At 34.3% G+C, this 57,671-nt stretch carries 45 protein-coding genes (1 of these 45 running past the window's edge); 27 read left to right on the top strand and 18 right to left on the bottom strand.

Annotated elements, in window-relative coordinates; genetic code table 11:
- The 13 genes from HPY79_02950 to HPY79_03010 all read left to right on the top strand — a co-directional run.
- On the top strand, nt 1-723 hold a 723-nt coding region (locus tag HPY79_02950; GenBank protein ID NSW44770.1), incomplete at its 5' end, for a hypothetical protein.
- A 5-nt stretch (nt 724-728) separates the two neighbouring features.
- Nucleotides 729-1,538, top strand: coding sequence for a hypothetical protein (locus tag HPY79_02955; GenBank protein ID NSW44771.1), 810 nt, complete (start codon nt 729-731; stop codon nt 1,536-1,538).
- Between the two features lie 87 nt (nt 1,539-1,625).
- Entirely contained in the window at nt 1,626-2,807 is a 1,182-nt protein-coding gene (locus tag HPY79_02960; GenBank protein NSW44772.1) for a hypothetical protein, read from the top strand.
- The gene (locus tag HPY79_02965; GenBank protein NSW44773.1) at nt 2,770-3,507 is read left to right on the top strand and encodes a hypothetical protein; all 738 of its coding nucleotides are present in this window, start codon (nt 2,770-2,772) and stop codon (nt 3,505-3,507) included. The genes HPY79_02960 and HPY79_02965 overlap by 38 nt, the downstream gene beginning before the upstream one ends.
- 339 nt (nt 3,508-3,846) lie before the next feature.
- Nucleotides 3,847-6,426: a hypothetical protein gene (locus HPY79_02970; protein ID NSW44774.1), complete on the top strand. Its 2,580-nt coding sequence runs from the start codon at nt 3,847-3,849 to the stop codon at nt 6,424-6,426.
- Nucleotides 6,427-6,428: 2 nt separating this feature from the next.
- Nucleotides 6,429-6,881, top strand: a complete 453-nt coding sequence (locus tag HPY79_02975) for a hypothetical protein (protein NSW44775.1) — start codon at nt 6,429-6,431, stop codon at nt 6,879-6,881.
- Nucleotides 6,878-7,435: a hypothetical protein gene (locus tag HPY79_02980; protein NSW44776.1), complete on the top strand. Its 558-nt coding sequence runs from the start codon at nt 6,878-6,880 to the stop codon at nt 7,433-7,435. Before HPY79_02975 ends, HPY79_02980 begins: the two co-directional genes overlap by 4 nt.
- Nucleotides 7,436-7,856: 421 nt before the next feature.
- The gene (locus HPY79_02985) at nt 7,857-8,843 is read left to right on the top strand and encodes a class I mannose-6-phosphate isomerase (protein NSW44777.1); all 987 of its coding nucleotides are present in this window, start codon (nt 7,857-7,859) and stop codon (nt 8,841-8,843) included.
- 10 nt (nt 8,844-8,853) lie between these two features.
- Nucleotides 8,854-9,444: a YihA family ribosome biogenesis GTP-binding protein gene (locus HPY79_02990; GenBank protein ID NSW44778.1), complete on the top strand. Its 591-nt coding sequence runs from the start codon at nt 8,854-8,856 to the stop codon at nt 9,442-9,444.
- 17 nt (nt 9,445-9,461) lie between these two features.
- Nucleotides 9,462-10,226 carry a hypothetical protein gene (locus tag HPY79_02995; protein NSW44779.1) on the top strand — a complete coding sequence of 255 codons (765 nt, stop codon included), beginning with the start codon at nt 9,462-9,464 and terminating at the stop codon, nt 10,224-10,226.
- A gap of 155 nt (nt 10,227-10,381) precedes the next feature.
- Nucleotides 10,382-11,299 (top strand): 3-phosphoglycerate dehydrogenase, encoded by a 918-nt coding sequence (locus HPY79_03000; GenBank protein NSW44780.1) that lies wholly within the window; start codon nt 10,382-10,384, stop codon nt 11,297-11,299.
- Nucleotides 11,300-11,311: 12 nt separating this feature from the next.
- Nucleotides 11,312-12,559: a DUF1015 domain-containing protein gene (locus HPY79_03005; GenBank protein NSW44781.1), complete on the top strand. Its 1,248-nt coding sequence runs from the start codon at nt 11,312-11,314 to the stop codon at nt 12,557-12,559.
- Nucleotides 12,560-12,622: 63 nt separating this feature from the next.
- Nucleotides 12,623-13,309, top strand: coding sequence for a YggS family pyridoxal phosphate-dependent enzyme (locus HPY79_03010; GenBank protein ID NSW44782.1), 687 nt, complete (start codon nt 12,623-12,625; stop codon nt 13,307-13,309).
- Here the strand turns inward: HPY79_03010 and HPY79_03015 are convergent.
- Nucleotides 13,296-13,808 (bottom strand): hypothetical protein, encoded by a 513-nt coding sequence (locus HPY79_03015; GenBank protein NSW44783.1) that lies wholly within the window; start codon nt 13,806-13,808, stop codon nt 13,296-13,298. The genes HPY79_03010 and HPY79_03015 overlap by 14 nt on opposite strands.
- Before the next feature lie 115 nt (nt 13,809-13,923).
- Between HPY79_03015 and HPY79_03020 the strand changes: the two genes are divergently transcribed.
- Both HPY79_03020 and HPY79_03025 read left to right on the top strand, forming a co-directional pair.
- Nucleotides 13,924-14,820 (top strand): hypothetical protein, encoded by an 897-nt coding sequence (locus HPY79_03020; protein ID NSW44784.1) that lies wholly within the window; start codon nt 13,924-13,926, stop codon nt 14,818-14,820.
- Between the two features lie 8 nt (nt 14,821-14,828).
- Nucleotides 14,829-15,293 (top strand): hypothetical protein, encoded by a 465-nt coding sequence (locus HPY79_03025; protein ID NSW44785.1) that lies wholly within the window; start codon nt 14,829-14,831, stop codon nt 15,291-15,293.
- A 49-nt stretch (nt 15,294-15,342) separates the two neighbouring features.
- On the opposite strand, the gene uvrA is transcribed toward HPY79_03025, so the two are convergent.
- Nucleotides 15,343-18,102 carry an excinuclease ABC subunit UvrA gene (uvrA, locus tag HPY79_03030; protein NSW44786.1) on the bottom strand — a complete coding sequence of 920 codons (2,760 nt, stop codon included), beginning with the start codon at nt 18,100-18,102 and terminating at the stop codon, nt 15,343-15,345.
- 132 nt (nt 18,103-18,234) lie between these two features.
- Here uvrA and HPY79_03035 point away from each other — a divergent pair, with 132 nt between their 5' ends.
- From HPY79_03035 to HPY79_03065, 7 genes are read left to right on the top strand one after another with little or no spacing between them, the layout of a single operon-like run.
- Nucleotides 18,235-18,828: an RNA polymerase sigma factor gene (locus HPY79_03035; GenBank protein NSW44787.1), complete on the top strand. Its 594-nt coding sequence runs from the start codon at nt 18,235-18,237 to the stop codon at nt 18,826-18,828.
- A 59-nt stretch (nt 18,829-18,887) separates the two neighbouring features.
- Entirely contained in the window at nt 18,888-19,043 is a 156-nt protein-coding gene (locus HPY79_03040) for a hypothetical protein (GenBank protein ID NSW44788.1), read from the top strand.
- A gap of 49 nt (nt 19,044-19,092) precedes the next feature.
- Complete coding sequence (locus HPY79_03045; GenBank protein NSW44789.1) at nt 19,093-19,245, top strand: rubredoxin; 153 nt, start codon at nt 19,093-19,095, stop codon at nt 19,243-19,245.
- 58 nt (nt 19,246-19,303) lie between these two features.
- Complete coding sequence (locus HPY79_03050; protein NSW44790.1) at nt 19,304-19,897, top strand: RNA polymerase sigma factor; 594 nt, start codon at nt 19,304-19,306, stop codon at nt 19,895-19,897.
- On the top strand, nt 19,884-21,077 hold the full coding sequence (locus HPY79_03055) for a gliding motility-associated C-terminal domain-containing protein (protein ID NSW44791.1): 1,194 nt from the start codon (nt 19,884-19,886) through the stop codon (nt 21,075-21,077). The genes HPY79_03050 and HPY79_03055 overlap by 14 nt, the downstream gene beginning before the upstream one ends.
- Before the next feature lie 35 nt (nt 21,078-21,112).
- Complete coding sequence (locus tag HPY79_03060) at nt 21,113-21,658, top strand: hypothetical protein (protein NSW44792.1); 546 nt, start codon at nt 21,113-21,115, stop codon at nt 21,656-21,658.
- A gap of 4 nt (nt 21,659-21,662) precedes the next feature.
- Nucleotides 21,663-29,819 (top strand): PKD domain-containing protein, encoded by an 8,157-nt coding sequence (locus tag HPY79_03065; protein NSW44793.1) that lies wholly within the window; start codon nt 21,663-21,665, stop codon nt 29,817-29,819.
- A gap of 56 nt (nt 29,820-29,875) precedes the next feature.
- On the opposite strand, the gene HPY79_03070 is transcribed toward HPY79_03065, so the two are convergent.
- The 10 genes from HPY79_03070 to HPY79_03115 form a co-directional block, all read right to left on the bottom strand.
- A complete protein-coding gene (locus HPY79_03070; protein NSW44794.1) occupies nt 29,876-30,877 on the bottom strand; it encodes a PorP/SprF family type IX secretion system membrane protein in 1,002 nt (333 codons plus the stop codon).
- Nucleotides 30,874-36,765, bottom strand: a complete 5,892-nt coding sequence (locus HPY79_03075) for a PKD domain-containing protein (protein NSW44795.1) — start codon at nt 36,763-36,765, stop codon at nt 30,874-30,876. Before HPY79_03075 ends, HPY79_03070 begins: the two co-directional genes overlap by 4 nt.
- Before the next feature lie 109 nt (nt 36,766-36,874).
- Nucleotides 36,875-38,113 (bottom strand): bifunctional 3,4-dihydroxy-2-butanone-4-phosphate synthase/GTP cyclohydrolase II, encoded by a 1,239-nt coding sequence (locus HPY79_03080; protein ID NSW44796.1) that lies wholly within the window; start codon nt 38,111-38,113, stop codon nt 36,875-36,877.
- Between the two features lie 59 nt (nt 38,114-38,172).
- Nucleotides 38,173-39,384, bottom strand: a complete 1,212-nt coding sequence (locus tag HPY79_03085; protein NSW44797.1) for a glycosyltransferase — start codon at nt 39,382-39,384, stop codon at nt 38,173-38,175.
- Complete coding sequence (locus tag HPY79_03090) at nt 39,381-40,799, bottom strand: YjgP/YjgQ family permease (GenBank protein NSW44798.1); 1,419 nt, start codon at nt 40,797-40,799, stop codon at nt 39,381-39,383. The genes HPY79_03085 and HPY79_03090 overlap by 4 nt, the downstream gene beginning before the upstream one ends.
- Before the next feature lie 124 nt (nt 40,800-40,923).
- Nucleotides 40,924-41,310, bottom strand: a complete 387-nt coding sequence (locus tag HPY79_03095; GenBank protein NSW44799.1) for an SRPBCC domain-containing protein — start codon at nt 41,308-41,310, stop codon at nt 40,924-40,926.
- 85 nt (nt 41,311-41,395) lie between these two features.
- Nucleotides 41,396-42,250 (bottom strand): hypothetical protein, encoded by an 855-nt coding sequence (locus tag HPY79_03100; GenBank protein ID NSW44800.1) that lies wholly within the window; start codon nt 42,248-42,250, stop codon nt 41,396-41,398.
- Nucleotides 42,251-42,355: 105 nt separating this feature from the next.
- Entirely contained in the window at nt 42,356-43,201 is an 846-nt protein-coding gene (locus HPY79_03105) for a glycerophosphodiester phosphodiesterase (GenBank protein NSW44801.1), read from the bottom strand.
- A complete protein-coding gene (locus HPY79_03110) occupies nt 43,201-45,030 on the bottom strand; it encodes an LTA synthase family protein (GenBank protein ID NSW44802.1) in 1,830 nt (609 codons plus the stop codon). The genes HPY79_03105 and HPY79_03110 overlap by 1 nt, the downstream gene beginning before the upstream one ends.
- A gap of 612 nt (nt 45,031-45,642) precedes the next feature.
- The gene (locus tag HPY79_03115; GenBank protein ID NSW44803.1) at nt 45,643-46,221 is read right to left on the bottom strand and encodes a phosphoribosylglycinamide formyltransferase; all 579 of its coding nucleotides are present in this window, start codon (nt 46,219-46,221) and stop codon (nt 45,643-45,645) included.
- 142 nt (nt 46,222-46,363) lie between these two features.
- On the opposite strand from HPY79_03115, the gene HPY79_03120 reads away from it, so the two are divergent.
- From HPY79_03120 to rnc, 3 genes are all read left to right on the top strand, one after another.
- Entirely contained in the window at nt 46,364-46,600 is a 237-nt protein-coding gene (locus tag HPY79_03120) for an acyl carrier protein (protein NSW44804.1), read from the top strand.
- A gap of 21 nt (nt 46,601-46,621) precedes the next feature.
- Nucleotides 46,622-47,875, top strand: a complete 1,254-nt coding sequence (fabF, locus tag HPY79_03125; GenBank protein ID NSW44805.1) for a beta-ketoacyl-ACP synthase II — start codon at nt 46,622-46,624, stop codon at nt 47,873-47,875.
- A gap of 69 nt (nt 47,876-47,944) precedes the next feature.
- The gene (gene rnc, locus HPY79_03130) at nt 47,945-48,586 is read left to right on the top strand and encodes a ribonuclease III (GenBank protein NSW44806.1); all 642 of its coding nucleotides are present in this window, start codon (nt 47,945-47,947) and stop codon (nt 48,584-48,586) included.
- Between the two features lie 22 nt (nt 48,587-48,608).
- Here the strand turns inward: rnc and priA are convergent, their stop codons facing one another.
- The 6 genes from priA to HPY79_03160 are packed head-to-tail and all read right to left on the bottom strand — an operon-like array spanning nt 48,609 to nt 55,992.
- Nucleotides 48,609-51,077: a primosomal protein N' gene (gene priA, locus HPY79_03135; protein NSW44807.1), complete on the bottom strand. Its 2,469-nt coding sequence runs from the start codon at nt 51,075-51,077 to the stop codon at nt 48,609-48,611.
- A gap of 23 nt (nt 51,078-51,100) precedes the next feature.
- Nucleotides 51,101-52,084 (bottom strand): 6-phosphofructokinase, encoded by a 984-nt coding sequence (gene pfkA / locus HPY79_03140; GenBank protein NSW44808.1) that lies wholly within the window; start codon nt 52,082-52,084, stop codon nt 51,101-51,103.
- A gap of 37 nt (nt 52,085-52,121) precedes the next feature.
- Nucleotides 52,122-52,982 carry a 4-hydroxy-3-methylbut-2-enyl diphosphate reductase gene (locus tag HPY79_03145; protein ID NSW44809.1) on the bottom strand — a complete coding sequence of 287 codons (861 nt, stop codon included), beginning with the start codon at nt 52,980-52,982 and terminating at the stop codon, nt 52,122-52,124.
- A complete protein-coding gene (locus HPY79_03150; protein ID NSW44810.1) occupies nt 52,972-53,676 on the bottom strand; it encodes a (d)CMP kinase in 705 nt (234 codons plus the stop codon). Before HPY79_03150 ends, HPY79_03145 begins: the two co-directional genes overlap by 11 nt.
- A gap of 9 nt (nt 53,677-53,685) precedes the next feature.
- Nucleotides 53,686-55,317 (bottom strand): NAD+ synthase, encoded by a 1,632-nt coding sequence (locus HPY79_03155; protein NSW44811.1) that lies wholly within the window; start codon nt 55,315-55,317, stop codon nt 53,686-53,688.
- Between the two features lie 3 nt (nt 55,318-55,320).
- On the bottom strand, nt 55,321-55,992 hold the full coding sequence (locus tag HPY79_03160; protein ID NSW44812.1) for a PorT family protein: 672 nt from the start codon (nt 55,990-55,992) through the stop codon (nt 55,321-55,323).
- 46 nt (nt 55,993-56,038) lie between these two features.
- Between HPY79_03160 and HPY79_03165 the strand changes: the two genes are divergently transcribed.
- Nucleotides 56,039-56,938, top strand: coding sequence for a substrate-binding domain-containing protein (locus tag HPY79_03165; GenBank protein ID NSW44813.1), 900 nt, complete (start codon nt 56,039-56,041; stop codon nt 56,936-56,938).
- Nucleotides 56,935-57,671 carry the 5' portion of a bifunctional diaminohydroxyphosphoribosylaminopyrimidine deaminase/5-amino-6-(5-phosphoribosylamino)uracil reductase RibD gene (gene ribD / locus HPY79_03170; GenBank protein NSW44814.1) on the top strand. Its footprint extends 328 nt past the window's final position, so only the first 737 of its 1,065 coding nucleotides appear in the window; it begins with the start codon at nt 56,935-56,937; the stop codon falls past the right edge of the window. Before HPY79_03165 ends, ribD begins: the two co-directional genes overlap by 4 nt.

Below are 57,671 nucleotides of genomic sequence, written 5' to 3' on the forward strand. Positions count from 1 at the left end.
ATTGTAGGTGGCGTTTCTGGTTTTGGTGGTGCAATGATTGCATCAGGGAGTTTTGTAATGGCAAATACATTAAGTATTGCTGTCGGTTCTTTTTCTTATTCGTCTGGCATGGCAGGTCTTTCAAGCAAGGCGATACAACCGAGTATAAGTTTAGGATTTGGTTCTTATAATTTTGAAACAGGGGATTTTCGTTCAATTTTTAAGTGGAAAAACTTAAATAAACAAGAAAAAATAGGATATTCTTTTGGTGCATTAGCTAATATTTCTGACATTTTAGCTGGTTTTAATCCAGCTACTTTCGATTATCGTGCTGAAAATGCTCCTGTTGGATGGGGAGACGATAGATCAAAAATTGATTGGGTTTCTCATGCTCAAATAAATGATCTTGCTAAAAATAAACCTGTAATTGATTGGTCTGGTCGGCTTCCTGTTGGTCAACAAAATTTAGCTAGGGGAACTCCTTTAGCCATAAAGGATATTCTTTTTCATAAAACCATAGAAATAAGTAGAGTAAATGCTAAAACACTTTACTGGTGGAAAGATATACTTGAAAAAACAAAATATAATGTTTTTTTTAACAATTGTGCTCAAGCAGCAGCAAGAGGTTTAACTATATCCGGTGTACCAGTATTAAAAATACATCCGTGGTTACTTTGGGGACAATTATATGCAAGATTAATTGGAATTAGACCAAGTTTGTATTCTTATTATATAATGTTCTAAAATGTATGTTAAAAATAGTTTATTTTTTATTATTTGTTCCTGTTATAAATATTGCACAGAATTTAAAAGATTCAGTTTTAGTTTATTACAAATTAGGTTCTATTCCAAAATTTGAAGTAATAACTAACAAAGATGGTAAGTACATTATTGAGTATTATTCTTATTTTAAAGGTTATTACTCAAAAAATAAAGAAATAGCAATAGATAGTTTGAAAGTGGTAAAAAAGAATAATTTCTACTATATAAACAAAAAAAAATATAAGCTATATTCAATTTGTGATAGTAATGTTACTAATTTACGTAATTCATATTCATACTATCAAATGCTATATTCTTTATACTCTGAATTTAATACAAAGTATAAAGAATGTAATTTTAAAGAAAAAATAAACAATTCTTTATCAAATTATGATTATTATAAAAAACTTTGCCCAGAAAATTATCTAAAATTTGAAGAAAATTTTAAAAAAAAACTAACATATTTAGCAGATTCTATATATGAAAACAAAAACAAAAGAATGAAATATTTTATGGAAAATATTGATTCATTAAATCTTAAAATTATAAACAGTTTTTTGACTGACATTGATAATTGTAAAATGGATTTTGAAATTCTTTTTTGTTTAATAAATTATAAAACCGAAATGTTTATAAAAGGGATTAGTAATTTGAGTGAAAAAGACTTTTATTCTTTAAAATATTTATTGTTTAATTTTAGCAAAAATGATAAAAAAGTAATAATAAAAAAAATAAAAGAAACAAATATAGAATCTGACAGAATAAAAGCTTTAATTAAAATTTTAAGGTACCCATAACCTTTGTATCAAAAGATAAAACAAAGTTAAAAAGTTATAGATGGATAATAAAAATTATTTTTTATCTTTACCCTCATAAAACCATCGATGCTACATCAGCCAAAAAATATTACTACTACTTACAACGAACTGGTAGTTTATTATTGCAATAGTACAACTGCATATCAGTTTTTACAGCATACAGCGATAAATTCGTCAAACACTAGTTTATACGACCCAGCCCTTGCCCGCATGCTCAGCCCCGATAACTACGTGCCCAACCCCCACAACCCACAAGCGTATAATCGATATAGCTATTGCCTCAATAATCCACTGATCTACACAGAACCGGACGGAGAATTTATACAATACATAATCGGAGCAGTAATTGGAGGATTTGGCGGTTATATGATGGCTGATAATTTGAGATACAAAGGTTGGGATAAATTTTGGTACACATTAGGTAGATCTGCAATTGGGGCTGCTACTGCAGGCATTGGTACTTCTGTTACAAGTTCTGCTGGTATTGTAGCTGGGGGAATTGCAGGGGGAGTTGTAAGCGGTGCAGGTTTTGGAACTATGGGTGGATATGCGGCAGGATTAAGAGGTCAAGATTTATTTAATGCTGGATTTACTGGGATGTTTAGAGGAGCTATTGCAGGAGGAATGGGAAGTATTGTTGGCGGTGCAATAGGTGGAGGTTGGGGTGCCATAGCAGGTGGTGCAACCTCAAATTTAACAGGTCTATTACTTGCAAATGATTTTTCTTTCCAAGATGTAAACTGGACTTCTGTTGGTATTAGCGGAGCAACATCTTTAGGTATTTACCATTTGTCATCATATGTAAATTGGAGAAGTGAGGTTAAGAATCAAAATTTCTATGGTAGAAGTATCAAGTATAATCAATATCTTAGAATGCAGGCATCATATACACGTGGTAAATTTTGGGGTTCTGAGAGAGCAGGGGGTGGTTTTTGGCTAACTAAAAATGGTATATCCAGACAAGGAGTTAGTTATGATCCTGAACATGGAAATGTAGTAAGGTTTGATTTTTCACAGAAACCAAGCGATGCATGGGCAACATTTCATCCACATCCATATAATGAAAATCAAGTTGTTGGTGACAATCTGTGGCATAGTAGTTATGATATTACAAATGTCGGAACTACGAATTTTTCATCGTTAATTATAAATAAATTAGGTGCAGAATTAGTTACACCTATTTCAACAAATCAAATTAATTTTTGGAACTATGGTAAACCGTATTATATTTATAATTACCCTTGGTAATAGTGCGTTCAATATGCGTATGCTCAAAGTAATAACATTACAAATTGAAATAATCTTAGCTTGTTCTACTGTTTATGCTCAAAATACAGAAAAGAGTATGAATAATATTATTGACACTTCTATGTTTTTTTACCCAAGCAAATATTTGTTAGATACAATAAATATGTTTGGACATAAAAAAGATAATGAATTTTATAAAATACGGGAAAAAGATGCAACTTTGAAAAATTCCTGGTATTCGGAACAACTAATAAAATTAAATGAGCCAAAACTATATAATGAATATTATTATGAAAGTTATAGGTTTACATGGTTTGGATATCTAAAAACTTCTCACAATCCAATTTCAATAAGAATAGAAAATCAGAATGGAAATATTTTTTTAATCACCAAATATATTTGCAGTAAAGGTTGTTCAAAGAATAAAGGGTTAATAGTAAATGATACGGTAAATATAGAAAAAAAAGAATGGGAAAATTTTAAGGCTAGAATTGATAGTATGAATTTTTGGAATATTCCACCAATAGAAAAAACAGAAATAGTAATTATGGATGGTTCTACATGGATATTTGAAGGGAAAAATGACAAATTATACAATATGGTTCATCGTAGTTGTGGGAAGAAAAAAGAAATCGGAGAGATATGTTTGTATCTTTTAAAATTGAGCAATTTAAAGATTAAAAATAAAGATATATATTAATATCCTCAGAACTTCACTTTCCCCTCCAACAAATCTTTCATGCGTTTTCCCGTGAGCATTAAAGAAATAATTAAAACAATTGTAATTTTTGAAAAAAAAAAATTTACCTTTACCCTCCCAAAACCATCTATGCTACATCAGCCAAGAAATATTACTATTACCTAAATCTGTATCGAACTTCAATAAATTATATTTCTTATAATTTTTGTAATCTCCTTACGTTTTTATAACTTGCAAGCTTTATGAAACCTCTGTGCATCAATATTCAAAAAATACAAAGAATATAGCTAAGCAGTAAGGTTTCGGCTTATCATAAAAAAGAAAAATGGCTGAAAAATAATGAAAGCGGGTAAAGTTATTAAGCGTTTTTTTCTTGTTTTGCTTCTGCTTATTCTTTTTGTAGTGGCAACAGGAGTCGTTTTAACTTTTATTTATAGCGACGAGATAAAACAATTTGCCATTAAGCAATTAAACTCATATCTCAATACCGAAGTGCAAGTCAAGGAAATCGATTTTTCAATCTTTAAAAAATTTCCAAACGCCACGATTATATTAAATGATGTTGTCGTAAAATCGAGCCAAACGTATAATACCAAAGATTTTAAATTAAATACCGACACCTTGCTCAAGGCTCAAACTATATTGTTACAATTCGATTTGTGGGATGCATTTCATAAAAAATACAATTTAAGGGCTATCCAACTCGAAAATGTAAGAGCTTTGCTCTGTTATGACAAAAAAGGTAAAAATAATTTTACCATTCTTAAAGAAACACCAGAAAGTTCGAGCGATAGTTTTGCACTACAACTCGAAAAATTGAAATTTATAGAAACCAACGTTCGCTTTCTCAATGCTTCCAACGATTTTGAACTGGAAGCCTATAGCAATGATTTAAAATTAAAAGGCGATTTTTACAAAGACGATTTTACCCTTAGTACCAGTGGAAAGATTGGTTTAAAAAAGCTTATGATTCAAAAAGTGAATTACTTAAAGGCAAACGAAGCCAATATCAGCGTCGATGTTAAAGTGCACAACAACCAATTTGCTATAAAGAGCGGTAGCATTGCTTTGGGCAAGATTAACTTATCGGTATCGGGCACATACGAAACCAACGACGAGGCTGATGCCATTGTTCTAAAAATTAGTGGAAAAAAACAATCGCTGGCCGATATTATTAAAAGTTTGCCCGATAAATATCAATCATATTTTGAAGGTACTCAAGCCGATGGATATGTCGATTTTAGTGCCGATATAACGGGTGGCATCAATTACAAAACCAGTCCACGCATTAAAGTAAATTTTAAACTCAACAATGGACAATTAACTAACAACGCCACTAATGTTAAATTGTCGAACCTTATTATAAACGGGAGTTTTGATAATGGATTAAAACAAAATTTAGAATCTACTTCGTTTACCATCGATACCTTCTATACCGTTATGAACGATAGCACTATACAAGGTAAATTTTCCATTTTTAATTTTTCTACCCCATTAGTAAAGCTTAAATTGCAAGGTAGCCTTAATTTGGCACAGTGGAAGTCTTTGTTCAATCTCGATACATTTCAGGTTTTGCAAGGCGCGGTTTCGTTTAATTTCGATTATTTAGGCAAGATTAAAAATCTATCGAACATTACAGCCTCCGATTACCGCAATGCCATGGTTAAAGGGTTTATGGACATTAAAGATGCGGCCGTGCAATTACAAAATAACCCTTATCTTGTTCAACATGTAAATGGTAAATTTTATTTTCACAACAACGATGTTCAAACCGATCATGCTTCGTTAGAGGTCAATGGCAGTCAAATTCTTTTAAAAGGATTTTTAAAAAATCTAATGGCATTTTTGATGCTCGATAACGAAAAACTCAATGCCACCGCTCAACTTAATATCGATAAACTCAATTTAAATAATTGGCAATCCGATGAAAAGAATACAAAGGGAGGCATTGCGCTGCCTTCCAATGTTTATTTAATGGGCGATTTGGCAATAAATGAACTTACTTACAACAAGCTGGTTGCTAAGCAAGTACGAGGATACATAGAACTCAATCCGTCGGGTTTATATTGCAGCAACTTACAATTCAATACACTCGAGGGCTCGTGTGTGTTAAGTGGTAGAATAAGTATGAATGCCTTGCACGAAATAACCTTACAATCAGAAGTGAAATTTAACAATATCAACATAAAGAAAATGTTCCAGGCTTTCGATAATTTTGGACAAACCTTCTTAACCGATAAGCATTTACAGGGAAAACTCAAAGCCGATGTGCCTTTTTTGCAAATGAAATGGGATAGCGCTATGAACGTTATCGATAAAGATATATTATTAGATGCCAACATCGAAATAAGCAATGGACAATTGATAGAATTTGAGCCTATTTACGATTTAGCCGATTATATTGAACTTTCAGAATTAAAGCAGATAAAATTTTCAACTATTAAGAACGATATTTCAATTAAAGATCGTAAAATTATTATACCCAATATGGAAGTCAAAACCAATGCGTTTAATATCGAAGTTAGCGGCGAACATACGTTTGATAATCAAATGGAATACAGACTTAAATTATTGCTTCGTGAGTGGCTTGCCAACAAAGCCAAGAAAAATAAACCCGAAAATCAAGAATTTGGTATCGAAGAAAACGATGGACTTGGCTCTACAGCCTTGTATTTAATCATAAAAGGAACAAGCGATAAATATAAAATTACCTACGACTCTAAGAAAATGAAAGAACAGGTTAAAGAAAGCCTGAAAAAAGAAAAACAAGAATTGAAAACCATTTTACACGAAGAGTTAGGATTTTTCAAAAAAGATTCAGCATTTATTAACCAGCAGAAAAAACAAGTTGAAGTTAAGAAAACAAAATTTAAAATATCGTGGGATGAAGATAATCCAGAAATAGATAAAAGTGAATAATTATGAACGAATTAGATAAAAATATTGTACATTTTATAAAGAAACATCATGTGTTCAACTTAGCGGTTTGCAACCATGAAAAAATATGGACAGCTTCGTGTTTTTATGCTTTTTGGAACGAAAAAAATGCCTTAGTCTTTTTATCGGACGATGAAACTCAACATGCTAAAATGATGATGCAAAACCCCGTTGTGGCAGGAACCATAGCCCTCGAAACGCGAATAATTGGCAAAATTCAGGGGTTGCAATTTACCGGCATGGTCGAAAAAGCCGAAAATGAATCGTTGGCTATGGCAAAGAAAATATATTACAAGCGTTTTCCGTATGCACTGGGAACACAATCTACCTTTTGGATTTTAACCTTGCACTATGCCAAACTAACCGACAATCGTTTGGGCTTTGGAAAAAAAATTATTTGGCAACTCAATAAAACCGAAAAACCAATATTAAAATGAGCTTCCGACAAATAGTATTCATCGTATTGGGACTTATAGCTACAAGGGCTATGGCTCAAGATTTTATTACCGATCCAAATGCAACTAAGGTGCCCGAAAAAAAAGGCTTTCAGTTCTCACGTATGTTCTTTGGCGGCGATTTAGGTTTTCAGTTTGGCGATTATACTATTATCGATGTATCGCCCTTGGTGGGTTATCGATTTACCGACCGTATATCGCTGGGGACGCAGATTAAATACAATTACATTCACGTTTCGTCGTACAATCTTTCAACATCTATTTATGGAGCCTCGGTTTTTTCTACTTACAATGTAACCAAAGCTATTTTTGCCCGTGTGGAGTACGAATGGCTGAGCCTCGAAACAAAATATTTCAACCCCGGTATTTATTCCAAGCAAGACCGCTTTTCGCTCAACAACGTTTTAGTAGGAGGAGGTTACCGTACACCCATAGGCGAGCGTAGTTACCTCAACCTTATGATACTATGGAACCTGAACGACAACCCCTTAAGCCCTTATCAAAACCCCATTATTCGTATGAATGTGGAGATATAATTGTACGCAAGGCTCCGAAACGAAAATAATGAATGGCTTTCCGCCCTTGTTGGTGTTTTCACACCTGTTGTCATCGTTTACTCCATTTCTCTCCAAACTCTCCAAGGTTTCTTATACACTTTCTATCGAAGACTTTGCAGAGTAAGCTTCACCCCCTGTCATATTTACGAGCGAACGAAGTGAGCTCCACAACAAGCTCACACGTGGGTGGGGTTTAACCCAGATTACGCATTAGAAATGCGTAAACGATAAAGTGTTTGTAATCAATTCCTAAATTGGAATTGAAACAATCACTAAATCGGGATTATCCCAAATAAATCAAGTAGTTCGGCTCATACTTCACCTCCTATTGATTAATTTGGGTTTAACATTTTTTTCTTTGGCTGTTAATAAATTATTCATTAGGTTTGCATAAAAAAATATGCTGTATCCGCTTACATTCAAACCCATAATTGTAGAACGAATATGGGGTGGAAAAAAGTTGCAAACACGCTTAAGCAAAGATATAGGTAGCCTCGAAAATGCTGGAGAATCGTGGGAAATCTCTGCAGTAGAAGGTGCAGAGTCGGTGGTTGAACATGGTATATTAGCTGGGAACAATTTAACCGAATTGACCGAGGTCTATATGTCCGATTTAGTTGGCGAAAAGGTTTACGAAAAATTTGGCGAAGAATTTCCGTTGCTCATTAAGTACATCGATGCGAATGATGTGCTATCTATACAGGTACACCCTAACGATGACTTGGCAAAAGAACGACATCACGCATACGGAAAAACCGAAATGTGGTATGTGATAGACGCAGAACCCGATGCTTATATCATCTCGGGCTTTAACCACGATGTTACCCATGAAGAATATTTGGCTCACCTCGAAGCAGGCAATGTAGATAAGCTAATGAATAAAGTTCCGGCTAAACCGGGTGATGTGTTCTTTATTCCTGCGGGTCGCGTACATGCTATTGGTAAGGGAGTTTTACTCGCCGAGATACAACAAACTTCCGACATTACCTATCGCATATTCGACTGGAACCGTGTCGATAAAAATGGCAACCCACGCCAACTTCACACCGAAGAAGCATTAGATGCCATCGATTTTAAGGCAACCCACGATATTAAAATTAGTTATCAAACTCGAATCAATCAATCTGTAACACTGGTGTCTTGCCCATATTTTGTAACTAATATTCTGCATTGCAATCAAACCATTCAAAAAGAATACATTTGGATCGATAGTTTTAAAATTTTAATGTGTGTTCAAGGAGAAGGAATAATACAATATAATGATAAACAGGTTCACTTTAATATAGGAAGCACCATTTTAATACCTGCAACCATCGAGGAAATAACCATAATACCCAAAACAGAAACAAAAATATTAGAAGTTTTTATTGACCATAAAAATAACTAACTTGATATATATGATAATACGTTCGGCAGAATATATCAAGAGTTGTACTTCGTACAAAAATAAACCAACGGGTAATAAGCCTGAATTTGCGTTTATTGGCAGGTCAAATGTTGGCAAATCTACTCTTATCAATATGTTGGTTAATCGCAAATCGTTGGCACGTACTTCTAATAAGCCAGGGAAAACGCAAACATTAAATTATTATTTAATAAACGAGCAATGGTACTTAGTCGATTTGCCCGGTTATGGTTTTGCTAAAGTATCTTACGAACAGCGACAGAAGTGGGATACCATGATAAAAGAATATATAGTAAAGAATCATTCGCTGTATGGTGTGTTTATGTTAGTCGATTCTCGTATCCCATTACAGCAGAGCGATATGGAATTTATGCTTTTTATGGGCGAGCAGCAGGTGCCCTTTGTTGTGGTTTCAACTAAGTGCGATAAAATAAGCCTTAAAGAAATTAGTAAGCATAATAAAGAATTAAATGTTTTTTTTGATACTTATTGGGAAGAGCACCCTATACATATACTATCAAGTTCTGAAGAAAAAAAAGGTAGAGAAGAAATTCTAAATATTATTGAAAACGCACTGGGATAACAATCAAAAGCTGAATAATGCTCGAAAGACTTTATCATATCGCCGATAAAATTGTGCAACGATATTTTTTACCTATAAGCATTACACTGCTTATTCACTTAATTTTTTTTGGTATTCTCATTGTTCTTGAAATGTCAAAACCCCAGGTGAACCAAAGTCCTGAAATTATTATTGAATTTCCAACTGATCAAAATGAGCTTTCAGAAATACTACAAAAACCGGCAGAAAAACAAGAAATGACCGATAATCAAAGCGAGGAAGTAAAAAATGTAGAAAAAAACTTGGGTGAATCGAATAAAAGTTTTCAGGATTATTATCGCGAAGCAAAAGATTTATTAGAAAATGGCAAACCCAAAGAAAACTTTAAAGCAAATGATTATAACGATCAGCGTTGGCTAATAAAAGATTATAGCAAAGAAACACCCGATATCGAAGATTGGAATAAGCCCAATACTCAAAAAAATGATAATAATTCACACAATTCAAATAGTACATATGCTGGTAATGCCATGGTTAGTTACGATGTTGGAGGTCGTAGAGCAGTCCGATTACCCATACCAGCATATAAATGTTTGGGTCACGGTAAAGTTACCATTGAGATAGGAGTTAATCAAAAAGGCTATGTTATTTCGGCACGTATTGTCGATGCCTCTTCTACACTTAGCGAAACATGTTTGCCCAATGCCGCACTCGACGCTGCTCGTAATAGCCGTTTTATGCCCGACGATAAAGCATCTTCTAATATAAAAGGGTACATATATTATACTTTTATTGCACAATAAAAATATGGCTTTACTAGCTTTTTCTCTTTATGTTTTAAAACATTCTAAAAAATAGAATATGAGTATGGTCAATTGAATTTTTATCTCTAATTTTGTCTAAACTAAAATCTATATTATTCTGTATTAGTACCATTGAAAATATAAATAAAACGCCTATGAAAGTATTAGTTGCCACCGAAAAACCTTTTGCAAAAATTGCCGTTGATGGCATTCGCAAAGTTGTTGAAGAAGCTGGTTACCAATTAGCTCTTCTTGAAAAATATACCGAAAAAAGTCAATTATTAGAAGCGGTAGCCGATGCCGACGCTTTAATCGTTCGTAGCGATAAGGCAACTGCAGAAGTTATCGAAGCAGGAAAAAAACTTAAAATTATTGTTCGTGCTGGTGCCGGTTATGATAACATTGATTTGCCAGCAGCTACATCCAAGGGCATTGTTGTAATGAATACCCCCGGACAAAACTCTAATGCTGTTGCTGAATTAGCTTTGGGCATGATGGTGTTTATGGCTCGTGGACAATTTAAAGGAATATCTGGAACCGAACTTAAAGATAAAAAATTAGGTATTCATGCATACGGTTATGTTGGTAAAGCTGTTGCTACTATCGCTAAAGGATTTGGTATGGAAATATACGCCTTCGATCCATTTATTAGCGACGATGTAATGATAAAAGATGGTATTAAACCCGTTCATTCAGCCGAAGAATTATATCAAACTTGCCATTATGTATCACTACATATTCCTGCAAACGAAAAAACAAAAAAATCGATCCATTACGAATTACTTAAACTAATGCCTAAAGGTGCTACATTAGTAAATACCGCTCGCAAGGAAGTTATTTGCGAAGATTCGTTAAAGAAAATTTTTGCAGAACGCGACGATTTTAAATATATCAGCGATATAGCACCCGATTGTCATCAAGATTTAGTTCAATATGAACCTCGTTATTATGCAACCCCCAAAAAACAAGGAGCTGAAACAGCCGAAGCCAATATTAACGCTGGTATAGCAGCTGCAAAACAAATTGTGGCTTTCTTTAAAAATGGAGATAAAACTTTTCAAGTTAACAAATAAAACGGAGAGATTATGGCTATATTGAAACCTTTTAAAGGACTGCGTCCACCTAAGACAATTGCAAAAGATTTAGCTGCACGTCCTTACGATGTATTAAATTCAAAAGAAGCTCGCATTGAAGCTCAAGGTAATCCTTACTCTTTGCTTCATATTACCAAACCCGAGATAGATTTGCCAGAAGATATAGATGAACACGACGAACGGGTTTATGCTAAAGCCAAAGAAAATTTTGAGCTTTTTAAACAAAAAGGATGGCTTGTTCAAGACGACGAAGAATATTTGTACATCTATGCCCAAACCATGAATGGCAGAACCCAATATGGTTTAGTAGGATGTGCTGGTGTTGACGATTATTTAAATGGGGTTATTAAAAAACACGAACTTACACGTAAAGACAAAGAAGAAGATCGCATGAAACATGTACGCATTACGGATGCAAACATGGAGCCCGTATTCTTCGCATATCGAGCAGTACCCGAAATAGATGCAATTGTCGAAAGTATAGTAAAAAATCAAGAACCAGAATACGATTTTACAGCCGATGACGGCTTTGGACATCATTTTTGGGTTATACGCGACCAAAATATTATTCAAAAAATAGTCGATTTATTTGCAAAAATACCATATACTTATGTCGCTGATGGACATCACCGTACTGCTGCAGCTGCATTAGTAGGAAAAGAAAAACGCGAAAAGCATCCAAATTATACAGGCAAAGAAGAATTTAATTATTTCTTAGCTGTACATTTCCCCGATAATCAACTCAATATCATTGATTATAATCGAGTTGTGAAAGATTTAAATGGACTCACACTAGCTCAGTTTATAGATAAAATAAAAGAAAAATTTGAAGTTGAAGAAAAAGGAACCGAAATATATCGCCCTGCCAAACTTCATAACTTTTCGATGTATCTCGAAGGGAAATGGTATTCGCTCAATGCTAAACCAGGCACCTACAACGATAACGACCCCATTGGAGTTCTCGATGTAACCGTACTTAGCAAATATGTTTTAGACGAAATTCTCGGTATTAAGGACCTAAGAACCGATAAACGTATCGATTTTGTGGGCGGTATAAGAGGATTAGGGGAATTAAAAAAACGTGTCGATTCTGGCGAAATGAAAGTAGCTTTTGCACTTTATCCGGTTACAATGAAGCAATTAATTGATATTGCCGATACAGGCAATATTATGCCACCTAAAACAACATGGTTCGAACCTAAGCTGCGAAGCGGTCTTGTTGTTCATGCATTAGAATAAAAAAGATTTATTTTTAATAAATATTGTAAATTTGTCCCCTGAAAATCAGGGGACAAATTTTTTATGAACACCATTCAACATAATATAGAGCAATTAATTAAAAATATTCCGACCAACGTTAAAATTATTGCAGTATCTAAAACTAAGCCCATCGAAGCTATCAATGAGGCAATAAAAGCAGGTCAATTCTATTTTGGTGAAAATAAAGTTCAGGAATTGGTTCAAAAAGCTCAAGCCATTATGCATGATAAAATTGAGTGGCATATGGTGGGGCATTTGCAAACGAATAAGGTTAAGCTTTTATTGCCACATGTAACCCTTATTCATTCCGTCGATTCGCTAAAATTAGCCAAAGAAATAAACAAAGAAGCACAAAAGTTAAACAAAATTATACCTTGCTTATTGCAAATATATATAGCCCAAGAGGATACCAAGTTTGGACTTTCAGAGTTAGAATTGTTTAATCTACTTCAATCGAACGAGTTTCAATCTTTTAAAAATATTCGTGTTTTAGGATTAATGGGTATAGCAAGTAATACCGATGATACAAAAATTATTGAAAATGAATTTAAATACTTACGAAAATTATTCGAAAAACTTAAACATCATAATAGCTTATTAAATTGCGATTTTAAAGAACTGTCTATGGGAATGTCGGGCGATTACAAAATAGCTATCGAGCAGGGTAGTACAATGGTAAGAATAGGATCGGCTATATTTGGTGAACGCCAATATGCTAATAAGAATTGATTCTATGTTCTAATAATAGCATAAGTTCTTTATAGAGCGATTGAAGCATGGGCGAAATATTATTTTCTGCATTTTGTAATACCTTAATACATGCTTCAACTTGTTGTTGATTGGCATTTTCGATATTCTCTTCAATAACTGTAAATGCCTCAAGAGCTATTTCATACGAAGATTGAGTGAATAATTCGGCAAAAAAATCTAAATACGAAGAGTAATTAAGCCCATTTTCCCAACAAACTCTTATTAATTCAGGGTGTTTATTTAACGAAGACAAAGTTTTAAGACTTTGAACTAAAATATCGACTCCGTTTTTTTGCTTCATATTTGTTAACAAAAAAATGATAATACGATTTATGTCATCATCATTTTGCTCATACAAATGCAGAAGCTCAGGAATAAGTTCCACAAAACGGTGTTGTTCAAATTCTTTTAATCCTTCAACTATTTGTTCTTTTACATTAGAATGTAAGAGTTTTTTTATACTTTCGGCTTTGGTCATAAAAAATATTTTTGCAAATCTCCGAAAAAAAATCAAAAAATATTTTTCTAATGAAAAAATTATTATTTTTGTGCAATGTAAATTAAAAGAAGAATATTTTAAAACTATGATTAATATGAAATTTAAAAACAAGATTTTTAGTGCTTTAGCTGTTTTAACGATAAGCACTATGATGATTTCATTTATTGGCTGTAGTGGCGATAAATCAAACGAAGAAGGTCAAACTGAAGATTCATTAAACACAGCTGATGAGTTTAATAAGGCAAAACAAGTAATTTACGGTATACCTTCGCCCATTGAAACAGCCATGTTAATGAAAAGAGCTGGTGCTAAATATAATCAAGACTTTTTAAATCCACTCTCTAACTTAGGAAACTATACTACTACCAAAAGTATGGCACTAAATTTAGGTGTTTATAGCGCCGATTTAAGTTTTGCCAGCATGTTCGATCAATCACAAGCAAGTATTAAATATTTGTCTGCTACCAAAAAATTAGCCGATGATTTAGGAATTCTTAATGCGATTGATAAATCTATTATTACTCGTATGGAAAATAATATAAACAATCGCGATAGCGTTATGGAAATTATCAGCGAAACATTTATGAACTCTAACTCATTTCTTAAAGAAAACGACCGTGGCGAAATTGCTGCTATAATTTTAACAGGTGGTTGGATGGAAGGTTTATATATTGGTACACAAATTGTAAAAAATACAGCATCGAATAAAGAACTTATGGAACGCATTGCCGACCAACGTTTATCATTAAATACGCTTATCAGCCTTTTAAATGAATATAAAAACGATGCTAATATTCAATCGATACTTCCAGATATGGAAAGATTGAAAAAAGTATTTGATAAAATACAAACTTCATCATCCAAAATGGAAGTTGTTGAAAAGGATGGAAAGAGCATTATTTCATCTACTTCAGAAGTAAAATTTACTCCTGAAATTTTCAATGAACTCGAAAAAACTATTTCAGAAATTAGGTCTAACATTATTAAATAAAGGGAGCTATGAAAAAGATTTTAGTATCAACTGCAATTATTTTAAGCCTAGTAGCTTTTACCAATGTAGCTTCAGCTCAATGTAAAAATTTTGCAAAGAAAATTTGTAAGCTCGAATTGCTCCCTTATGTACACGATGGTATATACAATGCTACCGTATTAAGCGAAGGCGAAACCGCAGAATTGTATAAAACATTCTATGCTGGACAAGAATACAGAGTTACCGTGTGTGGTGATGAAAATTTACCCCCAGTCCAATTCCAAGTTCTCGACGCAGAACGCAATGTTTTATACGATAATAAAAAACATAATTATGCCAAAAGTTGGGATTTTAAACTCCAATCGAGTAAACAACTTATAATTTCGATTCAGGTTCAAACATCGGATGAGTTAAACGATCAAATTCTTAGTGGCTGTGTTGCTGTACTTGTAGGTTTTATGAACGTTGAAAATTCATTCGATCAAAATAAGTAAATAATATCAAAGATATAAAAAAGGGCTGTCTCAAAAGAGCAGCCTTTTTTTATTCGTATAATTTTTCTTTTAAAAATTTACCTGTTAACGATTTCTCATTTTTACAAATATCTTCTGGGGTACCAGTGGCAACAATATAGCCTCCTTTATCACCGCCTTCAGGACCAAGATCAATAACCCAATCGGCCGATTTTATTACTTCTAAATGATGTTCTATTAGAATAATGCTGTGATGACGATTAAGAAGTTCATAAAAAGCTTTTAGTAAAAGTTGAATGTCGTGTATGTGAAGTCCTGTTGTAGGCTCATCAAAAATAAAAAGTGTGCTTGGGGCATTTTTCTGACTAATAAAACTTGCTAATTTAAGTCGTTGACTTTCGCCTCCGCTCAAAGTTGAGGTAGTTTGTCCTAGTTTTAAATAGCCTAAGCCAACCATTTGCAAAATTTTTAATTTACGAACAATTTCATTTTCTGTAGCAAGATTTACTTCGCTGAAAAATGTTATGGCTTCGTCAACGGTTAATTCAAGAATATCGTAAATGTTTTTTCCACGATATTCAACTTCAAGTATCTCTGGTTTAAAGCGTTTACCATTACAGCTTTCGCAAACCAATTTAACATCGGCCATAAACTGCATTTCAATATTGATATAACCATCACCGTTACATTCGTCGCATCGTCCACCTTCAACATTAAAAGAAAAATGACTGGGTTTAAAACGCATTTGTTTGGCTAATGGTTGATTACTAAAAAGCGAACGAATATCATCGTAAATTTTTAAATAAATAACAGCATTAGAACGTGTTGATTTGCCAATGGGGTTTTGGTCAACTAATACAACATCTTGAATAGCTTCGATATTGCCCGTTATATCGGTATAGCCTGTTGTTTTTATACTATTTCCAAGTTTTTTTTGTATGGCTGGATATAAAACTTCGTTGATAAGGGTCGATTTACCTGAACCACTTACACCTGTTATTACGGTTAAGACTTTAAGTGGTATTTCTACATCAATATGTTTTAAATTATGTAAGTGTGCATCTATTATTTTAATGTATAAGTTCGATTTTCTTCTTATACTGGGAACTGGAATTTTAAGTTTTTTACTAAGATATTGCGAAGTCAAACTTTCAGGAATAGCCTGCAGTAAGTTCGGAGTTCCATGATAAACAACTTTGCCACCCTGAAAACCTGCACCTGGTCCCATATCAATAATGTAATCGGCTTGACGTATTATTTCTTCGTCGTGTTCTACAACTAATACCGTATTACCCAAACTTTTAAGCGTTTTTAGAACATTTAGTAATCGTTGGGTGTCTGCTGGATGTAATCCTATACTTGGTTCATCGAGTATGTATAACGAACCAACAAGACTGCTTCCAAGCGATGTAGATAAATGTATACGTTGTGATTCGCCCCCTGATAAAGTAGCAGAGCTACGATTGAGCGACAAATAACCTAATCCGACTTCAATTAAATAATTTAAACGATTATTAATTTCAATAAGTAGCCGTTCTGCAATTTTGTATTCGTGTTTAGATAGTTTTAAATGATCAAAAAAAATTTTAACCTCTTTTATTGACATCATCAGTAAATCGCCTAAACTTTTATCGTTAATTTTTACATATTCGGTTTCGGGTTTTAAGCGTTTGCCTTTGCAGGTTGGGCATAGGGTTTTGCCTCTATAACGCGAGAGCATTACTCTATATTGAATTTTATAAAGATTTTCTTGTAAAAATTTAAAAAAATCGTTTATGCCAGGAAAGTAAGCTGTGCCTTCCCATAGCATTCGTTTCTCTTCTTCGGTTAACTTGAAATATGGTGTATGAACAGGAAAACCTATTTTATGAGCATTTTTAATCAATAAAATTTTCCACTCTTGCATGGTTTCGCCTCTCCAACAAGCAACAGCATCACTATAAATCGATAAATTTTTGTCGGGAATTACTAAGTCTTCATCAATACCAATGGTCTGACCAAAGCCTTCGCATGTGGGACAAGCGCCAGCAGGACTGTTAAAATTGAACATTTGAGGATGAGGCTCTTCAAAACTAAGTCCATCGGCTTCAAATTTATTAGAAAAAAAGGTTATCTGCCATTTGTCGTCTGATTTTATACCAATAACACATTCGCCTTTACCTTCGAAAAAAGAAGTTTCAATAGAGTCGGCTAACCGGTCATACATTTCTTTATTGTGGCAAGTTTCAAAGCGATCTACCACAATAAACATTGAACTGTTTGTACTTTTTATAGTATCTAATTTTATAAAATCATCGTGTATAAAAGCACGAATATAACCTTGTTGTATGAGTTGGTTTATATCTATATTTGATTGCTCATATCTAAATGCGATAAAGCCTAACTGATGGTTGGGTTGTTGACAAATAAAATCGAGCACATCTTTTACACTGTGTTTTTTTACTTCTTTGTGAGATATGGGTGAAATGGTTTTACCTATACGAGCAAAAAGTAATTTTAAATATTCGTGAATTTCTGTTGAGGTACCAACTGTAGAACGTGGATTGGAAGTGTTGTTTTTTTGTTCGATGGCAATGGCAGGTGGAATTCCACTTATAAAATCAACTTCGGGCTTTTGCATTCGGTTTAAAAATTGACGTGCATATGACGATAAACTTTCTACATAGCGACGTTGACCTTCGGCAAAAAGAGTATCAAAGGCTAACGACGATTTGCCACTGCCCGATAAGCCTGTAACTACAATTAGTTGATTTAATGGAATCGATAAACTAATGTTTTTTAGATTGTTGACACGTGCTCCTTGTATAATGATCGATTTATTCTCTTCGATATTTTGCATTTTCGGAATAATTTTTGCAAAGGTAATGATTGATTTTTGAAACTTTATTATTAACTTTGCGTATTAAAACTAAAAATTTGCTGCCTATCGAAAAATTTTACCACTAAACAAAAAAAAGTGGTTATGAAAATGAATCAATATTCCGATTATGAGCTTATTCAAGCTTATATATCGGGCAATGAGGCAGCTGTTGAAATGATCCTTAATCGATATAAGCGAAAAGTTTATACCTACATTTATTATAGAATTAGAAATAAAGAAATAGTTGCCGATTTGTTTCAGGATACTTTTATTAAAGTCTTTAAATCAATTAAAGAAAACAAATATGCCGAAGATGGTAAGTTTGGAGCTTGGCTAATGCGAATTGCACATAATCTGGTGATAGATTATATCCGAAAAGAAACTCGCCTTAAAACTGTCGCTGTTGATAGTTATGATTATGACATTTTAAATAATAAAAAAATTACCGAGGATTCTACCGAACATAATATTATTAAAAACGAAATAGGACACGATATAAAACACTTACTCGATTATTTGCCAGAAAATCAACGCGAAGTGATTATTATGCGTCATTTTTTAGGAATGAGTTTTAAAGAAATAGCCGAAGAAACCAATGTAAGCATTAATACTGCTCTTGGACGCATGCGTTATGCGCTTATTAATTTAAAACGCATCGTAGAAGAACATAATATAGTTTTAGAAGTAAAAGAATAATTTTTGGGGATAATAAAATAATAGGCGTTTTAAAGCGTTATATAAAATAAAAACTGCCTATGATTATTTCTACTATTATTTATTTTAATGATAATACTAGCGACGAAGAACCAGTTTTAATACCATTCAATGAAGATTTTAACTTCGAAAAATTTTATATAGACCCACCGATATCGTTGCTAGAATCAACTATACAAGCTATTAGAAACCTATAATTTGCTGTTATAGTAATTTTTTTTTATCTTTACACTTAAAAAAGAAAATATGTACAAGTGTAAAGTTTGTGGTTATGTTTACGACCCCAAGTTAGGCGACCCAAGCCAAAATATTCCAGAAAATACCGATTTTGACAAATTACCTTACGATTGGAAATGCCCTATTTGCGACGCTCCTACTGACGATTTTGAAAAAATATAGTAATTTTTTTTAATCATTGGCAACCCTACCATTTTTATTACGTCTTTAAATTAGATTCATGAAGGTTAACTGGCAAGATAACGATGCTGTGAGCAAGATTGTTGATGCATGTGTCAAGGGCGACCGCATGAGTCAAGAAATTTTATACAAATCGTTCTATGGCAAAATGGCAACCGTATGTATGCGTTATGCTAAAAACAAAGAAGAAGCCTATGATATTTTGCAAGAAGGATTTGTAAAAGTTTTTGAAAAATTGAAAAATTTCGAAAAAAAAGGTTCTTTAGAAGGTTGGATTAGAAGAATTATGGCGAATACTGCTATAGACCACATTCGCAAAAGGAAAGATTTTTATTTGTCATCTGACGATTCTTATGAATTGGATAGCATGGTAGATGATTCATCATTGGATATAGAATTAGAGCCGTTGGTTAACTTGAAGGTTGAAATTATTATATCGTTAATACAAAATCTTTCGCCTGCTTACCGAACGGTATTCAATATGTATGTATTAGAAAATATGACGCACAAAGAAATCGCCGACTATTTGAATATCAGTGAAGGTACTTCTAAATCGAATCTAGCCAAAGCCAAACAAAAATTGAAAGAAATGGTAGAAACTTATATAAAATTACACAAGCATGAAGCCTTTTAATGAACATTTACAGGAAAAACTCAATGCATATGAGTACCCATATCAAGAGGGCTCGTGGGAACTAGTTCAACGAAAGTTGAAAATACGAAAAATATGGAAATGGGGTAGAATTACTGTAGCTACAATTGCCGTTGTAGCTTCTTCAATCGTTATTTTTAATCAAATACAAAATCAAAAAGTAAATAATAGAGATCAGGTTTCAAAACAAAAAATTGAAAAAATAGATTCAAAAATATCACAAACTCCACAAATGTCGAATAAACAAAACGAAACATCATCTATTTATCATTCTGCTAAGGATATAATAAAAAACAATAATAAAACGATTGCAGTTGATAACTCAAATATTTCTACAAAAAACATCGATGTTAATAGTAATAACCATGAATCAATAAACAATAATGTAAACACCACCGTTACTTCTATAAATGTCAACTTTACTAAAAGCACGAGCCAAGGTTGTGTTCCCTTAGATGTTATATTTAATGCTAACGTAAATGCAAAAAATGTCGATTGTGTTTGGGATTTTGGCGATGGTAGCTATGCTTATGAATTTAACACTCACCATGAATATAAAAAAGGAGGAAAGTATAACGTAAGCCTTAAAGTAAAAACGAGCGATGGACAAATATTTACTTCAGAGCCACAAACCGTTCAGGTATGGTATGCACCTAAAGCTATTTTCGAATATTCAACTGAAGAAAATTGTATAAATTTAAAGAATCTTTCAAAACAATCGACATTTGTGAATTGGTACATCAACGATTCACTTGTAAGTGATGAGTCGACTCATTTTTGTTTTAATAAATCTGGCAAAGCTGTTATTTCGTTATTAGTCGAAAATAAAGAAGGATGTATCGATTCAATTAGCAAAACCATTGAACTTGTTTATAAAATGCCGGTAAAATTTGCCAACGCTTTTACTCCCGATGGTGATGGTGTCAATGATTTATTTGGGCCACAGGTCCTAGATGAATCATTCTATAGTTTTAAAATGTTTATCTATAATAAGTTAGGCAAATGTGTTTATGAAGCAAATGGAAATCATGTATATTGGGACGGAACCGATATGAATACAAAACAACTATGTATGCCGGATGATTATTTCTACAAGGTTTTAGTTGTTGATAAATTGGGTAATAAAAATGAATTTTCAGGTAAAATTCAATTGAAACGATAAATAAAAAATGTTAAATTTGCATAAAAATTTTTAAAATGAGAAAAGTACTTTTATGGATATCTGTTCTAATTGCGAGCAGTTTATTCGCTCAACAAGGTTTTGATTTGAAAAAATATGTTGCATTTAAGTTTTATACCAATGGTATTAACGATGAAAAAACGGCAGATTACGTTGCTCGAACTTTAGAAAAATCTCAGTTGTCAACCTTCTCTGCGTTTAATTATAAAGAAAATATCGGATATTCGATAGTGACTGATGCTTATTATGCTCATGAAATTGAAAAGTATATCAATAATATGATGAATGTACGTGTTGAAAGTTATGAAATTGTTGAACTAACAGAAGATCTATTTTTAGATATATATTTAATTAAAGGAAATGCTTTATCTAGTAAGTCAAAGCAACTACCGCCATTTATTTCTATGGGTCCATATACTCAGTTATCAAACGATTTATACGCATTAGCTAAGTCGATCTGGATAAAAAAGTATCCCGATGTTTACAATTCGTTTTTCCATTCTTCGCCACTAACCCCTGAACAAATAGAAGAACAAAATCGAAAGTTAAACCGAAAAAATTAAAGTCATGAAAAAATATTTATTACTACTTGTTATATTTACCATTTTTGGATTTATTGATGCATTTTCTCAATGCAGCAATTGCAATTCAAATTATCCTTCTGCTTTACAAACGATTACTCCAGGACAAACATTAACGGTTAGTTCTTGTGTATATGGTGGGGAATATTCTTATTATAGTGTAACATCGGGAGTTACATATACATGGCAAACCTGTGGTGATTCAGATTTTGATACACAGTTAACTTTATTTCAGGGTGGAACTTGCGGCAGTGGAACTGTATTAGCAAACAACGATGATGGGTGTGGAACTCAATCAACAATAACTTGGACTGCTACTTTTACTGGAACAGTAACTTTGTTATTGAGTCAATATAGTTGTGCTAATAACTCAACTTGTATGACACTTTCGTGGAGTGCAACGGGAGGAGGTAGTGGAGGAGGTGGTGGAGGAGCAGATTGTGCTCATGCCGACCCTTTTTGTACTGGTACTACCTATAATTTTCCAATGCAAACCAATAATGGAAGTGCAGAAACAGGACCACAATATGGTTGTTTATGTGCTACCCCAAACCCCGTTTGGTATTATTTAAGAATTTCTCAATCCGGACCCATTGGTATTACTATTTCAAGTACTTGTGGTGATATTGACTATGCTGCATGGGGACCATTTAGCTCTTTAACTTGTTCTCCAAGTGATTTAACAACTAACACTTCAGGTTGTGGAGGAAATTATTCAGCACCTAGTGGCAATATGGTTGATTGTGCTTATAGTGGTGCGGCAACAGAAGTTTTAGATATTTCTAATGCTTTGGTAGGTCAATATTATTTGCTTTGTATTACTAATTACGCAAACTGTGTTGGTAATTGTATTTTTTCTCAAACAAGTGGTACAGGAGCTACAGACTGTAGTATTGTAACTTGCGATATAACAAACTTAACGGCCACGCCTTCGGCTTGTAATTCGGCTACTAACACATATTCTGTTTCAGGTACTATTACATTTAATGGGCAACCTACCACGGGTACGCTTACTATTACTGATAATGCCGGACAAAGTCAAACGTTTAATGCACCTTTTACCAGTCCGATAAATTATACTATTTCAGGTATTACTGCCAATGGAGCGGCACATACAATTACAGCTCAATTTAGTAATGCACCTTCGTGTAATTTTACTGTAAATTATACAGCACCACCTGCATGTAATACATGTACTGCCAATGCTGGTCCAGATCAAACGGTATGTGGATTGTCAGCAACATTAGGTGCAACAGGTGGGGCGGGATATAGCGCTTATCAATGGTCAAATGTACCAGGGTTAACTTTCAGCAATATTGCTTCGCCAACATCAACGGTTACAGCATCATCACCAGGGACATATACTTTAACTTGGAATGTAACGACTACCGCTGGAGTTACTTGTTCCGACCAAGTAGCTATTACATTTGTGAATCCACAAGCAGGTTTTACATATAATGGCAATCAATGTGTTACAGGCAATAGTTATAATTTTACCAATACAGGTACTTCATCGGGAGCAACGTATTCATGGACTTTCCCTAGTGGAAGCCCTTCTACATCTACAGCTCAAAATCCAACGGGCATAACATGGAGTACACCAGGAACTTATACTGTAACCCAAACCGTTACTCAAGGTTCTTGTACCGCGACTTATTCTCAAATAATTACCGTTTATCCAAATCCTACTGCTAACATTACTCCTACTAATGTTACATGTTTTGGGGCTTGTAATGGGAGTGCTATAGCTTCGGGAAGTGGTGGAAGTGGATCATATTCTTACAGCTGGAATACCGGACCTACCTCGCAAACCATATCATCATTGTGTCCGGGGACTTATACCGTTACCGTTACCGATACATATGGTTGTAAAGGGACTGCTTCAGTAAATATAACTCAGCCTGCAGCACTCACATTAACGACTACACGAACAAATCCTACTTGTAATGGAACTTGTAATGGAACTGCAAATGTTTCGGTTACCGGTGGTATAGGACCATTTAGTTATTTGTGGAGTAATTCTGGAAACACAGCGTCTATAAATGGTTTATGTGCTGGAACTTATACCGTAACAGTTACTGACCAAGCTTCGCCAGGTTGTACTCAAACAGCTAACGTTGTTTTAACTGATCCACCTGCTATGGTTTTATCTACCTCAAAAGTGGATGCAACATGCGGAGCAAACAATGGTTCAGCTACTGTAACAATAACTTCAGGTGGAACGCCCAATTACAATTATGCTTGGTCAAACGGTTCAACAACGAATAATACAACAGCTACCTCTAATACTATTAATGGTTTAGGAGCAGGGGCGTATACTGTAACTGTAACGGATGCAAACGGTTGCAGCAAAACAACAATCGTTAATGTTGCTAGTTCGGGAGCACCAACTGCAACTATTACGGCAAGTACCAACCCTCTATGTAATGGACAATGTAATGGAACAGCTACCGTTTCATTAACAGTTACTACAACACCTCCATATAATTATTATTGGTCGAATGGTTCACAAACATTAGGAACAGCTTCGACTTCAAATAGTGTTAGTAATCTTTGTACAGGTTCAACTTCAGTAACGGTTACCGATAATTTAGGTTGTAGTGCAGTAACATCTGTAAATTTAACTGCTCCTTCAGCTCTTGCTCAAAGTACTACTTCAGTTAGCGCACATTGTGGACATAACGATGGAAGTGCTACTATTAATGTTTCTGGAGGAACGCCCGGATATACGTACCAATGGAATGCAGCTGCAGGTAGTCAAACTACTCAAACAGCAAATAATTTACTGCCTGGTAGTTATACTGTAACGGCTACCGATGTTAATGGTTGTACCATAGTAGGGAATGTTACTGTTGGTAATTTAGCAGGTGTGGTTGCTTCTATTGCTTCGCAAACCAATGTTAGTTGCAATGGAGGTAATAATGGTACGGCAACTGCAACGGGAACCGGTGGCAATTTACCCTACGGTTATTTGTGGCCTGCTTCTGCTGGAAATCAAACAACGGCAACTGCAACTAATCTTGCTGCTGGTAGTTATGTTGTTACTGTAACCGATGCCAATGGTTGTACCTCAACCTCAACCGTTACAATTACACAACCTTCTGCAGTTACAGCAATTGCTTCCGTTGTATCAAATGCATTGTGTAATGGATCGTGCAATGGATCGGCCAATGTTGTGGGAGGAGGTGGAACTTCGCCTTATACCTATTTATGGTCAAATACACAAACTTCTGCAACGGCAACCGGTTTATGTGCAGGAACCTATAATGTTACAGTACGCGATGCCAATAATTGTTCGGCTGTAACTTCTGTAAATATAACTCAACCTACAACGTTAACAGCAAGTGCTAGTTCGATTTCGGCTCATTGTAACCAAAACGATGGCTCTGCTTCAGCATCGGCAAGTGGAGGAACACCGCCATATAATTATAATTGGAATAGTGGTCAAACAGTACAAAATATTTCTGGAATAGTTACTGGTAGTTATACTGTAACTGTAACAGATGCTAATGGATGTACTGCAGTCGCTAATACGGTAGTAGGAAATATTCCGGGTGGCACTGCAACGATAGCTTCTTTAAACTACACTTCTTGTAGTGGTGTTTGTGACGGGTCGACTTCAGTGTCTATGTCGGGTGGTACATTGCCCTACAACTACTTGTGGTCAAATGGAGCAACTTCGTCCTCAATATCGGGTTTATGTGCTGCTATTTATACTGTTACTGTAACTGATGCAGCCGGTTGTACAGCTACAGCGACTGCCGATGTTAAATCACCAGATCCTTTAATTTTATCATTTAATGTGAATGATATCCTTTGTTTTGGTGCTTGTAATGGTAGCATAGATGTAACTCCAACAGGAGGAACTTTGCCTTATTCATATAATTGGAGTAATAGTGTTTTTGTGGCCAATAATGACAATTTATGTAGTGGCACTTACACTGTAACAGTAACTGACAGTCATGGTTGTTCTGCAACAGGATCAAGAACTATTAGTTCTATTCCTCCAATAACACTTTCGGCTGTTTCTACTGATGCTAATTGTAATCAATCCAATGGTGCTTTGGATTTAACTGTTACTAATGGAGCTTTCCCGTTTACGTTTAATTGGTCGAATGGTGGAACAACAGAAGATTTAACTAATATTCCTGCAGGTGTTTATAATGTAACGGTAACAGATGTTAAAGGTTGTACAGCAACGGGAAGTTTTACAGTTTCTAATATAAGCGGACCTCAAGCAAGTATATCGTCATTTACAAATATTACATGTAATGGTTTGTGCAATGGTGTTGCAACGGGTCAAGTTACTGGAGGAACACCTCCATTTATATATGCTTGGAGCAATGGTCAAACAAGTCAAACAGCAACAAGCTTATGTTCAGGATCATATACATTTAGCGTTACTGATGCTGCTGGATGTGTAAGTACAGCAAATGTTACTATTACTCAGCCAACACCTCTTCAAATAGTAAATATCTCTAGTACATCGCCAGCTTGTAATGGAGATTGTAACGGTACAGCAAGTGTTATTGTTTCGGGTGGAACAACGCCTTATACTTACCAGTGGACAGGTGGTTCTCCTTTTGGTGGCAATTCTCCGACTACTGCATCAACAGGAGGTATATGTAGTGGTATGTTAACCGTAACGATTACCGATGCGAATGGTTGTACCGTAACTGGAAGTACAGGTGTAGTTGAGCCAGCTATTTTGTCGTTAGTCCCTAACTCAACACCGGAATCTTGTTCGGGGGCACATGATGGAACTGCTTCTGTTGTCCCTGCTGGTGGTACAGTACCTTATACATATCAATGGTCGGCAAATACAGGTGGACAAACAACCTCTACTGCATTTAATTTAGCTTCGGGTAGTTATTCTTGTACAGTTACCGATGCACATGGCTGTACTGTTAGCATTCCTGTTAATGTTACTGGTCCCAATCCAATGGTATTTAATAATATTACTAGTACCGACATCCCTTGTTACCAAGCAAATAATGGAACCATTTCAGTTAATGTGGGTGGTGGTACTCCTCCTTATAGTTACCAATGGACAAATTCGATTGGAACTTATGCTTCTACCAATCAAAATATTGGTAATTTACCAGCTGAAACGTATTTTTTAACCGTTACTGATGCTAATGGATGTTACATTACTACTAATGTTGTGATAAATCAACCTCCAGCATTACAACTAAATTTAATTAAAACAGATGAAACATGTTATCAATTTTGCAACGGAACTATTCAAGCCAATGTATCGGGTGGACAAGTTCCATATAGTTATTTATGGTCAAATGGAGCGGTAACTTCATCATTAAATAATTTATGTCCGGGTAATTATGGTGTTACCGTTACCGATCATAATGGTTGCACTATTTCAGGAAATGTTACGGTTATCGGTCCGCCATTGTTGCAAATAGATGTAGTTAGTATAGTGCCAGCAACTTGTGGACAGTCCAATGGAGAGGCAACCATAAGTTTCCAAGGTGGGACAACGGGTTATAGCATACAATGGTCAACAGGAGGAAACTCAGTTCATGAAACGGGTATGCCAGCTGGAAATCACACGGTAACCCTAATTGACCAAAATGGGTGTACAGCAACACAACAAATTTCGATTCAAAATTTAACAGGACCTAGTATAACTTCGGTTGTTTCAAGTCCTGTTTCTTGTGCAGGTTTTGCCGATGGAGTAGCCATTGTTAGTTATACTCCATCAAATCCTCCTGCTCCACCATATATAACAACTTGGAACAATGGCATGAATGGTGATACTATTACAGGTTTAGCAGGTGGAACTTATTATGTTACTGTTCAGGATGCTAATGGTTGTATAACTGCTGGTAATGTTGTAGTGCAAGAACCCACGCAATTTGTTTCCGTAGTTAGTGGAACCACTCATAACCATTGTTATGGTGAATGTATTGGTACGGCTAGTATTTTAGCGGGTGGTGGTACTCCTCCTTATACTTATTCGTGGTTAGGTATTGGGCAGACGGGCTCAAGTGCAACTGGTTTATGTGCTGGAACTTATTCTGTTGTAGCTGTAGATGCGAGAGGGTGTACTTCAGTAAATACAGTTACTATAAATGAGCCTCCCGCTATTACAATTAATGGAACTACTACTGATGTTTTATGTAATGGTGGAAACAGTGGAATAGTATCCATCTCCGTAAGTGGTGGAACACCTGTATATCAATATGTATGGCAACCTCCTGCCTTTGGTACCACTTCGGTTATAGCAAATATGCCTGCCGGTACATACACGGTTGTAGTTACTGATAGTTGGAACTGTTCAAATACTGCTAGCTTTACCATTAATCAACCCGATCCCATCGTTGTTTATACATCGTCAACCCCAGCCCATTGTGGCGATAATAATGGAACTGCAACTATAGATTCTATTACAGGAGGAGTTCCCTCGTATACTTATTTATGGTCGCCAGGAAATATGACAACCAATCATGTAACCGATTTAGCTAGTGGAATTTATCAGTTGATAATAACTGATGCAAATGGCTGTACACAGGTAACTCCTGTTCCTGTTAGTGAAATATATCCACCAGAGCAAATAAGCTTTAGTAAAACAGATGCATTATGTTATGGCAGCTTTGATGGAACTGCTACAGCAACAGTTAATGGTGGATTAGCTCCATACTCATATCAGTGGAGTAATGGCCAAACAACTAACCAAGCAGTAAATTTAGGAGCAGGAACTTATAGTGTAACTGTTACCGATAATAATGGTTGCAGTATAGCAAACAGCGTTACCATAAATCAACCTAACCCAATTATTGTCTATGCCAATGGAAGTGATACAATATGTATGGGTAATTACAGTGTTAATATAACTGCAAATGCTTCAGGTGGAACTCCACCTTATACTTTCACATGGACAGGACCCGATTTAACCAACCCAAATTCTCAAGTTCAATTAGTCTCACCTGATTCTACTACCAATTATTTTGTAAATGTATATGATGCCAATGGTTGTGCTTCGTCTATACCTGGAAGTGTTACAGTATATGTTTATCCGCCTATTACAGCAACTATTTCTAACGATGTAGTTATTTGTTCGGGCGATATGTATCCTATTCAAGTAAATGCACAAGGCGGTAAACCTCCTTATACTTATATATGGAACATTGGAAATGGGAATCCAAATTTAGTAACTCCTAGTGATACAACTACTTATACAGTTGAGGTTCACGATGCTTGTGGTACTCCACCTGCCACTGCTTCAATGACAATTTTTGTACAAGAGCCTCCTCATATTATTCGTCATCCACGTTTCCAAAAAGGTTGTGTGCCTTTATTAGCTAATTTCGATTGTTTGGTTGATCCTGCTTCACAACCCGTTACTTACTCTTGGAATTTTGGTGATCCGTCTTCGGGCTTATTAAATACATCACAAGATAGTGTAACATCGCATCTGTACGGGATACAAGGGAATTATGATGTTACATTAGTGCTTACTTCTTCGTTTGGTTGTCAAACTACACAAATTTATAATAACTTAGTGCAGGTATTCCCTTATCCTCAGGTTGATTTTACTTATAGTCCAACAGAAAACATATCAGCTATTAATGGTGATGTTTGGTTTGCTGCTCAAACCGATGCTAGTAATCAACTTATATGGAATTTTGGAGATGGTAGTGTGGCTGCCGGACAAATGAATCCAATGCATACCTATACACAACCTGGTATATATGAAATTCTTCTGATTGCTCGAAATGGTGAGGGTTGTGCAGATACTGCTATCCATGCTTTAAAAGTAAACGAAGTATTTACTTTATGGGTACCTACTGCGTTTACACCCGGAAGTGGAAATGGTAACGCATATTTCTACCCTCGCGGTTTAGGAATTGATTCGAGCGATTATTATTTGGCTATTTTCGATCGTTGGGGACAAATGGTTTTTGAAACCCGAGTATTTCCACCAGCTACTAATTTAACACCAAGCGAGGTAATGTCTTTATCGGCTACGCAATTACAGTGGGAACCGGGCGGTTGGAATGGTGGTTACATGAATGATGTAAGCAAAATTGTTCCTGTTGGTACCTATACTTGGTATGTTAAAGTTAAAGAAAAAGATACAGGTTATATCCACGAAAAAACTGGTCCCGTAACAGTGATACGATAGAAATAAAGGCTACTCAAAAACGGGTAGCCTTTATGTTTTATATATAATTTATTTTTCTAAAACTTTGCACAAGGAATTATTTTTGAACGATGCTTTTTAGCTTTATGAGGATTGTAAAACTGATACGTTAAAGAAATTTCATTGCTTCCTCCCGTTTTATAAGTTAACCACGAAATAGTTGCATCGTAGCTATATGCAATGTCGAAGGTTTTAAAATGAATGCCAGCAAGAAAACATAGGGCATCGTTATTAGGATAACCAGCTTTATAATGTTTTAACATTGGAATACCTCTATAATAGATACCTGCAAAATAGTTGGGTGTTTTATAAATAGCACCTATATCCAATTGATCAAATTTTGCTTGGAATTTATACTGAAAAAGTCCTATAATTACTGGTTTATCAGTTTTTTTGCCAGAACCGCCATGTTCGAAAATATAAAATGTTTTAGCTGCATGAATAGAATATTTTATGGGTAATCGGCTCTCATAACCGAGATAAGATTGATTGGGTCTGTTTAGATGGTCAATGGTTATTCCAATAAAGTGATTGTTTGAGTATAATAATGTGCCCCATGATATATCTAAATACGATTGTCGTTCAGGTAAAATTGTTTGAATACTAGTGGATGCGCCTCTTAATAATTGGTCGCCAAAAATGAGCTTGTCGAATGTTAATGAACGATAACCATAAACTGCTTTTATTCCGGAGCTTATAGTCCAATAGCGGTCAAATTTATAATCATAAGCATAATCGATTCCAATAAATTTATTTCCAAAATTCATTGAACCTGCATTGTCTGAGGCTAAAATGATTCCAACGGCACTTCTGAAATCAAAAAAATACTGATCGTATGAGACTAAAAAACTGTTGTATGTTCCTGGAATGTTCCACCATTGGTTACGGTAAATCATAGAAAGTCGTGAATCGCTGTTTGCACCTGCAAAAGCTGGATTCAAATAGAGTGGGGCAGACTGGAATTGTGTAAAATGAATATCTTGAGCGATTAGACGCAGGGTGCTAAAAAAAATAAATCCATATGTAAAAAACTTTTTCATCGTATTAGCAATACATCTCCTTTCTTTTCTATTTTGCGTCCATCAATAAACCGAGCTTTGGCTTGATAAACATAAACATCTTGTTGACATAATTTCCCTTTGTAATAACCATCCCAACCAATTTTAATATCATTCGTTTCGAAAATTAATTCGCCCCAGCGGTTAAATATTTGCATATTGAATTCAGCAACTCCTTTTGATACAGGGAAGAATATATGGTTTGAATAATCTGTTTCGGAATAATAGCCTCCATTAGGACCGTTAGGATCGGGAGTAAAAGCATTTGGAAAAACGATGTCGCCACTAACAGATATGTTTTTATAGGCGGTATCGGTACATTGATACATATTAGTTGCTACTAACATAATGGTATAGCTGCCAAAATTATCATAATAATGCAAAGGATTGGGATTAGTAGATGAATTACCATCGCCAAAATCCCAAAAATAAGCTACTGCTCCATTACTGAGGTTGGTGCAAACAACCGGGTCGTTAGGGAGGTAATATATATCTTTGTTAGTAGTAAAGTTGGCAGTAGGATTTTCGAAGATATAAACAGGCAATGGATTTTGGTTGTTATCATTTATACAACCCATATTGGTTTCAACTTCCAGACTGACATAATACGTTCCGGGTGTAGTAAAAGTATGAGTCGGGTTTTGAACAGTGGATGTATTTCCATCTCCAAAATTCCATAACCATCTGTTAATATAATCATATGGAGTAGTTGAGCTGTCTGTGAAATTTATTGTAACGGGAACACATCCTTGAAATACATCCGAATAAAAATTAATCTGAGGTGGAGTTTTAAATAAAACAGTTATAGAATCAACAATATGAATATCACAACTATTGCTTACAGTAACATAATAGGTTGTGGGTTGACTGGGTACAATTATAAATGCTCCCGGACCTGGTCCTAAACCATTACTCCAAGCGTAATATAACGTGTCATAATGATTAGCAGAAGATGTTACATAAATTAGTGAACTATTCCCTGGACAGATAGGGCTATTTGCAAAAAGATGAACATTTTGAGGGTAAAACTCCTTTACAACTAAATTGCAAGTATCTGGAATTCCTTCGCAACCAAGACTATCGAAAGCAATAACGATATAAGAACTTGAATGCGGAGGTGAAACGGTTATGGTTTGGCCAAAAAGATTGTTATTCCAATAGTAAAAATAATTACCACTTCCGCCGATAGCTGAAGCGCTCAATGTAGCACTTTCACCCTGACAAATAATTAAAGTATCTGTTATCGTAGTGATTACTTGAGTTGGGTTTGAAAGACTGCATGAGTCAATCCATTGACAACCTAATGCATCTTCAACGCTTACGTAGTAAATTCCCTTAGTTAAATTGTTAGCAAAGAAGCTAGTTTGTGTAGGCATTGTGTTCCATGTATAATTATAAGGAGGTGTGCCTCCTGTTACTGTTACCCATGCATATCCATTGTTTCCATTATAACACGTTGGATTATTAGTACTTATAACTCCAGTCAAAGGTTGTGGCTGGGTAATGGTTCCGTTTAAAACAACTGAACAGGCATTTGCATCTGTAATCGTTACATTGTAGCTCCCTGCATAAACATTGGTAGCTGTTTGTGTGTTTTGCTGTGGAACTGTATTCCAAGAAAAGGAGTAAGGTGGCGTTCCGCCCTGAACAATTGCCGAAATTTCACCGGTAGAAGAACCATTACAATCTACATTTCTTATAACTTGAATATTCCCACTGAGAGGAGTAGGAGAATTTATTTGAATATTTTCAGATGCAACACATTGATTGGCATCAAAAACCGAAACAGTATAATTTCCTGAAGGAAGATTGCTAACAGTAGGTGTTGTTGCACCCGATGGAATCCATATATAAGTATAGGGTGTCGTTCCCCCGCTAGCTGTAACTGAAACAATACCATCTGTACTGTTGTTGCAATTTGTAGGACTAGAAGTGGCATTAATGGTGAGTGGCTCTATCGGACCACTAATATCAATACTAATAGTAGCACTACAGTTGTGACTATCAGAAATGGTACACGAATAAGTTCCCGGTGATAAATTTGAAATTGAAGGAGATGTTTGGTTGGTGTTCCAGTGATAAGTATAAGGAGGTGTGCCACCATTGGCACCAAGTAAAATCATACCATCATTAGCACCATAACAGTGAACATTTTCTTTTTGAAGGATGATAGGTATAATTGGTGTTGGCTGATTGACCTGGATGCTGCTAGAAATATTACAACCTAAACTATCAGTCACAGTAACATAATAAGTCGCAGCTAAAAGATTTGAGTAAGTTTGAGTATTTCCACCGCCCGGATTCCATAAATAAGAATAAGGAGGAACTCCTCCCGAGCAGAAAGCTATAACACTGGCATCGCTACTATGATAGCAATTAGCATCGTTCTTTGTTAAAAAAATGCTCATGGGAGTTGGCTGAGTAAGAATAATAGATAAACTTATTGCACATCCTTTTGAATCTGTAATATACACGGTATGAGTTCCTGAAGATAAATTATTGATTTGTGAAGAAGTATAGTTTGTTGGCGACCAAAGATAATTATAAGGTGGGGTGCCTCCATTTGTTTGAATGGAAATACTACCATCATTTCCGTTGTAACAACTTACGTTTTTAGCAGATAACACTTGAGCCTGTAAAATTTGTGGTTGGTTTATTTGCACGAAAGTTTGTTCGGTACAATTATTTGCATCGGTAACAGTAACATTGTATATTCCTGGGGTTAAATTGGTAATGGTTTGTAAAGTGTAGTTGCCTGGTTGCCAGAAGTATGTATAAGGAGGTGTTCCACCTTGAGCAAAAACATTTGCTTGTCCATTGGATGAGCCGTTACATGAAGCATCTGTTTTATTACTGGCTAACTGAATAGCTGAGGGTTGAGTAATCTCTGCTGTTTGTGTAGCAATGCATCCGTTAGCATCTATTACTGATATATTAAAAATTCCTGCAGATAGTCCAGTGGCAGTTGAAGATGAACCTCCATAAGGATACCAGCTATAGTTATAAGGGGGGGCTCCACCGCTTGCATTTACACTGATACTTCCATTGTTCCCTCCAAAGCAAGATACATTGGAAATGGAAGAAATGGTTATGGTGGGCGAACCTATATCATTGACTAAAACTGAAGCACTATTGCTACAATTCATAGCGTCCGTAACGGTTACGTTATAAACTCCTGAAGAGATATTATTAATGGTTGAATTTGTATAATTTCCCGGAAACCAGTTGTAAGTATAGGGAGGATTCCCTCCTGAAACAGTTGCTGAGGCAGATCCTGTTGAATTTCCACATAATGAAGCTACTGAAGATGTAGAAATATTAATGGCATCAGGTTCGCTCAGTGTTGCAAAGGATGTCGCTGTGCATCCATTATTGTCTGTAATAGTAATAGCATAATTACCGGCAGTAACATTACTTAATGAAGGAGAGTTAATGGATGGAATATTCCATGTATAAGTATATGGTGGTGTACCTCCGGAAACAACAGAATTAATGTTTCCGTTATTTCCGCCATTACATGAAATGTTTGTGTTAAATAATTGAACAGTTAATGGCAAAGATGGCTGAGTTATATTTACATTTTGCTGAATAATACAATTATTACCATCTGTTATAGAAACAAGATAATTTCCTGCTGCAAGATTGCTTCCAATACTTGTATTTCCTCCGTATGGTTGCCATGTATAGTTATATGGAGGAGTACCACCTAAAACAGAAATGCTAGCAGAACCATCATTGCCGCCATAGCAACTTACATTATGAGTCCAGTTGATACTAGAAGTTAATGGAGGAGGAGAGGTTAATTGAAAATTATAAACAAAAGCACATCCATTGGCATCATAAACAGTTACAGAATAATTTCCTGCTACAAGATTGTTTGCACTGGACTGGTTCCCTCCATATGGAGACCATACATAAATATATGGTGGAGTTCCTCCTTGGGCATTTACTATAGCAGAACCGTTTGTAGAACCATAGCATGTAGGATTTGAAGTTGTAACAGTTGCATTTAGCTGTGGTGGATCGGTTAATTGAATGGTTGTAGTTTTTATGCATCCTTTGTTATCTGTGATAGTTACAGTATAATAACCGGAATTGAGGTTTTGTATATTTGCTCCATTATAATTAGAGGGTTGCCAATTATACGTATAAGGTGGTGTACCACCAGTAACATTTAATTGTATAGAACCAGTATTTGACTGAGCACAAAGAGGATTTTGTGTTGAGGCTTGAATTGTTAAACTGTCTGGTTGATTTATGGTAATATTATTTGAAAATGTACAGCCTTTACTATCGGTAACGGTAAAACTAAAATTTCCAGGAGATAAATTAGAGACATTATTCCCAACGGCGCCATTTGACCATTGAACAAGATAACCTGGAGTTCCACCAACAATGTTGACAATTGCATTGCCATTATTCCCACCATAACAACTCGTTGGATTTGTAGTTGCAAATGCCTGTAATTGTGGTGGTTGTGCAATCGATGTTGATTGAACAAGGCTACAACCTATCCCATCGGTGATGGTTACAGTATAATTTCCGGCTGCTAACCCGGAGATATAATTTGACGTGTTTGAATTACTCCATAAATATGAATAAGGTGGGTTTCCTCCACTAATATTTACTTGTATGTTTCCATCGGCAGCTTGATAGCAACTAGCAGGTTGGTTAATAAATTGAACATTACCGGTAAATGGCAAAAAATTAATTCTGACTGTATCAGAAACGGCGGGACAAGAGCCATTTCCAGTAGAGGTTAATATCAAATTAACGTATCCATTATTGATTTCGCTTGCAGTAGGGAAATATACCGGATTTAATACCTGATTAGATGGCAGAAATATTCCATTTCCACCACTCCATATTCCACCCGCAGCGGATATAACAGTTCCATTTAATTGAACAGATGATGATGAAATACAAACATTTTGGTCGTTACCGGCATTAACCTGAATGGGGCTAGGATATGAGGAAACCGTAATGTTTGTTGAAACCGGAGGGCAGTTGCTTGCATCTTCTAAAATAACAGTATAGCTTCCTACTCCTACATTAATATTTTGAGTCATTTGACCGGTATTCCATGTATAACTATATGGTGGTGTTCCTCCAGACCCGATTGCTGTTAATGTTAAAGAATTAGTTCCAAAGCATAAAATGGCAGGATTAGGTTGAATTTGAACATTAAGGGTAGGATTAAATGTAATTCTTACAGTATCGCAAAATGGAATGGTAGAACAATTGCTTTCAATGATTCCACAAACTTGATAATCAACATACGGTGGATAATTGGTTGTTGCAATAACTTGTGAACTTTCGCATCCGGAAGGGCAAGATAAAAAATGATTATAAGCTCCAAAATTTCCAGGATAAATGGAATTAATGGTTATTGACGATGGGTTTAAACCTGTCGTTGATATGGTGCCAATGCAACCTTCATTTAATGTGATATTACCAGATACAGATGGTGCAGGAATGGAAGTAATACTATATTGGTTGGTGTTATTTCCAGGTTTGCAAAAAGTTAAAATATGGGGTCCGTAGCCATTAAGACAGATAGGTTGTCCAACAGCAACAGGTGGTCCGCAATTTATCTGATAAAACATAGAACCACCTGGAACAGCTCCGGAATAAATGTTAAATAAAATACCTTGGCTTTCTGGGTTTAGGTAAATGACAAATTCAACGCATACATCAGGATCTGATGAATTACAACAAAGACCTAAGCGTTGAATGGATGGACTAATCCAAGTTGTATCAGAATTAGTAGATAAATCAACTGTAAGAGAAGGAACAATGGGTGAACAATTTTGAGCATGAGCATTTAAAAAAAATAATAATCCCAATAATATCAGCAATCTACCTATCATTTTTTTTTCCAATTATACGATAATTTAAATTTTAAAGATACAACTAAACTTAAAAAAAGTATAAATAAACAATTTAATAATTAGTTTATCATTTCTGAGTATAATAATATTAGTCTTTTTTATGAATATCAAAAGAGGGCAGTTTGTGTCCCATTTTGTTTTTCTTGGTTGTAAGGTAGTTGATATTATATGGATTGGGTGGTATTACTAAGGGAACATTTTCAACTATTTCCAGTCCAAAACCTTCGAGTCCTGCTCTTTTTTTGGGATTATTAGTTATGAGTCGCATTTTGCGAATGCCTAAATCGCGGAGTATTTGAGCACCTACGCCATAGTCGCGTTCGTCGGGTTGAAATCCAAGGTGTACATTTGCTTCGACAGTATCGAGTCCTTGTTCTTGGAGTTTGTATGCTTCGATTTTATGGAATAACCCAATGCCTCTACCTTCTTGATTAAGGTAAATAATGGCTCCTTTTCCTTCTTTTTCAATCATACGCATAGCTTCGTGGAGTTGGGGTCCACAATCGCAGCGATAACTGCCAAAAATATCACCGGTTACGCATGATGAATGTACTCTTACTAACACAGGTTCGTTTTCGTTAAAAGTGCCTTTAACTAAGGCTACGTGTTCTAAACCATTCGATATTTGTAGATAAGGAATGAGTTCAAAGGTGCCATATTCGGTTGGTAGTTTAACTCGCTCACCTCTTTTGATAAGGCTATCGTGTTCTAAACGGTATTTAATAAGGTCGGCTATGGTGATTATTTTTATACCAAATTTTTTACTAATTTCCATGAGTTCTGGCACGCGTGCCATAGTACCATCTTCGCTCATAATTTCGATAAGTGCACCACCTTCTTTAAGTCCGGCGAGGCGAGTGAGGTCGATTGTGGCTTCGGTATGACCGGCGCGGCGAAGTACACCTTTGTCTTTGGCTTTTAGTGGGAAGATATGTCCGGGTCGAGCAAGGTCTTCTTTTTTTGTGTTTGGATCGACAAGGGCGTTAATGGTTTTTGCACGGTCTTCGGCAGAAATACCTGTTGTGCAGCCATTACCGATTAAGTCAACCGATATGGTGAATGCTGTCTCGTGTAAAGAAGTATTAGCAGAAACCATCATAGTAAGATCGAGTTCTTCGCAGCGTTTTTCGGTTAGAGCAACACAAAGCAGCCCTCTACCATATTTGGTCATGAAATTGACCATGGTAGGAGTAACTTTTTCGGCGGCAGCAATAAAATCGCCTTCGTTTTCGCGGTCTTCGTCGTCCACTACAATGATAAGCTTACCGTCGCGTAAATCCTGAAGGGCTTCTTCGATGGTATTGAATTTAAATTCTGATGGAACCATGATAAAATTATTTGTACAAAGGTAATAGAAGCTTTTGAATTATTTTTATGATATTTATCTTATAAAGTTATAGCTTTTTCTATGTATTGAATAGTATTGCGAATAATATGTTCAATATTATATTCTTGATGAATAAATTGTTGGGCAAAAATACCAATTTTGTCGAAAAAGTCTTTGTTTTCAATAAGTTTAATAATTTCGGCTTGAAAATTTTCGGCGGTATCGGCTATTAAAATATTTTTGTTATGTGTTGTATTTATTCCTTCGGTGCCAATAGATGTTGTGACAATGCTTTTTCCTAATGCCATGCCTTCGATAATTTTAATACGCATACCACTTCCAGAAAAAAGTGGCACAACCATAATGGCTCGTTCTTTCATAAAATTGTGTGAATTGTCAATTTCTCCGTAAAAAATAATGTTAGGATATTCTTGTAATTTGCGTATAAGCCAATAAGGGGCATTACGGCCAGCTATTTCAAATTGTAATGAAGGATATTGTTGATGAATATTATTCCAGATATGTCTTAAAAACCATAAGAGTCCTTCTTGATTGGGGAGCCAATCTAAGGCTCCAATAAAGAATAAGCTTGGATGATTGATGTTAAAACGATTGACTTGTATGTTGCTTAAGTCAATTCCAGCTTGTGATACGTGGTGTAGTTTTTTATATCCGAGTAATATAAATTGTTCTTCATCGCGTTTGGTGAGAGTTAGTAATAAGTCGACTTCATTGATGATTGATTTTTCGAGCTTATATATTCTATTTGATAAATTTTTTATGTAATTTTTTTTTAAAAGATTGGTTTCGTTTAAAGCAATACGTTGCCAAATTTCGCTTTCTATATTGTGTGCTCTAAAAACGTGAAATGTTTGTGCAATTTTTTTTATACATCGAATATATGGAAGTACAAATAACCCTTCGTAAAGAACAATATCGAATGTTTGTTGTTGAAATAATTCTTTTATTTTGTGTTCAAAAGCGGTTGACCGAAAACGCACTTGATGATAAGGTTTAGAAGAAAAAATAAAATTAAAAATTAAAGAAAAGGGTTTAATTGTAGTATCAACATCTATAGGAATGATATTTAAATTTGGGTGTATAGATGTTGGTATTTGATTATGTGGAATGTAATGTTTAGGCGTATTCATGCATAGTAAGATAACGTGGTGATTTTGACGAGCCATTTCTAATGCAGAATTCCAAACCGCAATAGCACCCCCATCTTTGGGAGGAAATGGAACTTTATTATGTAAAATAAGAATGTTCATGAACGATGTTTTTTTAACCGGTCAATAAAAGAATAAAGGGCATTTATCCATTTTTGAATAGGGATCAAATTTGAGTCGGTCATAGCATTATAGGTAAGTAGTATGCCAATAGGGAAAAGAATGGCCGATGACAGCCATATTCCTTGCCAAGCAGGCAAAACCAATTCTTTTGCAAATTTTTCACCCGATAATGAAAGGATGTAATAAAGAATAAAAAATAAAACCGACACTACAACGGGCATACCTAAACCACCACGACGAATAATTGCTCCAAGGGGAGCTCCAATAAAAAATAAAACCAAGCATGCAAATGCCAAGGTAAATTTTTGATGAAATTCAATTTGATGTTTTACTATCCAACTACGTTTAGAATCATCTTCATCGGCAGTAGTTTGAATAAATGCTTGCTGATTGCGTGCAGTGGTTAAAGCCATTTCAATAATTTGCTGCTGTTCTGATTTACTTAAGCGGTTAAAAATTTCTTTTAAAGAAATATTTAGCGTATCTTTAAGCTTATTTATGGTATCATGATATGAATTTCTAAAAAAAGCTTGTTGGCATACATTTATTTTATAGTTTTGTTTAAATTTTTCGTATTCTTTGCGGAGTGAGTCTTCTGTTTCAGATAATTGAACAATATTTAACATGCGATAATGTTCTTTAAATAAGCTTTCGTCTGATCGTGTAAAAGTAAATCCTGAAAGAGCAATTTTTGCTTTTTGTTCGTCGAACATTTGGTATTGATGAGGAAATGTTTTTGTCCACTGCTGAGGATTTTCGACGAGTTCTTCATATTTTTTTCCGTGGTAAAGTTCTATTAGTAAAAAGTCTTTATTGGGTGAGAGAGCGAATTTTCCAGAATCTGCAATTAATGTGCTGGTATTTCCTCTTAGGTTGGAGTGATCGTATATTATTACGTTGTATAACATGTTATTTTTTTTGTTTTTGCTGCTAACACGAATGCTGTAATTGTCAATACCATTATAAAAAACGCCTGGTTTAATGATAATTTCGGGACGCTGACTTCGGACATCAAATAGTAAAGAGTAAAATTTAAGGTTGGCAACAGGTAAGACATAATTAGAAAATAAAAATGCAGCAATGCTAAGTATTACAACAAACATAATAAGTGGGTACATTATTCTGTAGAGTGAAATGCCCGATGCTTTCATGGCTGTAAGTTCAAAATATTCGCCTAAATTGCCAAACGTCATGATAGATGAAAGTAAAATAGCTAAAGGTAATGCCATGGGGATAAAATTGATGGAAGCATATGAAAACAGTTCGACCATAATGTTCCATGCTATTCCTTTGCCAACAAATTCGTCAATGTATTTCCATAAAAACTGCATGAGTAAGACAAAAACGGCGATAAGAAATGTAAAAATAAATGGTCCTATATATGATTTTATCATGTATAGATGAAGCCGTTTGATATGCAGCATAAAAATCATTATTATTGACTACAAAGGTCAATAATTTTTTTAATTATTGCAACGGTAAATAAAAGTTAAGGATGAGTAAAACGACTTAATACTATTATTGATTGATGCCCATGGCTCTCTTGAGTTTGTCGATATGGGTATTCCATAACATAATATTTTCGTTTTTTTCATCTGGTTCCGAAAAATCAGTAATTTTTATGGTTGTAGTATTTTCGTTAGTTGAAATGATTGATATTTCAAAGAAAAAATTGTTTTTTTCTTCAATATCTTCATTCCAAGCATATTTAATAAATTTACATTCTTTTTGAGCCAGTATTTTTGCATCAGCCCGTTGTTTAGACCAATAAAAACTAATGTTTTCGTTTTGAATAATAACACGGTCGGCAAACCATTTCGATAGTCCTTCTTCGGTTGAAATAAGTTGATACAATAATTTGGGCGAAACTGGTAATACAAATTCTAATTCAATAAGCTCTTTCATGTGAAAAACGGTGTTTTTAAAAAAAGGACGTAAAAATAATAATATTTATTTGATTACCAAAATATTCTATTTCAATTTTACGTTTTTATTCTTTTTTAGGGATTATTTCAAGGGTTACGTTTCCGGCATTTTGTATAATGCTTAATTTTACAATGATTTTTGTGCCTATGCTATTTGTATTGCATGTAGAATTGGCACTTAATAATGTATATTCGTAAAATTTATCGTTAATTCCATTGTTGAGTTGTAGTTGTGCTTTGAAACAACCTTCATTTAGGCAATCTTTAACCATTTTATTTAGTTCTTCAAATTTTTGTTGAGCTTCGCTTTTTGTTCCCTTAAAATAAGAACCAGCGTATCCTTTTGCTTGATGAATAGAAACCGTTGTTAATTCTTTAATGGGAAGGGTGCAATAAAATTCGTCTTGAATATAAGTACTTACTTTTTCGCCTTTGACGGTTTCAAAGTAGTTGCCGGCAGCATTAAGCAATTCTAGTAATGTATTACAAAATGAGTAGGGTTCTTCAATTTTAAAATCATCAAAATTAGCTTCTTCTATGAATCGGTCGTTTTCCCATTTGCCTTTTTCCTTATATGTTGCAGAATACCATTGTGTACCAAGTCCGTTGCGTTTTCCTTCTTTAAATTCGCCAATGTATTTTGTTCCGTCAGTGCGTTCAAATTTACCAATGCCTTCGTATTTGTCATTTTTAAAGTAACCAGTATATATATTTCCTCTGCTATCGGTAAGTTTTCCAAAGCCTTCCATATGGTTATTTACAAATTCTCCAACATAAATACTGCCATCTGTAAAATAATATGTTCCTTTTCCTGTATTGCAATTGCCAGATACGCAGCCTGTTTTGTTTTGAGCAATAGTTAAGTGCGTATATAAGCAAAGGCTCATTATTAAAAGAATTTTTGACTTTTTATGTTTCATAATCTAATTTTTTGAACAAAAATACAGCAAAAAAAATATTTATCAAGTATATAAAAAAATTATGAGTAATGAATCTGTAACATCGAAATATGACATATTGTGAATTTATTTTGTTAAACTGATTTCTTTAATAATATCGGTTTGTATAACATCGGGATATAAATTTTTTATTTGTTCAATACTTTCGATGGAATGCAAGGTCCAAACTTGAATTTTTAACCCCTTGCTGTGTAAATATTTTATGTTTTGTTCTGTAAGGCTAGTGTCGTAATATGCAAACGAAATTCCTGTGTATTCTCTGTCAATGCAAGTGTTTATTGCCGAACGCAGATCGGTATATGCAAGTAAATAACGGTCAACCAAAGGTTCTTTTATTTTCATGAAGTCGAGAAACATGGTATAATCGGTTTCGACAAACACACGACGTTCTATGTGGTATCTTCTTACCATAGCACTAATGGAGTCGGTCATGCGATTAAAATAAACAAAGTAGTCTAAGTTTGGAATATAGGGGAAGTATCCTTTTACGTCGAGTGAAATATATTTTGTGTAGGCGTATTTAGACATCCAATATAATACGCTATCGAGTTTTGCTAATGGTTTGTTTATGGGTTGGAGTCTAAGAATGGTTGTATCGTGAAGTTCTGGAATACTCAAATTGGAACTTGTATTAGGAAAATTATGATCGTGCCATAACCAAATAGTACCGTCTAAACTCATTTGAATATCGGTTTCGGAACCGTTAAGATATTGAAACCCTATTAGCATTGCCTGAAATGTGTTTTCTGGAGGGAATAAGCTATCTTTTCCAATAAAATCATCGCTTCCACTTCCTCTATGACCTAGGTATTTTATGGTTGAACTGTTAGTAGGTGAAGGGATTTCATTATCTTTGTTGCAAGAAGCAAAGATGATTAGAATACACAAAAAGACACATGTTAATTGTTTCATTATTCAATGTATATATCAAGATTCATTTTTTTTATTGATAAAATGCTACGTTCTTGATTCCAAAAATAAACATTTATTTTGTATATTGGCAAAAAAGATGATGTTCTGCTAATAATCAAATACTTATGTATATTAAAATTCTTTGTTTCTTTTTCTTTTATTTCAAAATCAATGCTTTGCCAACTAATTAATCTATTTAATGAATCTCTGGTTTCGAAAACAAGTTTAGTGGTTATTTTTTTTAATAATTGCGATTGAATTTGTATAAACCCATTTACTATTATGGTATTAAAAAAATTATGTTTTAATTCGGCAGTGCATACGTCTATAAATTCTTGATTTTTATTTATAATAAAATTATCGTTTTTTTTGTAATACTTAACAAAAGGATTGTTTTTATAGTTAGGATATAAAGGTAACCGATATGCTGTTGAAAAGCTATGTTGTGGTAATATTTTATTTTGTTTAGGCAATATTTTGTGCATCGAGGCAATAATAGTTTGTTTATGTTTTAGTTCTTTTTCGATATTAGGATTTTTAATATTTCGCTGTAGAAAATTATCAGATACTGTGAATAAACTGTCTTTATGCATATAATAATAATTAGATAGTATATCGGGATATGTTTTGTTTTCCCAAATAAAAGCATAGGAACAATTCATATTGAAAAATTTACTAGTATCGAGACCTTTGCCTATATAGCATGTCCATTGTGGAATATTAAAAGATGTTTTATTTTTTAACAGAAGCTCTATAGAAGGACTTATATCCGAATGGCTGCAAACTCCTTTAAACACTGCAGACTTTTTTAGTTTAGGAGAATAGATAATAAGCGGAACGTGAAATTTTTTTAGTGCAAGGTTTATATTGTATGATAAGCCATGATCGCCTGTAATAATAAAAATGGTATTTTCAAATTCGGGTCTTTTCTTGTAGGCTTTAAAAAATTCTCGTAACACATCATCGGTATATAAAACGGTTGCAAATCTTTTTTTATCAAAAAAATCGGTTTGTTTCGAATATAAATCGGGGTGTTGAGCGAAATATTGGTCAAGTTTTTTTTCGTATTTTTCTATTTCTGCATATTCCCATGGATTATGATTGCTTAAAGTTAGATAAATGTCAGCACGTGGAGATGTTGGAAACGAATCAATAACCTTAAATGAATAGTTAAAAAGAGTACGGTCATCGTATCCCCACGAAAAATCTTTTCCCATTTTTTTATAGATAGGAGGGAAATATTTAATAAGATAATCGGTTTTATTATAAAGCAAAAAATCGCTCATTCGATCGAATCCAAGCCAACCACCATAAAAAAATGAAATGAAATATCCGTTATGTTTTAGGTTTCGCAAAAGCGAAGTATGAGTAGGAAAGCTATCGGCTAACTCGTTAAATCCCATTTCGCCGTATGGAGTTGAAGCAAAAATGGATGGTAGTGCTCCAAAAGTCCGCCCAGCAGTAGATAAAAAGTTATACCAGTACAAACTATGTTGGGCTAAAGAATCTAAAAAGGGAGTAAAACTTCCATATAGAGCGTCGGGACCAGAATAGTTTCTGCCAAGACTTTCTATAATGATAAAAACAAGATTGGGTTTTTGGTCGAAAGGTTCAAAATAATTACTTAAAACATCGTTGTTTACACGTTCTCTAAACAATGGATATTCATTTGATAAAAAATGATCGTTGTAATATTCTTTTTTTATAAAGTTGTTGATTTCGTTGGCTAAATTATCTAATTCTGTTTGAGTAAAATATTGGTAACTAGAATATATAAAAAAAGCAACTTTATTTTCTATAATTAATGATTTGTTGGGTATTGTACTCATTATTTTTGATTTAAATGGCACTATCGAAAAGATTAAAACCAGAATATAAAAAATAATGATGGTTTTCTTTTTTAATATTTGTGTATTTATGAATTTATAGGAGAATAAGATAGCGAATATAAAAACAATAAAAAAAACCATTATAGGAATCACTAAATAACGATAGGTGCTCATTAGCTCTTGGGTATTATAGCTATTATATTTAAATAATAGTGAATCGGGAAGCATTTCTGTAAAAGCTGAATAGTAAGAGAAAAAGATAGAGGTCAAACTCCAAATGATCCCAAACAATAGGCTAATTGTGTTTAGATAAAAAGGTTTCCATTTATAAATAAAAAAAGATGGTAATAAAAAAATAAGCCCAAGTAAAGAAAATAAAGAGAAGTCGATTATAGATCCGATGAAAATATCTGTAATAGTAAAGTGATAACCTGCTGAATGATTATAAGAGAGTATTAAAACATCTAAAATTCTTAATAAGAATAAGATTTCAAAAGTAATAATTATATAGTTGCAATAAGGATTAAATAAAAAACTTAAGAAGTTTTTTAAAAAATTTACACGTATGAATTTCATGGTTTTTCGAAAAAATGCAAAGATAAACTAAATTGTTTATCTTGTCAAAACAAATGCTTTAATGATTGATGGGAAATGTGTGTATTCGAGTAAATGAACTCTATTTGCTAATGTATCGACGGTATCATTTGGATATACATGACAAACAGCTTGAAACAATATTTTACCTTTATCGTAGTCTTTATTTACCAAGTGAATAGTAATACCTGATTTTGTCTCTTTATTATCAATAACCTTTTTATGTACATTATTTCCATACATGCCCTTACCACCATATGCTGGCAATAAAGCAGGATGGATATTAATAATCCGATCAGGAAAATTAACAATAATATTTTCAGGAATAAGCCATAAAAAGCCTGCTAAAATAATGACATCAATATTTAATTGGTATAATAAACTTAGAAATTGTTTAGAATGGAATTCATCTTTATTAAAGATTATCATTGGGATATTATATGTTTTCATTCGTTCAATGACACCTGCTTTAGGATTATTAGTAAATACTGAGTGCACTGAAATAATATCATCGTTTAAAAAATATTTAACAATATTTTCGGCGTTGGTACCACTTCCCGAAGCAAAAATAGCTAAATTAATTTTTTTGTTTTGCATATATACGTAGTTATATTATTGAATTTCAGACATTGTTAAAAAATATTCGTCAAATTTTTGCAAAAATATTTGAAAAAATCGTTACAAATTTATTTCTTTGCAGTCTCAAAAAAAAATTAAGTACTAACTAAAACTTAAAACTATGTCAGACATTGCTTCAAGAGTTAAAGCAATCATCGTCGATAAGCTTGGCGTTGACGAAAACGAAGTTACAAACGAAGCTAGCTTCACCAACGATTTAGGAGCTGATTCGCTCGATACCGTTGAATTGATTATGGAATTTGAAAAAGAATTCAACATTGCTATTCCGGACGATCAAGCTGAAAAAATTGCTACCGTAGGTGATGCTATTTCTTACATTGAAAAAAACGCAAAGTAATTACTTCTTAAATCTGGTTTTATGGAATTGAAAAGAGTAGTCGTAACTGGCTTAGGCGCAGTAACGCCACTAGGTAATACTGTTCCTGAATTTTGGAATGGTTTAAAAAATGGTGTGAGCGGATGCGATTTAATTACGCAGTTCGACGCATCTAAATTCAAAACCAGGTTTGCTTGCGAAGTTAAAAATTTCAATGTAGAAAATTTTATTGACCGCAAAGAAGCCAGGAAACTGGACAGATATGCCCAGTTTGCCCTGGTTGCTGCGGAAGAAGCCGTTAAAGATTCTGGTCTTGATTTAGAAAAAATTGATTTAGACGAAGCCGGTGTTATTTGGGCATCGGGAATAGGTGGTATTAAAACATTTCAGGAAGAAGTTATAGCCTTTGCAAAAGGAGATGGAACTCCACGTTTTAGCCCCTTCTTTATTCCAAAAATGATTGCCGATATAGCTGCTGGTCATATATCTATGAAGTATGGTTTTAGAGGACCAAACTTCAGTACCGTTTCGGCTTGTGCATCTTCTTCACATGCCATTTCTGATGCTTATATTCAGATTCGTTTAGGTAAAGCTAAAATTATGGTAGCTGGTGGTTCAGAAGCTGCTATAATGGAGTCGGGAGTTGGCGGTTTTAATGCTATGCAAGCTTTGTCTACTAACAATGATGAGTATAAAACAGCATCGCGTCCATTCTGTAAAACACGTGATGGTTTTGTTATGGGCGAAGGTGGGGCAGGCTTAATTCTCGAAGAATATGAACATGCGGTAGCACGTGGTGCTAAAATTTATGCAGAAATTGTAGGAACTGGCTTAACGGCCGATGCATACCATCTTACCGCACCGCATCCCGATGGATTAGGAGCCAAAAAGGTAATGGAAATGGCATTAAAAGAAGCCAACATTGCACCCGAAAAGATCGATTATATTAACGTTCATGGAACCGCTACACCACTGGGTGACATCGCCGAATTGAAAGCAATTCAAGCCGTATTTGGCGAACATGCATATAAGTTAAATATCAGTTCAACTAAATCAATGCATGGACATTTATTGGGAGGTGCTGGTGCCATTGAAGCTATTGCTACTATTTTAGCAATGGTAAATAATACGGTACCACCTACCATCAATCATAAAGAACAAGACGAAAATATTGATCCAAAATTGAATTTGACTTTGCATAAAGCACAAAATCGTGAAGTGAATTATGCAATTAGCAATACATTTGGTTTTGGTGGCCATAATGCTTGTATTTTATTTAAAAAACTAGATTCTTAGTTCTTGTTCCCATTTTTTAAAAAGAATTATCATCCATTATCGATATTTATAAAGAATGTTTTTGGGTTTGTGCCTAAAAACATTTTTTATTATGAATTAGCCTTAACGCATAAGTCTGCTTCTATTTACCATAATAAAAACTATTCTATCAATAATGAACGTCTCGAATTTTTAGGAGACGCTGTGTTAAATACAATTATTGGTGAATATTTATTTCATGAATTTATAAACGAGAATGAGGGGTTCTTAACCACATTGCGTTCAAAAGTTGTAAATCGGCATAGTTTAAATGAAATAGCACTTAAACTTCAGCTCCACAAAATGATAAAACAACAGGCCGATTTAGATATTATCGCTTCGAATATTCCGGGAAATGCTCTTGAGGCTATGATTGGAGCAATTTTTATTGATAAAGGATATGAATTTACTAAACAAATAATTTTAAATAAAATTATATTGCCCTATGTTGATTGGCATAATTTGATTGAGCATGAAACAAATTTCAAAGGTAAGATTATTGATTGGTGTCAAAAGAATCATTTAACCATAGAATTTAAGTGTGAACCTATTACTGTCGCGAACAAGAAAGTTCAGGGTTACCAAGCTGAAGTAATTATTAATAATCAGATTTGGGGTAAGGGTCAAGGACTAACTAAAAAAGAAGCAGAACAGCAAGCATCGAAAGAAGCTATAGAAAAAATGCAAAGGTAAAAATCAAAAAATTATTTTCATTTTACAATGGGTCCACATCAGCAGACCAGAAAAAGTTTTGTAATTCAGGACTTGAAAAAAAGCGATGAATACAATGATAAGTGTTGTCGCGTAATTTTAGAGCGTCGTTGTTGCGTGGAAGTTTTAACCAAAGTTCCATAATATATAGATTTTTAATTTTACCAATAATAGGAGCTTTAGGACCTAACACTTCTAGTGTTTTAATTTTACGTAATTCAATGGCAAGCTTTTTTGCAGTTTCTTTTGTAATATTTAAGTCTCTATGTTTTAATTCTAATCGGATAAGTCTGGTGTAAGGTGGATAATTAAATCTTTTTCGTTCTGCAAGTTGCCAACTTACAAAACCTTTATAATCGTTCTTTGTTAAAAATTGAATAACCGGATGTTGTGGTTGGGTGGTTTGAATAATAACTTTTCCTTGAGATAATCGTCGTCCGGCTCTGCCTGCGACTTGAGTAAATAACTGAAAAGTTCGTTCGTCGCTGCGAAAATCGGGATAATTGAGCATGGCATCGGCATCTAAAATGCCAATAAGTTCAATGTTTTCGAAATCTAATCCTTTGGTAACCATTTGTGTGCCCACCAAAATATCAATTTCTTTTTTTTCTATTTGCTCGAACAATTGCTCTATTTTAATTTTGGTTCGAGTGGTATCTAAGTCCATACGTGCAATATGGGCATTGGGGATAAACATAGCGAGTTCGTCTTCTATTCGCTCGGTGCCGAGTCCTCTAATTTTTAGCGTAGGTTGTTTACATTCATTGCATTGTAAAGGGATGGGGATAGAATACCCGCAATAATGACAGATAAGTTTATTAAATGCCTTGTGATATGTGAGTTTTACATCGCAGTGGGTACAGTCTGGAACCCATCCACATTCTTCGCATTCAATATATGGAGAATAGCCACGTCGATTTTGAAAAATAATAGCTTGTTTTCCATTTTGAATGGTGTCAACTAGTTCTTTTAAAAAAATATCGGAGTAGTATTGTTGTTTTACTCGATGCTTTTTACGCTCGTCTTTTATATCAATAACCTTTATTTCAGGTAAAGCTGTGGCATGAAAGCGTTCGTTAAGTTCAACTAAACCATATTTTCCAGTTTGAGCATTAAAGTAGGTTTCGATCGATGGAGTAGCTGAGCCTAATAGCACTTTGGCATTGTGTTGAAGTGCTAAAATAATAGCAGTATCGCGTGCATTAAAATGAGGCTCTGGGTTTTGTTGTTTATAAGTTGTTTCGTGTTCTTCATCAATAATAATTAATCCTAAGTTTCGAAAAGGAAGAAAAATTGAGGAACGAACTCCTAAAATAACTGAAACAGGTTGATGGGCTGTTGCCATATGAAGGTATAATTCTGTGCGTTCGTTATCGCTATATTTACTATGGTAAACAGCCACCCTATCGCCTAAAGCTTTGCATAAACGATTAACCATTTGTGAGGTTAAAGCAATTTCGGGCAATAAATATAAAACTTGTTTGCCTTGTTGAATGTATTTTTCAATTAAGTGGATATAGATTTCGGTTTTGCCACTCGAAGTAACTCCATGCAATAGAATTACATTTTTTTCTTTAAATTGATTTTCGATGGATAATAAAGCCTCTTCTTGTTTTTTTTCTAGCTTGTTCTTTTCTAATTTCAGTTCGCGAACTTTATTAAAGACACGACTTTCTTCAAAAAAAACGGATTTAAGAATGCCCTTTTCTATAAGTTTTTTTGTGGCACTTCCGTTGTCTTTTGATTTTTTTAATAATTCTTCTTTTTTTATTGGAACAGTTTGAAGATATTGGCTATTATTTAATGAAAAATACGATAATAATACATCTGATTGTTTAGGGGCTTTGTTAAGTTGATTAAAGATTGAATTCAGGTGTTCTTCGCTTTCAATATTAATAGCCAAGTCGATATATTCAACTTTTTTGGGGATATAACGATGGGCTAATGACTCTTCTATTTGGATAAAATTTGATTGAAGTAATTTGTTTAATAAATGTTGTATATTTTTTTTTTCGAGTAAGCTTTGTAGGTCGCTAATTAAAGCAGAGTCTTTTTGTTCGAGTAGTTTTTTAATTTGATATTCTTCATCGCTGTCAGGAATAAAGTTATTGAAATTGATTCCTGGTAAAATTACAGATTCACTTTCGAGTTTTAATCCGCTAGGCAGAGCCGCTTTCATTGTTTCGCCAATGGTACATAAGTAATAACGACTCATCCATTCCCATAATTTAAGCTGATTTTCGGTTACAATAGCTTGGTCGTCGAGTATAGAGATGATGGGCTTGGTTTCGTATGTAGGTGTTTGTTGATGAACAGAAACGATAAGAGCAGTATATATTTTTCGTTTTCCAAATTGTACTACGGCTCTTTTACCAACATGAGCGAGTAACGCCCATTCAGTTGGAACCTCATATGTAAATACACCTTCTACTTTTAATGGCAATATGACATTTACGAAAAGCTTTTTTGTCATAGAACTTGGAGCAAGTTTTTTGCTCAAACATTAAGAAAATCAATCATTTTAACTTCATCTAAATCGACTGTTTTATGGAGTTTAATCGCTTTTTCAATTGGAACGTGAGTGATTTTTTCATTTTGAATGCCGATCATAATGCCGAATTTACCATCTAAAAGTGCTTTAACAGCGTATACTCCCATTTTGGTAGAGATAAATCGGTCGTAAGCAGAGGGCGAGCCTCCTCTTTGAATGTGTCCAAGTATCGAAACTCGAACATCGTAATTTTGTAAATAGGGTTGAAGTTTTTTTACTACTTCGAAAGCTCCGCCTTCTTTTTCGCCTTCGGCAACTAAAATAATGTTGCTTGATTTTTTTCGACGATTGCCATTCTCAATAAACTCAATAAATTTGTTAATATCGCTTTCAACTTCGGGAATTAAAATGGCTTCGGCTCCGCATGCTATACCTGCTCTAAGGGTGAGAAATCCAGCATCGCGTCCCATAACTTCAATAAAAAACATGCGATTGTGTGAGCTAGCAGTGTCGCGTATTTTGTCAACGGCATCTATTACTGTATTGAGAGCAGTATCATATCCAATGGTAACATCAGTGCCGTAGATATCGTTATCTATAGTTCCGGGTAAACCAACCATAGGAGTATCGTAGCGTTGTCCAAAAGCTGTAGCACCTCTAAACGAACCATCGCCTCCAATAATAACCAAAGCATCTATTTCATGTTTTTTTACATTTTCGTATGCTTTTTGCATGCCTTCATCGGTCATGAATTCTTTGCTACGAGCTGTTTTTAAAATAGTACCTCCGCGTTGAATGATGGCTGCTACGTCGTGCGATTTCATTTCGTGAATTTGGTCGTTTATTAAACCATGATATCCATGGCGAATACCATAAACTTTAATGTTATGATATATAGCTGTTCTGACAACAGCCCGAATGGCGGCATTCATTCCTGGTGCATCACCACCTGAGGTTAATACACCAATAGTTCTAATTTGTTTAGTCATAACGAAAATATTTTGAATAAAAGTAGTAAAAATATTGTTATGATATAAGTTTTTTTAAGTATTCGGCTATATGTTTCATTAACCACATTGGTGTTGATGTGGCGCCACAAATACCAATGCTTTCGATATTTGAAAGCCATTCTGTATTGATTTCAGCTTCTTCTGAAATAAAATAAGAACGCGGATTAACCGACTTGCAAACTTCGTATAGGGCTTTTCCATTTGAGCTTTGTTTACCGCTTACAAATAAAATAATATCGTGCGATTGTGCAAAAGATCGAAGTTCTTTGTCTCTTGAAGATACCTGTCGGCAAATAGAGTTTGTATAATTTAGTAATTGTAGAGTTCCTATAGCAGCCATTCTTTTTTTTAATTCTTCAATAATTTCTTTGTATTTATGTGGACTTTGTGTTGTTTGTGAAAAAACGGTTATAGGTTGATGTAAGTCAATTTTATCAAGTTCTTCAATCGAATTAATTACTAACGCCTTACCATTTACTTGTCCAATAAGCCCATTGACTTCGGCATGACCTTTTTTACCAAAAATAATAATTTGCTGATTAGTGGTTGATGCTTCTTTTACCCTTTTTTGTAATCGAAGAACTACGGGGCATGTGGCATCGATAAGTTGGATGTTGTTTTTTCTAGCAATTTCGTATGTGCTAGGTGGTTCGCCATGAGCACGTATGAGTACGGTAGTGTTGTGCATTTGTTCGAATTGTTGATGGGTTATGGTAATCAATCCTTTTTTTTCTAATCGATGCATTTCAAGATTATTGTGTACTAAATCGCCTAAGCAATACAAGGGTTGTCCTGCATTTAAAATTTTTTCGGCTTTTTCAATAGCATATACAACACCAAAGCAAAAGCCGCTATGCTGGTCTATTTCAATCTTCATATGGGAATTTGTCCTTGATTATTTGAATAATTTTTTGAAATTGTTCTTCTTTTGTAAGGTAGCTATTATCAATAACGATAGCGTCGGGAGCTTGTTTTAAGGGACTTATAGCTCGGTTGGTGTCTAAAAAATCGCGTTCTTCAATATTTTTGGTAACTTCTTCGAGCGAAATATGTTCGCCATTTGATATTAGTTCTTGATAGCGACGTTGTGCTCTAATTTCGGGTAGAGCTGTCATAAAAAATTTTATATCGGCATGGGGGAATACAACCGTGCCAATATCGCGTCCATCCATTACAATGCGTTTTTGTTCGCCCATTTTTTGTTGAAGTTGAACCATTAATGTTCTTACTTCGGGTATTTTGCTAACAATACTAGCATATTCTGATACAATGGGTTGACGAATTTGCGATTCTACAAGTTGATTGTTTAAATATATTTCATTTACATTGTCGTTTGCATTATATTTAAAATCAATAATTAATTGATTAAGCGAGGGTAATAAAATTTCTGTTTTTACTTTGTTGTTTTCAATTAAGTTATTTTCTAAACAAAATAATGTAACAGCTCTATACATTGCACCGGTATCAATATGTCTATAGCCTAAATATTTTGCTAAATTTCTTGCTAAAGTGCTTTTCCCGCAGGAGCTGTAACCGTCAATGGCAATAATGATATCTTTTAGTAATCGCATAATGTAGTTTTAAAATTTTTTGACTAATGGAATTCTCCTTCCGTAGCCAAAAGCTTTACTTGATACTCGTAATACTGGTGCGCCCTGATATCGTTTATATTCATTAATTTGAACTAAGCGATATATTTTTTTTGCTAAATTTTCTGAAAATCCTTGTTTAATGAGATCGGGTATAGTTAATTGCATCTCAATGATATGATAAAGCAATTTGTCTAAATGTTCGTATTCGGGAAGCGAATCGCTGTCTTTTTGATTGGGTCGTAATTCGGCCGAAGGAGCTTTATTTATAATATTTATTGGAATAAGTTCTTTTTTTTTATTTATAAATTTTGCTAATTCATAAACCTGAGTTTTATATACATCGCCAATAATGGCAAGAGCACCGCACATGTCGCCATATAGTGTGCCATATCCTACAGCTATTTCGCTTTTATTGGAAGTGTTGAGCAAAATATTTCCAAATTTATTGGAATATGCCATTAAATAAATAGCTCTTATGCGTGCTTGTATATTTTCTTCGGTAACGTCGTTGGGTAAATGTTGAAATAAAAAATGCAACGATTCTTCGAATGCAATAAATGGTTTTTCAATAGAAAGAATATCGAAACTGATATGATTTCGTTTGCATAAATCGATGGCATCATCTACTGAATGTTGTGATGAAAAACGCGAAGGCATGAGTAAGCAATGTACATTTTCATTGCCAAGAGCGTGAGCAGCTAATACGGCTACAACTGCACTATCAATACCTCCCGATAATCCTAGTACGGCTTTTTTAAAATTGTTTTTAGCAAAATAATCGCGAATACCAAGTTTTAATGCATAATATAGCGATTCTATTGGGTTAAGGCAATTTCCCTGTTGGGTGAGTGTATCAAGATTTATGGTTTGATGACTTTCCTCAAAAAAAGGTAAAAAGTGTTTATCTCCTAAATTATTAAAAATAACTGAACCACCATCGAAAATTAAGTCGGTATGTGCGCCTACTTGATTTACATAAATAATAGGGCATTCTAAAAAATGGTGTGCACGAGTGAGCACATCATAACGATAGGAATGTTGAAATATAGAATAGGGCGAAGCGGCGATGTTTACCATTAAGTCAACGTTTAGTGCTTTGTTGGTTTGTAAAATATTGTATTGATATTTAGGTTTACCAGGCGAAGGTTGAGTGTCGGTTTCTGTAGTCCATAAATCTTCGCATATAGTGATAGCGATGTTTTTGTTTTTTAAGTTAAAAAACAAAGGTTTATAGGCTGGTTCAAAATATCGAGCTTCGTCGAAAACATCGTAGGTTGGTAATAACGCTTTATGATAAGTATATGCAATTTTGCCATTTTGCAATACAAATGCAGCATTGAAAAGATTTTTGCCGTCGCCGTGATTTGTTTCAATGCCACCTACAATAGCTGTTATGTTTTGGCAATGTTGAGCAATGGCTTCGATAGCGTCTATAGATTTCTGAACAAACGATGAATTGAATAATAAATCGTAAGGAGGATAACCACATATAGCCAACTCCGAAAAAACAACTAAGTCTGAATTTTCAGACTTAGCTTGTTCGATATGCTCAATAATTTTTTGAGCATTCCCTTCAATATCGCCAACAATATAATTAAGTTGGCAAAGTGTAATTTTCATTGTTTAGAATACAATTCCAGCTCTAATTTCTAAAACATTAAGAATATTTTTATAATCTTTGTTTTTATAGTTTTCAATTTTTTCGATATCGGACAAACCATTTTTAAAAACGGCTTCGAATAAGAGTTTAGTATCGCCTTTTAAAGCATAAGTAATACCACCTCCAATGTGATAGGCAAATGAAACAGCACGAATTTCGTTTTTAATGTCATCGTTAGAATCTACGGTTACATCAGCACGCGATTTATAACGAATGAAAGGGCTTACGCCAAATTTAAGAAAATATGAAATGTAACCAATTTCTTTAGTTTTGCCTTTGATAGAAATAGGCAATTCAATATATTGTAATTTGTATTTTAATACTGTATTGGCAGGTAATTTAATGTAAGTAGAATCTACGGTTTCGATTTTGGGGATAGAATCTAAATATTTTAAGCTTCCACCAACATTTGAAAAACCTAGTCCGATATTTAATGAGAACGCTTTAGTAAGGGCAATATCACTTGTTAAGCCAAATCCGAAGCTCATTCTCCCTTTTTCTTTTTGAACTTGTTTATTGTCGGGTTTAAACCAACTAATTTCAGGAGAAATATAGATGCCACCACTAAATTTTTCTTGTGACCAAGAAATACTTGTAAAAAATGCGAATACTAAAAAAAAGCTTAGTTTTTTCATAACTTTGTCATTTAATATTTTTACAAAAGTACATTTTTTTTGTTTTATGATAAATGTTTTAAGATTTTTTTGTTTTTTTATTATAAACATTTGCTTATCAATATCTTGTAATAATCGAAGTCGTCAAAATGAAAATTATTCTGATACATTATACATATTACATGCTGGTAGTTTTTCTGTTCCCTTGCAATGGATAAAAGATTCTTTTCAAAATCATTATCCTTATATAAAAATATGTGCCGAAGCTTGCGGAAGCAAGCAATGTATTCGTAATATAATTGATTTACAAAGAAAATGTGATGTTTTTATATCGGCCGATAAAAAATTAATTGATTCTATGCTTGTGCCTCACTATGCCGATAGTTCTTATTTTTTAATGTCGAACGAAATGGTTATTGCATATAACAATCAGTCGAAATATGCTCAAAACATTACTAAAAAAAATTGGTATCAGATTTTGTCAAAAGATGATGTATGCCTAACTTTTTCTGATCCATCTTCTGACCCTTGTGGTGCAAGAGTTTTGTCGGTAATTACATTATCTATTGATTATTATAAAGAGCCTATGTTATATAAAAAGATATTAGGTAAAGATAATATTATTATTCGGTCAAAGGAAGTTGATGTTTTAACATTATTGGATCTTAACGAAGCAGATTATACTATTATATATAAATCGGTTGCTATTCAGCACCAATTAAATTATATATCGTTGCCCGATTCCATTAATTTGTCGAATTTTAAATTAGCAGATTGGTATAAACAGCATTTTATTCAATATAAACAGTCAGATGGAACCATAAAAAGAGAGAGGATTGAGCCCATAGAATATGGTTATACTAATTTAAAAACATCAAAACATAGCGAAAGCGTAAAAAAGTTTTTACGCTTTATGCGTTCTACTCCAGTAAAATCAATTTTAGAAAAAACGGGTCATAAGTTATGATAATACAGAAAAATAATGAAAGCAAGCATTGTTCTTTTATGCAGCGTGCCATTGATATTGCTTCGTTAGGATTGGGTCATGTATCACCCAATCCGTTAGTGGGATGCGTTATCGTTCATAACGGAAAAATAATTGGCGAGGGGTATCATTATTGTTTTGGCGGAGCCCATGCCGAAATCGTTGCATTAAATTCTGTTAAAAATAAAGAGTTGTTGAAAAACGCAACTATGTATGTTACGTTAGAGCCTTGTTCGCATTATGGTAAAACGCCTCCTTGTGCAGAAACAATAATAAGTGTAGGTATTCCACATGTAGTAATTTCGTGTTTAGATCCCAATCCCTTAGTTTCTGGCAATGGAATAAAGAAAATGATTGAGTCGGGTATAAAAGTTGAAACAGGAGTTTTGGCAGAAGAATACCGTTTTGTAAATCGTCGCTTTTTTACTTTTTTCGAAAAAAAGCGTCCTTACATAATATTAAAGTGGGCACAAACAAAAGATGGTTTTATTGATTATGAACGCAATTGCGATATTCCTGAAATTCATTGGATAAGTAGTACATTTAATAAAACTTTAGTTCATAAATGGCGTAGCGAAGAAATGGCTATTTTAATTGGATCAAATACTGTTTTAAACGATAATCCTCAGCTTACAAACAGACTTTGGGCAGGAAAAAATCCTGTTCGTATTGTTTTTATGTTTGGGAAAAAGTTGCCACTTTCTGCAAAAGTATT

The sequence above is a fragment of the Bacteroidales bacterium genome (genome assembly GCA_013314715.1).
Classification (GTDB): domain Bacteria; phylum Bacteroidota; class Bacteroidia; order Bacteroidales; family GWA2-32-17; genus Ch61.

Coding starts and splice junctions, on each gene's coding strand:
- HPY79_02955 (NSW44771.1), top strand. CDS start 729: ATGTTAAAAATAGTTTATTTTTTATTATTTGTTCCTGTTATAAATATT.
- HPY79_02960 (NSW44772.1), top strand. CDS start 1,626: ATGCTACATCAGCCAAAAAATATTACTACTACTTACAACGAACTGGTA.
- HPY79_02965 (NSW44773.1), top strand. CDS start 2,770: ATGGTAAACCGTATTATATTTATAATTACCCTTGGTAATAGTGCGTTC.
- HPY79_02970 (NSW44774.1), top strand. CDS start 3,847: ATGAAAGCGGGTAAAGTTATTAAGCGTTTTTTTCTTGTTTTGCTTCTG.
- HPY79_02975 (NSW44775.1), top strand. CDS start 6,429: ATGAACGAATTAGATAAAAATATTGTACATTTTATAAAGAAACATCAT.
- HPY79_02980 (NSW44776.1), top strand. CDS start 6,878: ATGAGCTTCCGACAAATAGTATTCATCGTATTGGGACTTATAGCTACA.
- HPY79_02985 (NSW44777.1), top strand. CDS start 7,857: ATGCTGTATCCGCTTACATTCAAACCCATAATTGTAGAACGAATATGG.
- HPY79_02990 (NSW44778.1), top strand. CDS start 8,854: ATGATAATACGTTCGGCAGAATATATCAAGAGTTGTACTTCGTACAAA.
- HPY79_02995 (NSW44779.1), top strand. CDS start 9,462: ATGCTCGAAAGACTTTATCATATCGCCGATAAAATTGTGCAACGATAT.
- HPY79_03000 (NSW44780.1), top strand. CDS start 10,382: ATGAAAGTATTAGTTGCCACCGAAAAACCTTTTGCAAAAATTGCCGTT.
- HPY79_03005 (NSW44781.1), top strand. CDS start 11,312: ATGGCTATATTGAAACCTTTTAAAGGACTGCGTCCACCTAAGACAATT.
- HPY79_03010 (NSW44782.1), top strand. CDS start 12,623: ATGAACACCATTCAACATAATATAGAGCAATTAATTAAAAATATTCCG.
- HPY79_03015 (NSW44783.1), bottom strand. CDS start 13,808: ATGACCAAAGCCGAAAGTATAAAAAAACTCTTACATTCTAATGTAAAA.
- HPY79_03020 (NSW44784.1), top strand. CDS start 13,924: ATGAAATTTAAAAACAAGATTTTTAGTGCTTTAGCTGTTTTAACGATA.
- HPY79_03025 (NSW44785.1), top strand. CDS start 14,829: ATGAAAAAGATTTTAGTATCAACTGCAATTATTTTAAGCCTAGTAGCT.
- HPY79_03035 (NSW44787.1), top strand. CDS start 18,235: ATGAAAATGAATCAATATTCCGATTATGAGCTTATTCAAGCTTATATA.
- HPY79_03040 (NSW44788.1), top strand. CDS start 18,888: ATGATTATTTCTACTATTATTTATTTTAATGATAATACTAGCGACGAA.
- HPY79_03045 (NSW44789.1), top strand. CDS start 19,093: ATGTACAAGTGTAAAGTTTGTGGTTATGTTTACGACCCCAAGTTAGGC.
- HPY79_03050 (NSW44790.1), top strand. CDS start 19,304: ATGAAGGTTAACTGGCAAGATAACGATGCTGTGAGCAAGATTGTTGAT.
- HPY79_03055 (NSW44791.1), top strand. CDS start 19,884: ATGAAGCCTTTTAATGAACATTTACAGGAAAAACTCAATGCATATGAG.
- HPY79_03060 (NSW44792.1), top strand. CDS start 21,113: ATGAGAAAAGTACTTTTATGGATATCTGTTCTAATTGCGAGCAGTTTA.
- HPY79_03065 (NSW44793.1), top strand. CDS start 21,663: ATGAAAAAATATTTATTACTACTTGTTATATTTACCATTTTTGGATTT.
- HPY79_03070 (NSW44794.1), bottom strand. CDS start 30,877: ATGAAAAAGTTTTTTACATATGGATTTATTTTTTTTAGCACCCTGCGT.
- HPY79_03075 (NSW44795.1), bottom strand. CDS start 36,765: ATGATAGGTAGATTGCTGATATTATTGGGATTATTATTTTTTTTAAAT.
- HPY79_03080 (NSW44796.1), bottom strand. CDS start 38,113: ATGGTTCCATCAGAATTTAAATTCAATACCATCGAAGAAGCCCTTCAG.
- HPY79_03085 (NSW44797.1), bottom strand. CDS start 39,384: ATGAACATTCTTATTTTACATAATAAAGTTCCATTTCCTCCCAAAGAT.
- HPY79_03090 (NSW44798.1), bottom strand. CDS start 40,799: ATGATAAAATCATATATAGGACCATTTATTTTTACATTTCTTATCGCC.
- HPY79_03095 (NSW44799.1), bottom strand. CDS start 41,310: ATGAAAGAGCTTATTGAATTAGAATTTGTATTACCAGTTTCGCCCAAA.
- HPY79_03100 (NSW44800.1), bottom strand. CDS start 42,250: ATGAAACATAAAAAGTCAAAAATTCTTTTAATAATGAGCCTTTGCTTA.
- HPY79_03105 (NSW44801.1), bottom strand. CDS start 43,201: ATGAAACAATTAACATGTGTCTTTTTGTGTATTCTAATCATCTTTGCT.
- HPY79_03110 (NSW44802.1), bottom strand. CDS start 45,030: ATGAGTACAATACCCAACAAATCATTAATTATAGAAAATAAAGTTGCT.
- HPY79_03115 (NSW44803.1), bottom strand. CDS start 46,221: ATGCAAAACAAAAAAATTAATTTAGCTATTTTTGCTTCGGGAAGTGGT.
- HPY79_03120 (NSW44804.1), top strand. CDS start 46,364: ATGTCAGACATTGCTTCAAGAGTTAAAGCAATCATCGTCGATAAGCTT.
- fabF (NSW44805.1), top strand. CDS start 46,622: ATGGAATTGAAAAGAGTAGTCGTAACTGGCTTAGGCGCAGTAACGCCA.
- priA (NSW44807.1), bottom strand. CDS start 51,077: ATGACAAAAAAGCTTTTCGTAAATGTCATATTGCCATTAAAAGTAGAA.
- pfkA (NSW44808.1), bottom strand. CDS start 52,084: ATGACTAAACAAATTAGAACTATTGGTGTATTAACCTCAGGTGGTGAT.
- HPY79_03145 (NSW44809.1), bottom strand. CDS start 52,982: ATGAAGATTGAAATAGACCAGCATAGCGGCTTTTGCTTTGGTGTTGTA.
- HPY79_03150 (NSW44810.1), bottom strand. CDS start 53,676: ATGCGATTACTAAAAGATATCATTATTGCCATTGACGGTTACAGCTCC.
- HPY79_03155 (NSW44811.1), bottom strand. CDS start 55,317: ATGAAAATTACACTTTGCCAACTTAATTATATTGTTGGCGATATTGAA.
- HPY79_03160 (NSW44812.1), bottom strand. CDS start 55,992: ATGAAAAAACTAAGCTTTTTTTTAGTATTCGCATTTTTTACAAGTATT.
- HPY79_03165 (NSW44813.1), top strand. CDS start 56,039: ATGATAAATGTTTTAAGATTTTTTTGTTTTTTTATTATAAACATTTGC.